Here is a 57,671-nt window from a genome sequence, read left to right as displayed (position 1 = left end):
AGTGATAGGGCAAAATAATGAGCAGGATTGGCTTTTAAATAAAGCGGTATCCTCTAAGTTACCTAATGAAATTATTCATGGTTATTTAAGTATAGATGTTGTGGGCTTGAAGCTAGCTGATATTATCAAAAGTTATACTAAGGTTTTTGTTTCAGACAAGGCTTTGAAGTTACTTGATGATAATGATTTATCACTTTTGAGTCAGTGTAATGTTGAGATGGTGATTATTCCTCGAAAATATGAAATATCTGTGTGGGGAGCTACTCTAGTACCTCTTGGTGATAGTCTTGCAATGAGTATCAAGAACTTTGGTCTATCTTATGAGGCTAAAGTTATAAAAAGAATTTTTGATATTATATTTAGCTCGATTGCTATAGTGTTAATGGCTCCAATAATGTTTATAACAGCTTTGGCAATCTATATCGAAGATAAAATCTCTCCTTTTTTTATCCAAGAAAGAGTTACTAGAAATGGTAAAAAGTTTAAATTGATAAAATTTCGTAGTATGAAACTAGATGCAGAGTCCCAAACCGGAGCTATATGGGCAAGTAATAGTGATGATAGAATTACAAAGATTGGAAGAATAATTCGTCCTATATGGTTAGATGAATTACCACAGTTTTTTTAATGTATTAAAAGGTGATATGTCAATAGTAGGGCCAAGACCTGAAAGACAAGAGTTAATCGATGAGTTTGCAAAAGAGACTCCGGAGTTCTTATATAGAACCAAAGTTAAAGCTGGGATTACAGGATATGCTCAAGTTTTGAAAAGCTATGCAACTTTGCCGGAAAATAAGCTTAAGCTCGATCTTGTATATATTAGAAGATGGAGTTTTGTTTTTGATTTACTTATTATTATCGAGACAGTTAGAGTTACTTTTATGAAGATTTTTAGTATATTTTTATCAAAAAAAGAGGTTATAGATAGTAAGGTATTAAATCAAATAGATACAAATTATATAGAGTACAAATATGAATAAAAAAATATTAGTAACAGGTGGTATAGGCTACATAGGTAGTCACACAGTTGTTGAGCTTCTTGATAGAGGATATCAAGTCGTTGTGGTTGACAATCTTTCAAATAGCAAACTATCTGTAGTTGATAGAGTTAAGACAATCACAGGTAAAGATTTTGATTTTTATGAGATAGATCTTTTAGACAAAGATAAGTTAGAGAAAATCTTTCAAGAGCATAATATAGATGCGGTGATTCACTTTGCTGGTTTTAAAGCTGTTGGCGAGAGTGTGCAGAAGCCTTTGGCTTATTATCATAATAATCTATTAAGTACACTAAATTTACTTGAGTTAATGCAAGAGTACCAAGTTTATGATTTTGTATTTAGTTCATCAGCGACTGTATATGGTATGTCTAATATACCACCATTTGCAGAGGATCTACCTCTTAGTACAACTAACCCTTATGGTGCGACTAAGCTAATAATAGAAGGTATTCTAGTAGATCTACAAAAAGCTGATAATAACTTTAATATCACATGTCTTAGATATTTCAATCCAGTAGGAGCTCATAGCAGTGGGATGATTGGCGAAGATCCTCAAGGTATTCCAAATAACCTAATGCCTTTTGTTGATCAAGTTGGGTCAGGTAAATTGCCTAAACTTAGTATTTTTGGTGGTGATTATGATACTCAAGATGGCACCTGTATTAGAGACTATATCCATGTTGTTGATTTGGCGATAGGGCATATATTAGCACTTGAGCATATCTCAAAGGTTAAACCAGCTTGGCGGGCATATAATCTAGGCTCAGGTAATGGTTGCAGTGCACTAGAGATTGTCATAGCTTATGAGAAAGCTTTAGGCAAAAACATTCCATATCAAATAGTGGTTAGAAGAGCTGGAGATATTGCTGAGATGTATGCAAATGCTACAAAGGCAAAACAAGAGCTAGGTTTTGAAACAAAAAAAACTATAGATGATATATGTGTTGATATTGTTAGATGGCGGAATTACGCCAAAGAGAATGATATTTAGAAATGAGGATTTTGCATGTATTTAAATTATTTTATCCAGATACTTATGGTGGTATAGAGAAGTTTATACATGAGCTATCAGTCGCTATGGCTAAAAAGTATGATTTAGATATACATATTCTAGCTATGGGTAAAGAGAATCGAACTATACACAAAGATTTTTATACTTTGCATTTTGCTAAAACAAATTTGAATATAGCTTCAACAACTTTTTCACTATCGGCAATTAAGAAATTCAAAGAGTTAGCTAAACAAGTTGATATTATCCACTATCACTTTCCATATCCATATGCCGACTTGTTGCAGACTATTTGTAGAGCAAATAAGCCATATATAGTCACGTACCACTCAGATATTATCAAGCAAAAAAGGTTGATGATGTTATACAAGCCTTTAATGAGAAAGTTTCTTAATGGTGCAAAATATATTTTACCAACATCACCAAACTATCTTGAGACTAGTGAGATTCTTAGAGAAATAAAAGTACCTAAAAAAGTTATTCCAATGAGTCTGAATAAGTCAGATTATAATATTGATGAAGAAAATTATTCACATTGGAAAAATAATATAGGTTTTGAAAAATTCTTCATCTATATTGGAGGTCTAAGGTATTACAAGGGTTTGGATGTCTTGATTGATGCTATGCAAGGACAAGATTATCCACTTGTTATAGTTGGTGATGGCGATCAAAGAGATCTGCTGGAGCAAAAAGTTAAGCAAAATAAGCTACAAAATGTAAAATTTGTCGGCGCATTAGATGATAAAGATAAGCTATCATTACTAAAGCTAAGTTATGCTCTGGTATTACCATCAAATATAAGGACAGAAGCTTTTGGATTAGTCTTACTAGAGGCAAGCATGTTTGCTAAACCAATGATAACTTGCGAGATTGGTACAGGCACAACCTTTGTAAATATTAATAAACAAACAGGATTAGTAGCTAAGTCAGATGATACTCAAGATTTAGCTAAAAAGCTCAATCAACTTTGGCAAGATGAACAAACAGCTAAAGACTACGGAGCTAGTGCTAAAGCTAGATTTGATGATATCTTTAGTCTAGAAGAAATGGTTGAGTGTTATAAATCAGTTTATGATGAAGTGATAGATAGTGGTGTTAAATGAAGCAGTTTTTTAGATATTTTTTTGGTATTTTAGATACTACTCAGAAAAAAAGATTTCTTATTTACCTTATTCTTTTATTTCTAGGTTCTACATCTTCAATGCTAGGTGTTGGAGCAGTTATTCCTTTTGTGAGCGTGTTAGTTAATCCAAATCAGTTTGATAATATACATTTTCTGAGTGGTTTTAGCCATTTTCAAATAATACTTATAAGCATAGCTTTATTGATCTTAGCTTTTTGGATAAAGAATATAATTGGTATTCTACTATTTTGGTTTCAAACCAAATTTTTAAACTCTATAGTTCTTAGTATTCAAAAGAGATTATTTAAACTTTATATTTCTATGGATTATGAATCTCATTTAACTAGAAGTACACCAACACTTATACGTAATATAAACGCGGAAACTAATCAATTATCTGGAGGAATAATTAATCCTCTAGGAATATTAGCTACTGATTTATTTTCATGTGTATTTATAGTTGCTTTATTGTTATATATAAACTTTTTATTTAGTTTTTTTACTTTGCTTATTTTGGGAGTTTCATTATTTATCTTTATGTTGAAAATAAAAGGAATTTTAACTAAATATGGTAAACAAAGAGCAGAAGCATGGAAGAGATGACTCAAACAACTATGAATGGTTTATCAGGGATAAAGGAGATAAAACTCTATAACAAAGAAAAAGTATTCACGAATGAGTTTAGTGAAAAAGCAACTATGTTGAATAAGTCATTACAATTCAATCAAATATTTCAAATCATACCAAGATTTTTTATAGAAGCAATAGCTATTACATTTGTTTTGATTACTTTGTTAGTCCTAATAGCCTTTGGTGAGTCGACAAATTCAATTTTTATATTATTATCTGTATTTGGTGTTGCTGCGACACAGCTGCTACCAGCACTTAATAGGATTATGCAAGCGGTTACAAGTATCAAGTATTCTGTTCCAGCTTTAAAAGTAATATATGAAGAGTTAGAAAAATATCAAAACTATACAAATAGCATAGAAGATAGTTTTGCTTCAGGTATGAAGTTTGAAAAGAATATCCATCTAGAAAATATTAGCTATAGTTATCCTGATAGTACACAAGCATTAAAAAATATTTCTTTAACAATAGAAAAAGGTAAAAAAACTGCTTTTGTAGGGCCTTCAGGCTCTGGTAAAAGCACCTTGGTTGATTTGTTAATGGGTTTCTATACAGCGCAAAGTAGTAGTATTTATATAGATGATAAGCAAATTAATAGTACTAAGTTAATACAAAGACTATTTGCACATATTCCGCAACAAATTATACTCTATGATACATCTATCAAAGAGAATATTGCTTTTGGTGAACCAAAGGCAAGTATAGATGAAACTAAAGTTTGGGAATGTCTAAAAGTGGCACAACTTGATGACTTCGTTAGTAATTTGAATAAAGGCTTAGATACTTTTGTCGGAGAGAATGGTATTAGGCTATCAGGTGGTCAACGTCAAATGCTTGGTATAGCTAGAGCATTGTATCAAAATCCACAAATATTAGTGATGGATGAAGTAACATCAGCTCTTGATAATGACACCGAAAAAGAAGTAACAAATGTGATAAAAAAGTTAAAAGATATAACTATAATAACCATAGCTCATAGGCTTAGTACTATTGAGGGGTATGATGTCGTTTATAATTTAATAAATGGTAGTTTAGAAAAAGTGTAGAGCGTTATAATGTTTGATAATAAAGTGGTTTTAATGACAGGTGGTACAGGTAGTTTTGGTAAAAGTACACAGAGATATTATTATCTGAATATAAGCCTAAAAAAATAATCATCTTTAGTAGAGATGAACTAAAGCAGTTTGAGATGTCTCAAGAATTTAATGATCCTTGTATGCGATATTTTATTGGAGACGTTAGGGATGGTGAAAGATTAAAAGAAGCTATGCATGGCGTTGATTATGTTATTCATGCCGCAGCCCAGAAGCAGGTTCCAGCAGCTGAGTATAATCCAATGGAGTGTATCAAGACTAACGTACATGGCGCAGAGAATGTCATAAAGGCAGCATTATCAAATAATGTCGAAAAAGTCATAGCATTATCTACTGACAAAGCAGCTAATCCAATTAATTTATATGGTGCTACAAAGCTAGCATCTGATAAATTGTTTGTTGCTGCAAATAATATGGTTGGAACAAGAAAGACAAGATTTGCTATTGTTCGCTATGGTAATGTGCTTGGTAGTAGAGGTTCGGTTATACCTTTTTTTCAGAAGTTGATAGATGACGGAGCTACAGAGCTACCTATTATACATGAGAAAATGACTCGTTTTTTAATTACATTAGAAGAGGGAGTTAGATTTGTACTCAAAAATTTTGAAAGAATGCAGGGCGGAGAGATTTTTGTACCTAAGATTCCGTCTATGTATATGACAGAGCTAGCAAAAGCAATGGCTCCAGATTTACCTCATAAAATTGTTGGTATAAGACCTGGAGAAAAGCTTCATGAGATCATGTGTCCTTCTGATGACTCTCATTTAACATTGGAATTTGATGATCATTATGTGCTTTGTCCTACTATTCAATTTGCTCATAAGGCTGACTTTACGAAGAATAAGTTAGGAGAAGTTGGTAGTCCTGTAGAGCTCGGCTTTGAGTATAATTCTGGAAATAATACTGAGTGGTTAACACATGAGTCATTTTTGGAAATGATGGCGAGGATGTAATTATGGATTTTATTCCTTATGGAAGACAAAATATATCTGCAGATGATATTGAGGCTGTAATAGATACTCTAAAGTCGGATTTTTTAACGCAGGGGCGGGTAGTTGTTAATTTTGAAAAGTCTGTCGCAAGGTATTGTGGAGCTGAGCATGCTTTCGCTGTGGCAAATGCAACATGTGCTTTACACTTGGCATATTTGGCATTAGGGGTTGGTAAGGGAGATATTGTTTGGACATCGCCTAATACATTTTTAGCTACTGCTAATGCTGCTATCATGTGTGGAGCAGATGTTGATTTTGTCGATATTTGTCCTAGAACTTATAATATGTCTGTTGAATGTTTAGAACATAAGTTAATTGAGGCAAAAAAGATTGGTAAATTACCAAAAATAGTGGCTCCAGTACATTTTGCAGGACAATCATGTGATATGCAACAGATACACTTGTTGTCAAAGGAATATGATTTTTCGATAGTTGAAGATGCAGCTCATGCTATTGGTGGTAGATACCTTGATAAGCCAATAGGATCTTGTCAATATTCTGATATTGTAATCTTTAGCTTTCATCCTGTTAAGATCGTGGCTACTGCAGAAGGTGGTATGCTGATGACAAATTCTAGTGAGCTTGCAGCAAAGATAGGTTTATTGAGAACTCATGGGTTGACTAGAGATGAGTCTCTAATGACAAAAGAGTCAGAGGGTCCTTGGTATTATGAGATGATAGATTTAGTCTACAACTATCGTATTACAGATATGCAGTGCGCACTTGGTCTATCACAAATGTCTAGGCTTGATGAGTTTGTAGCAAAGAGGCATGCTGTATTAACGAAGTATGAGAAGCGATTGTCTAATTGTTCAGAAGTTGTTTTGCCACATCAGTTTGACAAAAGCTATTCAGGATTGCATCTATATCCGGTAGTTGTTCCAGCTAACAAGAGAAGAGTGATGTTTGAATATCTTCGTAATAATGATATAGGAGTCAATGTTCATTATATACCTGTATATATGCAGCCTTACTACCAAAAGATGGGATTCAAGAAAGGATACTGTCCTAATGCAGAAGCATATTATAATGGGGCAATAAGTTTGCCTATGTATCCAGATTTGACAGGTGAGCAGATAAAGTATATTTGTGAACGAATAAAAAAGTCTCTTAATAAAGTAAATAAGGACAGTTTATGAAAAAATTTAAAACTGAACAAGAAGCTTTTTGGCCAGATCCAAAATGGGCTGTAGAATACATAAAGCGTAACAACCAAGATGTAATTAAGGATAACATAAAGGTTTTTTCCGATATTCTTTCATCAATGACCAATGTTTCTAGTGTCATTGAGTTTGGCTCAAACATAGGACTAAATCTTCATGCAATAAATAGTTTATCACAAAATATGGATATTTCCGCTATTGAAATTAGCCAAGATGCAGTGAATGAACTGAATAAATTAGAATTTGTAAAAACCGTATATCATGAGTCTTTCTTAGATATTCAAATAGACAGGCAAAGAGACTTATCTTTAATAAAAGGGGTCTTGATACATATTAATCCAGAGTTTTTAGAATTAATTTATGAAAAATTATATAAATTTTCTTCTAAATATATAGTTATAGCAGAATATTATAATCCAACTCCTGTAACGATTCCATACAGAGGAAATAATGAGCGACTTTTCAAAAGAGACTTCGCTGGAGAGATGCTGATAAATATCCTGATTTGGAATTAGTGGATTATAAGTTTCACTACCATAGAGATAATAACTTTCCACAAGATGATATAACATGGTTTCTTCTTAGAAAAAAATGAATAGATACTCTAATGTCGTAATAATACCAGCTAGGGGTGGAAGTAAGAGAATTCCTAAGAAAAATATTAAAGATTTCCATGGTAAACCGATTATTTCCTACTCTATCGAAGCTGCTATAAAATCAAATTTGTTTGATAGGGTAATTGTATCTACAGATGATGATGAGATTGCAATTGTTGCGAAGCAGTATGGAGCAGATGTTCCGTTTGTAAGACCAGTTGAGTTAAGTAATGATTTAGCTGATACTCAGTCAGTAATTGATCATGCTATAAGGTTTTTAGTATCTAATGATGAAAGATATGATTATGTATGTACTATATATGCTACAGCTCCATTCCTACAAGAGAAATACTTGGTAGATGCTTACGAAAAGCTATCTACAAGTGATGCCATTAATGCATTTTCTTGCACTAGTATGCCATTTCCTATTCAGAGGATATTTAAAATCACAGATGAAAATAGATGCAAAATGTTTTGGCCTGAAAACTTTTCAAAAAGAAGTCAAGACTTAGAAGAAGCATTCCAAGATGCTGGACAATTTTATTGGCAAAAATTGACATTAAATAAAGAACAACAAAATTATGATGTTCTATTTGGCAAAACAAGTATACCTATAGTTCTACCAAGATATTTAGTTCAAGATATTGACACATTAGAAGATTGGAAAAGAGCAGAGTTGATGTATGGAGCTTTAAAAAGTTCAGGAGAAATCTAATGAAAGCTATAATTAGAGCTGATTCTTCATCAAGTATTGGCACTGGTCATATCATGAGAGATCTTGTATTAGCAACTCAGTTTGATGATGTAACTTTTGTAACAAGAGACTTACCTGGTAATATTAGCTTCAAGATTATAGAATCTGGTTATAGTGTTGAGATTATTAGAGATAACAGCTTACTTGAGTTTATCAAAGTAGTTGAAAAACTGAACCCTAATATAGTGATTCTAGATAGCTATAACTTAGATTATGATTTTGAAAGAGCTTTTAAAGAAAAATACTCCTATATCGAACTTATGGTTTTAGATGATACTTATGAGAGGCATTATTGTGATATTCTTTTAAATCATAATATTAGTGCTGATGAAAATAAATATAAATGTCTAGTTCCTGAATATTGTGAAATGAGATGTGGCTCTAAGTATACTTTACTGAGACAAGAATTTTATGATTATAAAAATAAGTCTAAACCTAAAAATATAATACCTAAAGTCTTTGTCGCTATGGGTGGAGCTGATCATAGCAATAAGAATATAGAAATATTGAGAGCCATTAGTGAAGTTGGCGGCATAGAAGTAAACTTAGTGACAACAATAGCAAATAAGAATTTAGAACAGTTGGTAGATTACTGTAAAGATAAAAATTGGGTTAACCTGCATATTAATTCTACTAAAATGGCAAGATTAATGCATGAGAGTGATTTTGCTATTGTAACGCCTAGTGTCACAGTTAATGAAGTATGTTTTTTGAACCTTCCTCTAATAGCTATTAAGACAGCTGAAAATCATCAAGATATATTTGAATACTTGTCAATCAATAGCCATTATGTATTAAATAAATATGATAGTAATTCTTTAAAGAGATATATTAAAGTGCATAAAGAAAATGTTGTAGTAGGTTGTGAACTATATGATTTTGTAGATATATCTCGACAAGAAAGCTTAAAAATTTTATCGTGGCGTAATCATCAGTTGGTACGTAGTAATATGTATAATACAGATATAATATCTGATGATGATCATTTAAGTTTTGTAAAAAGTCTGAGTGGGCATCAAGAAAAAAAATACTTTATAGTTAAAAAGAATAGTGAAGATATTGGAGCAAATGCTATCAAACTACAAACATATAGTGCAGATACTCTAACTTTGAATTCTGAAAGAGAAGATTTTATAATTAAAGGCGGAACTTTATGGGATTCTCAAAAGCTATATGACTTATATAAAGAAGCATATTTGCCATGGGAATGGCATGAGGAGTTATTTAGATATGCTAGAGAAATTGGTATAGATATTTTTTCATCGCCATTTGATAAGTCAGCTGTTGATTTTCTTGAACAATTTAACCCTAGTGCGTATAAGATAGCATCTTTTGAAATAACAGATTATGGACTTATTAGATATGTTGTCTCAAAAGGTAAACCAATAATTATATCAACAGGAATTGCAACTATTGATGAGATACAAGATGCTGTAAATATCTGTAGAGAAGCAGGTAATAACGATATAGTATTGCTTAAGTGTACTAGCTCGTATCCGGCGCCGCTAGAGGATGCTAATCTAGCGACGATACCAAACTTAGCTAATACATTTGGAGTTGTTGCAGGATTTTCTGATCATACTTTGGGTATCACAGCACCAGTCGTAGCTACTACTTTAGGAGCTAGAGTAATTGAGAAACATTTTATATTAGATAAGTCCATAGGTGGTCCGGATGCTGATTTTTCTCTAGATAAGGATGAGTTTGCAAATATGATATCTGAAGTAAGAAATGCTGAAAAATTATATGGTAAAGTAGACTATACACTTACAGAAAAGAAAAAGAAAAGTAGGCAGTTTGCTCGTAGTTTGTATGTAGCAAAAGATATCAAAAAAGGTGAAATATTTACGGAGGAGAATATTCGTAGTGTAAGACCTGGATATGGTATGCATCCTAAATATTTGAATGATATCTTAGGTGAAACTGCAGAGAAGGATTATGCGTTTGGGGATAGGTTTTTGAATATGTTGGCTAGCGATATATAATGAAATACAACTTACAAAAAGAATTATTTAGTAAAATATTAAAAAATATTCCTGAATATGCGCCAATGGAACTCATATCTGAGATTGATTATTATGGATTTTCAAAATATTTGGCTGATAGGCTAGGTATAAAAAAACTTATAGTAGAGGAATCAATTGGAAGCATGGATGGATTTTTGCTTCACCTAAGTATATAGAGTAATTTGTTATTGATAAATATGCTAGAGTTAATTTTGTTGCTAATATGCAACAGCAAAACTTTTTGGATAGCGAAGGAGTTAAATCTATAGTAGTAGGATTACCTTTTGCTTATGTTAATCAGTATGATATAAAAACTAATAAAATTAAAAGAATACCGAGAAGCTTGTTAATAATGCCTCCTCATTCTTTACCATATACAAATCATTCGTTTGATGAAAAAAGATACATTGATGATATTCTCAAAATTAAAGATAAATTTGATATTGTTGTTGCGTGCGTGCATAGATCTTGTTTTGATAAAGGATTGTGGGTTAAAATTTTTGAGAAATATAATATTCCAATCATAATAGGAGCAGATGTAACAGATAAAAGTGGACTTCTTCGGATGAGTCGGATTTTTAGGTCTTTGAATATGTAACATCAAATACTATAGGATCACATATTTTATATGCGTCATATGCTGGTTGTAAGGTATCAATTTATGGGCAGTATATGGAATATTCTAAAAATGACTATATTGAAGATCCTTTTTATAAAAAATTTCCTGATTTACTAACTTATAATTTACAGTTTTCTAGTTTTAATTCAATAAGACAAAAATACGCTTTTCTTTTTAAGCTTCCATATCTTGCAGAAACTAATATATATTGGGCGCAAAATGAAATTGGGCAAGACTGTATGAGAAACATAAATGAAATAGCAAATATTTTGGGTTGGACAGGGTATATAAAATATATTAATCTGCTCAGACATGGTTCTAGAAGTTATCTTGAGAAAAATAAATATTTATATATGATAATTAAAAAAATAAAGTTATTTTTTTGTTTTAACAAATGAAATTGTCATATTGATGATTCAAGAGATAAGAATGCTTAAAAAGATATTGAAGATAAAAAGAATGCTAAAATCTTTTCAAAACTATGAAGAAAGATTTAATAAAATTGATTTGGCTTTGGGGCGAATTGAGTCTAGACAATGTAGAACTCTTAATTCAAAAGATATTGGAGATAATGAATTTAAAGTATTTTCTCAGTGGGGAGAAGATGGAGTAATTCGATTTTTAATTGATAATATTGATATTAAAGAAAAAACATTTATTGAGTTTGGTGTTAAAAATTATACAGAATCAAATACAAGATTCCTATTACAAAATAATAATTGGAGAGGTTTGGTTATAGATGGGTCAGAAGAAAATATTTCTAACATAAAAAATGATTCTATTTACTGGAAGCATAATATTAAGGCAGAATGTACATTTATTACAAAAGATAATATAAATCAATTAATAACAAAAAATGGAATTCATGGAGAAATAGGAATTTTATCAGTTGATATTGATGGTAATGATTATTGGATTTGGGAAGCGATAGATTGTATTTCACCTGGTATTGTAATTTGTGAATATAATAGTCATTTTGGTGATACCTATAAAGTAAGTGTTCCTTATGATGCTAAATTTGTAAGAAATACTAAGCATTATTCAAATATATATTATGGAGCTTCAATATCAGCCCTTGATTTTTTAGCAAAGAAGAAAGGATACAGTCTTATAGGCTCTAATTTAGCTGGGAATAATGTTTTTTTTGTTAGAGATGATCTTGTGTCAAAATTTAATGTTTTAACTCCTGAAGAGGCATATAAGCAATTTCAGTTTAGAGAAGCAAAAGATGATGGTGGAAAATTAACTTTTAGTAGTATTGAAGAGAATTTAAAAATAATTTCTAGTCTAGATATAGTGGATGTTGAAACTGGTAAATTTTCGAAAATTAAAGATCTATTATGAAAAAAATATTAATAACCGGAGCTAAAGGATTTTTAGGTTCAAATATTTCAAAATTTTTTAAAGAACGTGGATATCAGACTTATGAGATAGGAGATGGTAGTTTATCTATAAAAGAATCACAAAGTATAGGTTTAGATTATTGGCAAAGTGGAAATATTTCAATAAAAGCTATACTAGAGTTTAAGCAGATATTTGATATTATTATTCATTGTGGAGGGAGTGGTTCTGTTGGTTTTTCAATAGAGAATCCTTATCAGGATTTTAAAAAAACAGTAGATGGAACTTTAGAGGTTTTGGAGTATATGAGAGTTTATAATCCTAAAGCTCAACTTATATATCCATCAAGTCCAGCAGTACAAGGAGAGCATACAAATACACCAATTAAAGAAGATTATGTAGGGAAGCCAGCATCTCCTTATGGATATCATAAAAAAATAGTAGAAGACTTATGTCAGAGTTATTCAGAAAAATATAGTTTAAAGATTTCTGTAGTACGTCTTTTTTCAGTTTATGGTAATGGGCTCAAAAAACAACTTTTATGGGATGCATATAATAAAATAAGATATTCTAGTAAAGAAGTGGAGTTTTGGGGAACTGGTGAAGAAACAAGAGATTTTATTCATATAGAAGATGTTTTGATTATTTTTTTAAAACTTTTAAATATCAGTGAGCAGTTTATTATACTTAATGGTGGAACAGGTTTAAAGTATACTGTTAGACAGGTGGTTGAGATTGTTAAAAATCTAGTAAATCCTAAAATAAGTATTGAGTTTAATAGGAAAGTAAATATAGGTAATCCTATATATTATTGTGCTGATATAACTAAGCTTAAAGAAATATGTAGCAGTCCAAGTATTAAGTTTGAGTATGATATAGTGGGCTATATAGACTGGGTAAAAAAAATAAATGATTAGAGTAGGATTTGTGATTGATTTTCCTAATGAATGGATAGGGGGATTGAATTATTTTAAGAACTTATTATATGCGATAAATAAGTATCAAAAGAGAAATATCGAAGTATATGTTTTTCTTTCTAAAAACTTTGATGACCATGAGAAACGAATTTTTCAGTAATATGCTACTGTAATAGAGGATACGATTTTTAACAGAAGAAGCTTTAGATGGTATGTTAATAAAATCTTTAATAAGTTTTTTAAATCAAACTACTATCTCGAGCAATTATTTAAAAAATATGATATGGATATTCTTTCTCATTCCCAATTAGTTAATTTTAAGTCTATTAAAACTATTAATTGGATACCTGATTTTCAACATATCCATCTAGAAAACATGTTTTCTAGTGATGAAATTAATTCCAGGAATAAAAATTTTAGAAATCTAATAGAAAATAGTGAGAAAATTGTTCTAAGTAGTTATGATGCGTTTTATGATTATAAAAAATTCGCTTCAGATAATATAAAAAAGGCGGAAGTTTTGCAATTTGTTTCTCAGCCTAAAGCTACATATTTTAATATGGATGAAGAGGATTTTAGACTGATTGAAAGAAAATATAATATAGATAGACCTTATTTTTATTTGCCTAATCAATTATGGAAACATAAAAATCATTTATTAGTGTTTGAAGCTATAAAACTGTTAATTAAAGATGGCTTTAACATATTGATAATTTGTAGTGGTAGTTTAGAAGATTATAGAGATAAAAATTACTATCATGAAATAAAAAAATATATTACAAAGAATGATCTTGGAAATTATATAAAATTACTAGATTTGATAGATTATAAAGATGTTTTCTTACTAATGAAATTTTCAATAGCAGTTATTAACCCTTCTTTATTTGAGGGGCGGAGCTCAACTGTAGAGGAATGTAAAAGTATAGGTAAAAATATGATCTTGTCCGATATTAGTGTTCACAAAGAACAGTATCCGGAAGCAACATTCTTTGATTGTCATAGCGCTATCGAACTTAAATAGGTTTTAGCTAACTATGATTGTGAAATTGAAATAAAATTTAATCAAAATATCTTAGATGAAAGGACCAAGAAATTTGCCAAGACATATTATGAAATTATACGGAAGATAATATAGTTAGTATTTTTTGAATTTTCTAAAATAAATTAAGAGAGATAAGTTTAAATAATGTGTTTAAATTTGAGAAACATAAAATTCACAGTAATAACGGTCTGCTATAATTCAGAAAAAACTATACAAAGAACTCTACAAAGTATTAAAGATCAAACTTATAAAAATATTGAGTATATTATTATTGATGGTAGTTCAACAGATAAGACTTTAGAGATTATTTCAAATTATAAAGATATAATCGATGTATTAATCTCGGAACCTGATAATGGTATCTACGATGCTATGAATAAAGGTATAAGACTAGCAACGGGTAATTATATAGGCTTTATAAATTCAGATGATTATTATGCTGATAATATTTTTGAAGAGTATAACAAAGCTTTGATCAAAAAAAGCTATGACTTTATTTATAGTGATAGTGTCTTTTTAAATTATAAGCAAAGTTGTATATCAAAAGGTATAGATTTCGGTACGAAAAAGTTTTTCAAACATTTGAATAATTATCAACCTTTCTGTCATCAGACTCTTTATATTAAAAGAGATGTATATAATTATCTTGGATTTTTTGATGATGATTTTAGAATAGCTGCTGATTATGATTTTTTTCTAAGACTTGTTAATTCACATAAAAATTATAAGGGCTATTATCTTAATATTCTTGGTTGCTATTTTTCAATTATTGATGGTGCAAGTTCAAATTTTATTAAAGCAAGGCTAGAAGATAAAATGTAGAACAAATAATGGTTATTCTATGATAAATTCTCTGTATATTTTCTTAAAGCTGTGTTTCTTTTATTATCTTCAAAAAATACCATTTATGAAGAAAGTTAAACATTTGATAAAGAGACAAGAGATGGTTAAATATCAGAATAAGGATAATTAATGTGATTGTTGGTATAGATGTGTACTCTTTATTAAAAACAAATATGGCAGGTGTTAGTAGATATACTTTAGAGATGATTAAGGCTTTATCTAAAAATACTAATGTTTCTATAATTCTTTTTTCACCACAAAAATTACAAAACGATATAAAGAGTCAATTAGATAGTAATATTAAGATAGTTGAATTTAATTTATCAAATAAGGTGCAGCATATTTTCTGGTATCTTTTTTTACATAAGATTATTTCAAAATACAATTTAGATTATTTTTGAGGACCTTCTCATAAACTTCCTAAAAAACAAAAGGATATAAAGTATATAGTTACTATTCATGATTTAGTTTACAAAGTTTATCCAAAGACTTTAATGAGGAAAACAAGGCTTTTAGATACTTTTAGAGTACCTCATTCCATTAAAAAGGCAGATATTATTTTGACTGTGTCAGATTCAACAAAAAATGATATTATAAAATACTTTGGGGATAATAACAAAGTTCATAGAGTATACTTAGGTAATAGTTTTACTAATGTGAAAACAAGAGAGAGTAATATAGGGCAAAAATATATTCTTTTTGTAGGAACTATTGAACCAAGAAAAAATATTGAAAACTTAGTAAGAGCTTATTCAAAACTGCCACAAGATATTAAAAATAAATATAAATTGCTTATAGTTGGAGCAAAGGGCTGGGGCAAAGTTGATTTAGATAGTTTATTAGATTCTTTAAACTTAAATGCTAATATTAAAGTTTATAATTATATAACTAATGAAGAGCTAGCAAGTCTCTATAAAACTGCTAGTTTATTTGTTTATCCTTCATTGTATGAAGGTTTTGGTTTACCGATTCTAGAAGCTATTAGCTATGGAGTTCCTGTTATATGTTCAAAAACATCATCTATATCGGAAGTGCTAGGTGATGCTGGTATTCTTATAGATTCTCAAGATTATTATAGTGTTGCAGAGGAAATCCAAAAAGTTTTAGATAACGATGATTTACAAAGTCAAATGTCTATGATGTCATTAATGAGATCTAAATATTTCTCTTGGGATGAAGCAGCAGCTGAGATGTATGATATATTAGTTTCTGAGATGTTATAATGTCTGCAACTTTAGTCTAAATTATTAATTAATAATGAAAACCTATATATTTGACTTAGATAACACACTGTATCCATATAATAATGGCTTATTTGATACTCAAATGGCGAGAATGAGTGATTATATCAAACTAAAACTAAATATCTCAGATACCGACAAAGCTAATATAATTCGTGATGAACTATATTATGAGTTTGGATCTACTATGCTTGGTATGATGCGTTATCACAATATTGAGCCAAAAGAGTTCCTTGATTATATTGATAATATTGAGATTAGTCATTTCAAGCCAAATGAGAAACTAAATAAATGTATTAATGATTTGAGAAAAAATAATCGTACTTATATTTTTACTAATGCTCCTAATTTTCATACTTATAGAGTTTTAAAACAGTTAGGTTTAGATGATAGTTTTGATGGTATCTTAACTATAGAGGATACCGGCTTAGTTTCCAAGCCAAAGACTAAATATTTTGAGATAGGACGAGAGAAGCTTGATATTGATTTTACCAATGCAATTTTCTTTGAAGATTCATCACACAATTTAGTACCTGCCAAGCATTTAGGGATGCAAACAGTATTAGTCCATGCAGATGATCATAAGTCAGAGGCTAATTTTTATGATAATCAAGAAATAGATTATTATGTTGCCGATGTTGAGTCATTTTTTGAGGGCAAATACTTAGCTAGGAGATAACAGTAAATAATACCGTCATCCTGAATTTGATTCAGGATCTCCTAGATAGGGCGTATGTTTAGAGATTCGTTCATACGAGAGAATTACAAAAATGTATAGTCATATCCGCGCAGGTTGGTATCTTTAGGCTGGTGGTTATGATTTATGAGATTCCCATTTTCATGGGAATGACGTAGTGAAAAGGAAGGAGGCGAAGAATAGCTTCAAAATTAAGTTACCAAGGTGTAACTGTAATTTTTTTATCCAACCCACAATTCATTTTTGACTTTATTCTTTCAAGACTTTCAGATGTTTGTAGACCAGATTTTGCATCAGAGTGCTGTATCACATGGCTAGAATTAATTAGAGCATACTTAATAGCTTCTTCTATAGGTTTACCTTTGTAAATATTTGCACAGAATGTTGAGCTAAATGAGTCGCCTGCACCAAGAGTGTTGACAACATTATTAATTCTCAAAGACTCACTATGATATATTTTATCTTTAGAGGCAGCATATACACCATTAGCGCCATCTGTCACTACAATTATTCTTACACCCAAATCTAAACAGATTCTAAAGAAATCTTTCAATCTAAAAGTAGCGTTTAAGAAATCACTTTTTCCTTCAACAAGAGGAGTTTCAAATATGTCTTTAGATTCTACAATATCTTTATCATTGGAAGATAATAGCGATAACATTAGCTTTTGAGCTTCTTGAAAATTTAATACGAGAATATCTATGCCAAACATTGAATCTTTGATAAAACTTTCTCCAACACTAAGTTGGCTAGAGCCTGGATTGATAGCTACTTTTGTATTATGGTCAGCGGCTAATTTAACTATTTCAGGTAATCTAGCAGCAGAAGATTTGCTCAGAGATGTGATATAAATAAAGTCACTATCTATAATTGCTTTAGAAGGCAAATCATTTTGTAGGATATCTTTGTTTGCGCCCCTGTATGCAAAAATTGTTCTATCCCCACTTAGTGTTGGTACTACGTAAGATGTTGCTGTGCCATACTTATCAGAGTAGCGAATATTAGAGATGTCAATCCCAAGTTCTTTAAGCTCATTGCTTATCTGTTCACCAGCTATATCTTTACCAATTTTGCCAAAGAAACTAACGTTAATATCCTGTTTTTTGAAAGAAACAGCAGCATTAGTTGCACCACCACCTGAAAAAGATTTTTGTTCAGTTACTTCAATTTTTGCGCCTTCTTCAAGTAGCATAAAAGATTGAGTAGTATCTTTCTTTTGCATATTCATAGTGAACATTTCTTCATATTCTATGATAGTGTCAAGAGTCGCCCCTCCAATTGTAAGTGCTTTGATATTTTTCATCTTAAGATAGTTAATTTAAGTAATAATATTTATTGCATAGCATATCATCAATGACTATAAGGGTAAATAGTATTAACTGCATATCAATTTATATGCTAAAAATAAACCTTTTTTATAGAAATATGTCCAATTAATTAGTATTATTTTAACAAAATATTATTACTCACAATTTTTATATATTATAAAGGAGATTTCCAAGATGCCGTCAAAGCCAGTGAAAAAAGATCACCGTGGATATATTATGCCAATCGGTGGTGGAGAAGATAAATTTGCAAGCCCTACGGTATTAGAAAAATTTGTTGGGCTTTCAGGTGGAAGTGAAGCAAAAATAGCTGTTATCCCTACAGCATCGAAGTTACCAGATACAGGAGATATCTATGTTGATATTTTCTCTAAAATGGGAGTCAAAGATGTCTATAATCTAAAGATAGAAACTCGCTTAGATGCGACTACTAATAAAGATTATCAGGATCTACTTGCACAAAGTACGGGTATTTTTATGACAGGAGGTAATCAGCTTCTACTTTCTACTACTCTTGGTGGCACTCTGATAGCGCAACTTATTCGTAGATTGAATGCAAAAGGTGTTAATGTTGCAGGTACATCAGCAGGAGCTGCTTTTATCTCTGGCTTTATGATTGCAGGTGGCCAAGCAGGCCTTATGCCAAGATGTAATATGGTAAACCTTGCTCCTGGGCTGGGTTTAACTAACAAATTACTAGTAGATCAGCATTTCTCTCAAAGAGATAGACTTGGTAGACTTTTAGCAGCGTTATCATACAACCCTTATATGGTTGGTGTTGGTATTGATGAGGATACATCAGCATTACTAAATTCTGAGAATGTGATAGAGGTTGTTGGCTCAGGTATGGTAACTATTATAGACTTCTCTCATCTTAAGCATTCATCATTACATAATGCTCGTAATAATGCTCCAATCAGTTTAGTTGATATTCGTATGCATATGCTTTTAGAAGGTCAGAAATTTGATCTTAATACTTGTCTAGTAGAGTTCTAATATTTTTCTTTATTTTAATCTGTTTGCATCCTAATTATTTAATTAACTTCAACTATATTTGTTGTATGAGATTTTGAGCATCTTAGATATAATCATATTTAGATACACAATATTAATTTGAAATTGGAGCTGTTATGCAAAAGATTATAATTCACTGTGGGTGTGGAGCTAGAGAGGATAAAAACACATCATTTGGCGATTATCATCAACATTTATTGCCAATTATACAAAAAGCCTATAATTACCTAAAAGATATAGATGATGCAAATGAGGCAGCAGTTTTTGCAGCAAAACTTCTTGAGGATGATGAGATATTTAATGCCGGTACAGGTTCAAGGGTACAGCAAGATGGACAAATTAGAATGTCGGCATCTATAATCGATAGCCAAAAACAAAAATTTGCAGGTGTGATAAATATTCAAAATATAAAAAACCCCATAGAAGTTGCAAATAAATTAATGCAACAACATCATAGTATTTTAGGTGGAGATCAAGCAACCACATTTGCCCATGATGTGATGGGGTTACCAACATATAATCCAATGACTGAAAAAAGATACCAAGAATACTTACAACTAAAAAAAGGCTATACAGGAACAATAGGAGTTGTTGCTCTTGACTCTAAGGGTAAGATCTGTGCAGTTACTTCAACTGGGGGGGCAGGCTTTGAATATCCTGGTAGAGTAGGCGATAGTCCAACTGTTGCGGGTAATTTTGCTAATGAATATATGGGTATATCATGTACGGGTATTGGCGAACATATCATCAACCAAGCAGTAGCGGCAAAAATAGCAACTAGAGTTAAAGATGGAATGTCATTATCACAAGCAGTAGATAAATCTATAGCAGAGAGTGATGTTTATGGTGATTATGTAGGTCTTATAGCTATTGATAAGCAGGGAAATATTTGTTCAGGATCTACTTCAGTAGCACAGACATTGTATGCTTATGCAGATGGTAAAAATATAAAAACATTTTATGAAGAAAAAATGTAATAAAATACATATAAAAGTGTTGACTTGAGCATATATGTGTATGTATAATGCATGTCATTGGCCTGATAGCTCAGTCGGTAGAGCAGAGGATTGAAAATCCTCGTGTCGGTGGTTCGATTCCGCCTCAGGCCACCATTAGTTTAAGATTGTCGGAGCATAGCGCAGTTTGGTAGCGCATCTGGTTTGGGACCAGAGGGTCGGGGGTTCAAATCCCTCTGCTCCGACCATTTTTTGATGCGTCTGTAGCTCATCTGGATAGAGCATCGGCCTTCTAAGCCGAGGGTAGCAGGTTCGAATCCTGCCAGACGTGCCATTACATTGTTAAAAATATAGCAATTTGTAATGGTGGTTGTAGCTCAGTTGGTAGAGCCCCGGATTGTGATTCCGGTTGTCGTGGGTTCAAGTCCCATCAATCACCCCAGAATATTGCGGACGTGGCGAAATTGGTAGACGCACTGGATTTAGGTTCCAGCGGGCAACCGTGGGAGTTCGAGTCTCCCCGTCCGCACCATAATTATTATTTTCCTATTATTGATCTGGTGTATATTTTTCAAAACCAATTTTGTGATTGAAATATCTCGTTTTTAAATATAAAGTATAATTCTTAATTCTATAAATTTTTTATAATAAATGAATCGTTTTTCAAAAAGGCACATTTTTTTTGCTTCAGCAAGTACCATTGTTGAATGGTATGATTTTATGCTTTTCGCATATCTAACACCTGTTATTGCTAGCGTGTTTTTTCCAGATTTTAGTAAATATACTGCTATATTAATGACTTTTGGGGTTTTTGCCGCAGGATTTTTTATGGGGCCAATTGGCAGTGTTATTATGGGTAGTTTTGGTGATCGGTTTGGTCGTAAGAAAGCACTGATAATCTCCGTAGTCATGATGATATTGCCAATGTTTGTAATTGTTACTCTCCCAACATATCAGACTATTGGAATGTTAGCTCCTGCTATACTAGTTTTGATGAGATTACTTCAAGGATTCTCTATCGGAGGATCATATGGTGGTGTTATGGTCTTTATGATCGAGTCTACAAAACCTGATCGTCGAGGGTTTATTGCAAGTTTTGCTACTATGTCTTCTGGTACAGGTGTTTTTTTGGCATCATTGGTTGCGATGATTTTATTTGGTGTTTTTAGTCAAGAAATTCTTGATTTATGGGGGTGGAGAATTGGCTACGTAATTGGTCTGATTCTTGCTTTACTTGCTTTAGTGATGAGATTGCTAATACCTGAGAGTTATTCTTTTGAGGAGTTAGAAGCTCAGGGAGATGTTTCAGCAAAGCCAGTAAGAGAAATGTTTAGTATACAAAAAACCCCTTTGTTTTTTGCGATTGCTTTATCGGCATATGCAAATATTATGTATTACTTGGTACTCTCATATCTGAGTAGCTACTTTATTGAGCTTAATTATTCAGAGTTTTTTTCTTTAGCAATAGTGACTATATTTAGTCTGATTTTTTCTTTTTCTGCACCTTTGTGGGGATATTTAAGTGATTGTCTTGGTAGAAAACCATTAATAAAGTTCTCTATTATTATTTATCTGATTTTTTCATATCCTAGTTTTATGATTATGGGAATGGGCATTGCGTCACTTGTTCTCTCAATGATTGTTCTAAGCGTACCTTTGATGACAATATGGGGTGCATATGGGGCAGCAGCTCCTGAACTCTTTAATACAAAATACCGCTATAGTGGAAATGGTCTGAGTTATAATATTGGTAATTCTTTTTTTGGCGGGACTATACCATTCGTAGCTACATTACTAGTTGTATCTACAGGCAGTTTACTGGTGCCCGCATGGCTCCTTATCATAGCTTCTATAATCATGGCACCTATATTATATTTTATGCCAGAGACAAGGTATATAGATGTCTAAATAAAATTAAGTTTAATATTGTTACTGCATATATTTAATAATATGGATGTTATAATTATTAGTGATTTTTGTTACGCATGAGGTGGCTGTTTTGGATTTTTGGTTAATCATAATAGTATTTGTAATTTTATGTTTGTATCTTATAGTAGAAAATATTGTACATAACGTTAGTATCAAGAGTATTCCTATTAGGATTCATGTAAACGGTACTAGAGGTAAATCAAGTGTTGCAAGATTGATTGCTGCTGGAGTTAGGGCTGGAGGTTATAGGACTGTAGCAAAAACTACTGGTACATTGCCTAGATATATTAATGTAGATGGAACAGAAACACCTGTTTTTAGAATTGGTTTTAGCAATATTGCTGAGCAAGTCAAAATAATGTTTAAAGCAAGACGTGCGAAAGCGGATGCTATAATAATTGAATGCATGGCTCTTCAACCGTTACTTCAATCGTTATGTGAATTGAAATTAATTAAAGCAACTCATGGTGTTTTGACAAATGCTCGCCCAGATCATCTAGATGTGATGGGACCGACAGAGCGAGATGTTGCTAAGGCATTAGCTGGCACAGTTCCTGTGAAATCTAAGTATTTCACAGCAGAAAATGTACATATTGATTTTTTTGAGTACGCTTGTAAGGATAGAACAACAGAGCTTTTTGTGGCTACAGCAGCAGATGCTGAGTTGGTTTCTGATGATGAAATTAATAAATTTGTATATTCTGAATTTAAGATAAATGTTGCCTTAGCTCTAAAAGTAACTGATGATTTAGGGATCCCTAGGGAAGTCGCTCTTAAAGGCATGTGGGAGACGACTCCAGATCCTGGTGCAATGACTGAGTATAACTTTGACATTAATAGTTCAGAGATGAATTTTGCTAATGCTTTTGCTGCTAATGATCCTGTATCAACGAAAATGCTATGGGATAAGCTATACAGCAAATATCAGTATTGTGATAAAAAAGTATTAGTTGTTAATTGTAGAGACGATAGAGAAGATAGATCTAAGCAGATTGCTGAAGCGATACTAAACTGGGAGAAGCCTGATTTGGTAACTCTTATTGGTACAGGTACAGATGTGTTTGTGTCTTTTTATAAAAAATATTCTAAATCTTTGGGTATTAAGCCAGCTCAAGTCACAGTGTGTGAAGATATGCAGCCGTTAGAGATTCTAGAAAAAATTAATGTAACTCAACCCGCTGATACATATATGCTGGTAGGTGTTGGTAATATTAAAGATATTGGTATGAGCTTAGTTGACTATTGTGATCAGAGTCACAAACAAAAACATGGTTTATAGTTTTTAAATAAATAGGAGAAAGTATGGATCCATTAACGCTCTCGATAGGTATTGGTCTTATTGTTGGTTTAGTTTTTGTATCACTGTTAGGATTATCTACTGGTGGTATGGTTGTACCTGGTTATTTTGCACTAGAAATGGGTGCTCCTGATAGAATTCTAGTAACTATTATTATTTCGATCATAATATTTGGCATAGTTAGGTTTATGTCAAAATTTATGATTATCTATGGTAGAAGAAGGATAGCTATAACAGTTCTTTTATCATTTATACTAGGTACAGTTTGTAATATGTTGTTTTCACAATACTTAACTACGAGCTTTTACTCTAACCAGATTCAGGTCATTGGATATATTATTCCAGGACTTATAACTTTATCAATAGATAGACAAGGTCTTATAGAAACAATAGGATCTTTATTAATCGCCTCTATTATTATACGTTTGTTACTAATAGTTTTGATTGGACCTCAAATAGTAGGAATATAATATGAAAACGATGTATTGGCACCGTAAATTTTTATCTAGATATATCATATTGTTTTTAAGTGCTTTTATGATTATATCTTTGTACATAGTCGAGAAAAATCTGGTTGTTGAAACTAAAGGTTATACACAAAAGTTACAAGCAGCAGAGTTGACAGAAGAAGCATTTGACTTAACACAACGATATTTTATGTCAAAAGGTTATTTATGTAAGTCAATGGGTGATGTATCTTGTACTGGATTGATAGGTTTGTCGATGACGGAGATAACTACAGATTCTGGTGACCTATATGCAAAAAGATCCTCAGTAAATCCAAATATGGCAGCTATTTTTGTGCAATGGTTAAGTCAGCTTAATCTAAAAGAGGGGGATACTGTTGCTGTACAAGAGACGGGATCTTACCCAGCATTAGATATAGCAATGCTATCAGCTATCAAAACACTGAAGCTCAAACCTTTGATTATATTTTCAGCAGGAGCATCACAATTTGGTGCAAATAGACCAGGATTTACATGGCCTGATATATATAAAAATTTGGTTGAAAAAGGAATATTTGATTTTGATGTTTTAGGAATTACTCTAGGTGGATCTCATGATAATGGTTATGGGATGACTCCAGGAGCTATACTTAAATTAAACGATGCAATTAAAAGAAATAACTTCAAAGTAATCAATATTCCATATAAAGACTCTACAAATACATCTGTTGTAAAACGTTTAGAGATGTACAAAGAATCTGCTGGTGATGATAGTATAAAAGCCTATATAAATGTCGGTGGTAATATGGCTTCGATAGGTTTGAAGCAACCAAAAGTTAAAGTTGAAGAAGCTGATAAAAAGTCAAAAGTTGATAAAAAAGCAACTAATTTAGCTTCTAATGATCAAGTTCTGAAAATACATAGTTTTCCTACAGGTGTTACTGCTAAACTTCCTCCAGAATATAGTAGTGTGAATTCTGTTGCGGTTAACTTTTTGAAAGAAGGTATTCCAGTGGTAAATGTAAGAGATATAAACTCTAGCATTATTAAGACATATGGTATGGCTTATAATCCTACAACAGTTGTACCACCTGGACAGGGCGTGGTTTTCTCTCAGAAGAAGTATAATACAGCTTTAGCAGCTGCATTACTTATTATAGATATTGCGCTAATAGTATTTATGGCGTTTATTTCAAGAAAATATCTAATTTCTTTCAAATCAAAGTAGTTATAAATTGCTTTGGTCTTTAATTCAATTTATTATTTAATTAAATATTAGTAAAAAATATTAATTAAATATGTTTTGTTTTTATAGTTTAAATCAATTGATTTCTAAGTACTTACCTGCAGAGGAAAGACTTAAGATAGCTCAAGTATTTATATTTGGTGCGGATGCTCATGAAACTCAGGTTAGAAGCTCTGGTGAGCCATACTTTACACACCCTGTAGCTGTAGCTTGTATATTGGCAGAACTTCATATGGATGTTGATACCATTATAGCCGCTTTATTGCACGACGTAGTTGAAGATACTGATCATACAGCAGAAGATATTGCGACTCTCTTTGGTGATAAGGTGGCAGAACTAGTTGAAGGTGTAACTAAGCTTACACAGATTAGACACAAAAATAAGATAGAACAGCAAGCAGAAAACTTCCGAAAAATGCTACTTTCTGTGACTAAAGATGTACGAGTGATTTTCATTAAGCTAGCCGATAGATTGCATAATATGCAAACCTTAGCTCCTCTAAAACCAGAGAAAAAACGTAGGATATCTAAAGAAACTTTAGATGTCTTTGCTCCATTAGCTCATAGACTAGGTATTAATACTCTTAAGGAGCAATTAGAGACTCTTGCATTTGAAGGAATGAATCCATATCGATATCATATTTTGGAAGAAAAAGTTAAGAAAGTAGAGAAAAATAAAGAAAAAGTATTTCAGCAGGTTAAAGATGCCTTGGCTGATAAGCTAAGTGGTATCGTTATAGATGATGGTATTAAATCACGTAAGAAAACTTTATATAGTATTTATAATAAAATGCGTAAAAAGGGAATATCATTTGATGATATAATGGATATGTATGCTTATAAAGTTATTGTTCCAAATCGTATTGATTGTTATGTTGCTCTTGGTAAAGTTCATGAGTTGTATAAGCCTATTCCTCAAAGGTTCAAAGACTATATAGCAACACCAAAAGCTAATGGTTATCGCTCTATCCATACGGTTGTTTTAGGTCCATATAATATTCCTTTAGAAATACAGATAAAAACCGATCATATGGATTGCCAAGCAGAATATGGTATTGCAGCTCATTGGAGTTATAAAATAGGTGAAAAAACTGATAAAGCATTGCAAAGATGGCTTAAAAAAATATCAGATATAAACGTATATACTGCTAGTTCAGTAGAGTTTTGGGAAAATGTTAAATCAGATATATTTAGTAATGATGTATTTGTATTTACTCCGCAGGGAGATATCGTTGATTTACCAATTAATTCAACATGTATAGATTTTGCCTATTTTATACATACTGATATTGGTAATAAGTGTATATCCGCTAAAGTTAATAGAAAGCCAGTGCCACTTAATTACCGTCTAAAACAAGGTGATAATGTTGAGATTGTTACCTCTGTAGTTGCAGATCCTAATCCAGCTTGGTTAGAATTCGCTGAGACTAGTAGGGCAAAATCCGCTATCAAAGATTTCTTGAAGCAACAATATAGAAATATTGACTATATTAGAGGTAAAGATATTGTAGAGGGAGAGCTCAGACTGCTTGGTGTGGATTTAAAAGAAGTTCCGAATGAGATTATTGATGGAGCTTTATTTAACTATGAAGGTATAGATACTATAAATCGTTTCTATTTGGATACTGGGCTTGGTTTAATTGATCCTAACAACTTCATTGATTTTATTGTTAAGCATTTTAATGATATGCGTAGTGCCTATAAGAAATCAGCAATGGCTAAAATACAAATTCGTTATGGAGATGATTCACGTATAGCAGACTGTTGCTTGCCATTACCGAATGATGAAATAGTTGGCATCGTTAATGAGGAAGGGAATGTTGAGGTTCATAGAAAAAGTTGTAATGAGCTATACTCTAAAATTAAAGATGGCAAAATTAAACAGATCTATGCTGATTGGTTTACAAATGCTGATGATGATCCTAGTTTTAGAGCTAGATTGTCTATTATGCTCAAAAACATTCCAGGTGCAATTGCTAAAATAACAGCTACCTTCGCAAGAGAAGGAGTTAATATCAGAAGTTTTGATATGATGTTTGTAGACAATAAACATGCAAAACTTGCCTGTGTAGTAGTAGTTAGAAATAGAAGAGAGCTATACTTATTAATTCGCTTAGTCAGAAAAATAGATGTTTGTGTTGATATCGAAAGAATATTAAATAAATTATTTGATATTAGTTCTAGCATTAAAAGCGTGAATTAACGTTTGTTGGTCTAAATATTCTAATTCACCACCAAAAGGAACTCCAAAACCAATTCTAGAGATTTCTATATCCTTACCAATCATTTGAGAAATAAAGTGAGCAGTTGTTTCTCCTTCTACAGTAGGGCTTATAGCTAATATAATTTCACTTATTTCTCTATTTATAATTATTTGTTCTAAAATATCGAGCTTTAGTTCATTTGGTCCTATACCATCAAGCGGAGATATTCTGCCATTTAGTACGAAGTATTTTCCTTTGAAAAAGCCTGCTTCTTCAATAGCTATTAAATCTATCATACTTTCAATTATGCATAATCTAGATTTATCTCTATTTTGGCTACTACAGATATTACAAATATCTTTTTCAGTGAGAGATTGGCAATATTTACATTTTTTAATATTTTCAGCTGCGTCTAACAGAGAGTTAGCAATTGTAATAGCAGTTTCTGGAGATTTATCAAGTAAATATAATGCAAGTCTTTGAGACGATTTTTTACCAATAGTTGGTAATTTACGCAAAGATTCTATTACAGCAGTAATTTTGGGAGAGAAAATTTGATTGTTCATTATTTAAAAGGAAAATTAAATCCATTAGGTAAGTCAATACCAGCTTCTTTCGCCATTTTATCAATATCCGCAGAGGATGAGCTATCTTCTACTTTTTTAACTGCACTATTTACAGCAGCAGCAATTAAATCTTCTAGCATTTCTTTATCTTCTGACATTAGAGAATCATCTATAGTAACTTTTTTGACATCATATTTGCCAGTCATTGTTACGCTGACAAGTCCAGCTCCAGACTCGCCTATTACTTCCATATTTTCACGCTCTTGTTGAGCTTTTTTCATTTGTTCTTGCATTTTTTGCGCTTGTTGCATTAGCTTTGACATATCAAAGTTCATTTCTAAATCCTTATTTTTTGTTCAAAATTTGTTCTACAGCCTTTAATATCTGTTCACTAGAGTCTTTTATCAATGTATTTTTTGCTTTTTGTGATATTTCTTTAAGTTTGTCTCTATCTTCATAAAGAGGTTTAATTATATCTATTAAATTCTCCAAAGTCATTTGATCTTGTCTAATACAAAATCCAGCATTATTTTTTACCATATTTTGTGCGTTAAAAAATTGATGATCATCTACAGCTGACGGTAATGGTATAAATATTGCAGGAACTCCAGCTATGGCTGATTCTGATACTGTTAGAGCTCCTGCTCTACAAATTAGTATGTCAGCCCATTCATAAGCGTCAGTCATATCAGTAATATACGCTGATATATCTTTGATATGAGTTGAGGGTACTTGATTATAATTATTTTTAGTTTCTTCAAAAGAAAGCTTGCCAGTTTGATGCCATATTTTTAGATTTATTCCTTGTTTATTAGCTTCGATAATAAGGCCAGGGATAATATTGTTTATACTTTTGGCTCCTTGGCTACCTCCTAAGACAAGAAGCTTTAGTTCACCTTTCTCAGTTATATTCTTTGTTTTATCATTAAGAGCTATAATATCCTTTCGAATAGGATTTCCTACAACTTGTGTTTTAGCTAATTGCTTAGTACAAAGTTTTTTTTGTATATTTTCCACATCAAATGCTAGGCATACTTTTGTAGCGAGTTTGGCTAATATTCTGTTTGTTAAACCTATTTTGGCATTTTGCTCATGGATTATTATAGGTATGTCCTTTTGTACAGCAGCAAGACATATAGGTCCAGATACATAACCGCCAAAACCTATGACTAAGTCAATTTTTAGTTTTTTGAGTATCTTACGCGCTTTTAGTGTACTTGATATAAGTGTAAATGGGAATGCTACTTTTCTTTTAAGTCCTTTGCCTCTAACACCAGAAGATTTAATATATTGCATATTAAAATATTCAGGTACAATGTTGGCTTCCATGTTATTAGGAGTACCAACCCACGTGACATTAGCATTATTCTCTCTTAGCATTTCAGCAACTGCAAGTGCAGGGTAGATATGTCCACCTGTACCACCAGCAGTAATAATTATATTTTTATCTTTTAAGTCCATAAATATCTACGTATTAACTTTTGATTTAACAAATTAATTTTAAAGGATTTTTATGTTATTATCATCTATTAGCTAAAAATAAACATGTTTTGTCGAAGAGGAATTATGGCAGAAATAAATCAAAACTACTTATATACAGATTCTAATTTATGGGTTGAAATTAAAGGTGATATAGCAAGAGTAGGTATAGATGATTATTCTCAGAACGAATTTGGAGAAATCGTTTATGTTGATTTACCTAAATTAGATCATGAATATGTTAAAGAAGATGAGATTTGTGTGATTGAATCTGTAAAAACAGCTTCTGATATTTACGCACCATTATCTGGAAAAATTGTAAGCATAAATAAAGAGCTAATAGACAATCCAAAACTGATCAATCAATCATGCTACATAAAAGGGTGGTTATTTGATATTGAAGTAAGCAGAAAAGAAGAAGTAAAAGAATTATTAACACCGGAAGATTATAGGAGCCATGTTGAATAAAAATTTTTTATTTGTATTTTTGTTTCTCTTTTCATTATCTAGTTATGCGAGGGATAAATACCTTAATTACTGTAAAATATACAATCCTAAAAAAGTATAGAGTATGAAACACATACTAAGATATCATTAGATTTTTGTCTTTATTATTTAGATATATGTAATAAAAAATACAATAATAAATGTGATGCAAAGATGGATGCTTATCAAGGACTATATAATACAAATAACGCATTAGAGACAATGCACGTAATATATCGTGATGATTTAGATAATTCAAATAACTAAATTTATCTTAAAAGAGTTATCGAGTATGTTGAAATAGATTTTTTGGGCTTAAATAGATAATACTTTGATTTTGGTCTAGTGAATTATAATAATTAGGCTAACATAATCAAGTTACCAAATTAGATTATAGTTACAAGAGATATATGATTCATCCAAAATATAGTTAGCTTAATTTAATAAATGTAGTCAGATAAATAAGAAATTATAAGAGAAAATTATTTTATTACACAATTTATACTGTTTAGGTCACCATTGACTAAATATGTAACACTTGTCTGGTTATTTGTAGGTAAAGGACATTTTACATACGTTGAACTATCATTTCCTTTGGCTGTAGTAGTCTTACTCCATGGTATGATAGTTATTTGATTGTTTGCTAGGTTAACATCACCTAAACTACTAGACCAAGCTCTTGCTGTTACAGTGTCATCTGAGTTGACTTGATAGAAAGGAGTATTGGCATTAATTGTTACACCTATATCTTTGTCAACAATTGGCGGATTATCTGGATCCTGCGTTGAGTTAGATACTTTAATATTTAGATCTTTCTGCCAAGCTTCTGCTCCAGTAATTTCACTAGAGATGATAAGTTTATAGTTTCCTGATTTGATATTCTCAGGCTGTAATGCCAAGTCATATGTATCCATAGGAGCTATTTCTATATCAGATTTTCTATAAACTTGATTACCATTTTCATCTTGTAGTACAACAGATACTTTGGCATTAGCTGAGCTATGAGACATTATTTTAGCATTAATATATAGCTTACCATTAGAATCGATAGAATACTCATTTTCAAAGTCGATTAGGTGTAGCTCGTTTTTAATATTTTGACTAGCTTGCTGATAGTAAAAACTAATTTGGCTATATGGTTTATCAGTAGTTTGATAAATATAAAGAGAGTTACCGTTTGGAACGACCTCATTATTATTATTTTTAACTCCTACAATTATTTGATTATCTAAATCAGAGGAGCTAAGAGTATTTATTTTATTAGTTAATTCAATGAATAAGTTGTTTGTACTTATTGCTTTTGGAACTGTTAGTAGAGGATATTCATACATGGTACCATCTTTGAATAATTATAACGTGATCTTATCACCTTCTTTGATATTCAACGGGTTTATAGTAAATTTAGTTGCTTCTACTGGAAATTTATCTGTAGGAGCAGTTTGCTGTTCTGCATCTTTAATATACTCCCAAGGTCCCCATTGCTCAGCTCCTGGTTGCTGACCTGGATTTACATACCATTTATTTTGATATATCTTATTTTCAAATACTACTTTGGTACCCGTAGTAGGATATGACTTAGTAGCATCGTATGCTGGTATGCTGGATCCCTCTGAGCCATTATTAGGATCAGTAATATCACCATTTGGTAGGATAATAGTACCAGGCAGGTTTATCATTTGTAAAATCTAAGTCTAATAGATTATAAAAGCTCATTCTAGTATAATCCACATCCCACTCAGCCATTATGATTTGATAACCTGATCTATTTGGTAATGTACATGTAAACGTTAAGCCATCTTGAGGTGGTTGATTGGGAGCTATCCATGTAGGTTGTGGATCATAACAGTTCAAAGGCTGTTCTTCAAAACTGTCACGAGTAAGTAATTTATCTAGGTTCCAGTTAGGTTTAGTTATATAAAACTTGAAATGTTTACTTTTATGATTAGCTGTGAATTGCTATTTGATCTTTAATGGCTGTCCTGGCTAGACAACAGTTTTTGCCCAACGACTTTGTTGCTGTTCATCTAATGTTTCAAAACCAGCAACATCAGCACTCCCTATATTATTATCTAAAGCACCTAAGTTAAATAGTTCATCCACTTGTTCTATTGATTGCGGTTCATATTGAGCTCTTGAGCCATAATCTTTATTTTTTCCCTCTTTACATAGTAAGGCACGAGAAGCAGGGCTTTCAACATATCCGTGTGAATATGCTTGGGTACTAGCTAATAAAATTAATCTAGTAGCTAAAGTGATTTTATTTAGTTTCATGATAAGACTCCTTATCTATATTTTTTAATAAAACAGATATTAAAATTAATACCTGCAATTACAATCTTATCAATTGTTTCTACAAAATCAAAATATAGTAAAATCATTAATTTTAGGTTACAAGAATTTAATAAATATAGCTGTTTTATGTATGGTTAATAATGATTGGGAGAAAAATATATCTTTGTTTTAATATTTTTTTAATGTTTTATGATTTCATAAACTATCTATTGACTTGTAATTAAATTTTATGCTCGATGATAATTATATTTTATTGGATATTTTATTTTAATAATATTTTTATATGAAATATCTTTATATTTTGAGATTAAATATTATAGTGCTTGAAATGATAAATAATTTACATAACATAGCCTATAACATATAATATACGCTGTATAAATTTCGATAACTTTATTAAATAAATAAGACTTAGTGTGTATGATAAATATTAAATTTCCAGGTGGATCTATACGAGAATTTGAAAGTGGTGTTAATTCTTTACAAATAGCAAAATCTATTTCACCAAGCTTAGCTAAGATAACAGTCGGTGCCTATATCGATAATCAGTTATTTGATGCAAAAGATGTTATAAATCATGATTGTGAGTTAAGACTTATAACTACAAAAGATACAGAAGGTCTAGAAATTTTAAGGCATTCATGTGCTCATCTTTTAGCTAATGCTGTTAAAGAGCTATATCCAAATACTGAAGTAACTATAGGACCTGTTATAGATAACGGATTCTACTATGATTTTTCATTTAAAGAGACTATAGGTGAAGCAGATTTAGCAAACATAGAAAAGAGAATGAAAGAAATTGCTAAAAAAGGGACTTCTATAAGTTACAGAGTTGTGTCTAAAGAAGATGCTATAGCGTTTTTTAAAGAACAAGGAGAAAATTATAAAGTTGATATAATTGATAGTATTCCAGCAGATCAACAAATTAAGATTTATACTCAAAGTGATTTTAGTGATCTATGTCGTGGTCCTCATGTACCAAGCACAGCAGCTATTAAAGCATTTAAGTTAACGAAGTTAGCCGGAGCGTACTGGAGAGGCGATTCTAACAATGAAATGCTCACAAGAATATATGGTACTTGTTGGGCTACTAAAGAAGATTTAGATCAATATCTGCATATGTTAGAAGAAGCAGAGAAACGTGATCATAGAAAAATTGGTAAAGCTTTAGATCTATTTCACTTCCAAGAAGACTCGCTAGGTATTGCATTCTGGCATAATAATGGCGTGAGAATTTGGCGTGAAGTAGAAGATTATATGAGAGCTTCTAACAAGAAATATGGTTGTGGTGAAATTCGTACTCCATTAATAGCAGATTTTAGCTTATGGGAAAAGTCAGGGCATGCTTCAAGGTATGCTGAGAATATGTTTGCGACAAAGTCTGAAAATAGAGATTTTGCAATTCGTCCAATGAATTGTCCAACTTGTGTACAAGTTTATAATACTAAATTACATAGTTATCGAGATCTACCGATTAGAATGGCAGAGTTTGGTATAGTGCATAGAAATGAACCTTCTGGTTCTTTACATGGTTTGATGAGAGTTAGAAGTTTTACACAAGATGATGGACATATATTTTGTGCTCCAGAACAGGTGGAAGAAGAAGTGATTCTAATGGTCAAACAATGTTTTGAAGTATACAAAGATTTTGGTTTTAATGATTTTACTGTCAAAATTGCACTTAGACCAGAGAATAGAATAGGGAGCGATGAAACTTGGGATAAGTCTGAGCAAATGCTTAAAAATGCTCTTGATGCTAACAAAGTTGCTTATGAGCTACTACCAGGTGAAGGAGCATTTTACGGACCTAAAATTGAGTTTCATCTAAAAGATGCTATAGGTAGAAGTTGGCAATGTGGCACTATACAGCTAGATTTTTCTATGCCTGATAGATTAGGAGCTACATATATTGATAGGAATGGTAACAAACAAGTTCCTGTAATGTTACACAGAGCTATTGTGGGATCACTAGAAAGATTTATTGGTATACTAATAGAGCATTATGCAGGAAATATGCCACTATGGTTAACTCCAGTGCAAGTTGCTGTAATGGGTATTAGTAATCATCAAGATGAGTACTGTCAAAAAGTCTTTGAAACCCTAGAAAAAAATGGTATTCGAGCAAAATTAGACTTGAGAAATGAGAAAATAGGGTTTAAAATACGTGAGCATACTCTTTTGCGCGAGCCTTACCTTGTTATACTTGGTAAAAGTGAGCAGGAGCAAGGGATTGTTACAATAAGAAAACATAATGGTGAAGATCTAGGACAGATGTCTATAGGTGATTTTTGTGCTTTCTTGAATGAACAAATTGAAGCTAAAAAATAATAATTTCTGTGGAGGAAAAAGTTATTAAAACAACGGATAAAAAAGCACCTATAAATGAGCAAATTAAAGCTAAAGAGGTGCGCCTAGTTGGTGTTGATGGTCAGCAAATAGGTGTTGTATCTATCAGCGAAGCTTTAGCATTGGCTGAAGAGGCTAATGTTGATTTGGTTGAAATGGTAGTAAATGCTAATCCGCCAGTTTGTCGTTTGATGGACTACGGTAAGTTCTTGTTTGAACAAGGCAAGAAAAAAGCACAAGCGAAAAAAAACCAAAAGCAGACACAGATCAAAGAGATTAAACTTAGACCTGTGACTGATGTAGGGGATTACCAGGTAAAACTACGCAACCTGATAAAATTCCTTGAAAAAGGCGATAAAGTAAAAGTCACATTAAAATTCAGAGGCAGAGAAATGTCACATAATGAGCTAGGCATGCAAATGCTTCAGCGTATGGCAACTGATGCGGCTGAGTACGGTGTGGTGGAACACCAACCTAAAATGGAAGGTCGTCAAATGATTATGGTTTTAGGACCAAAGAAAAAGTAGTAAATCAAAATAATAACAATTAATACAATGCGGAGTATTTAAAAATGCCTAAGTTAAAAACTAAGAGTGGTGCTGCTAAGCGCTTTAAAAAGACTGGTAAAGGTGGTTTCAAGCACCGTTGTGCAAATCGTGCTCATATCAATACTAAAATGACAACTAAGAGAAAGCGTCATTTAAGAGGTATGAATCAAGTAGCTAAAGTTGATACTGCTAGTTTAGTTCAACAAATGCCTTACGCATAAGTTTGTTTATCAATTTTTAAAGTGGAGACTAAATCATGTCAAGAGTAAAAAGAGGCGTAACAGCACGCGCACGTCATAAGAAGGTTTTAAAACAAGCTAAAGGTTATTATGGTGCTCGTTCAAGAGTATATAGAGTAGCTAAACAAGCTGTAATTAAAGCGGGTCAATATGCTTATAGAGACCGTAAAGTTAAGAAAAGAACATTCAGATCACTTTGGATTGTTCGTATCAATGCTGCTGCTAGACAACACGATATTAGCTATAGCAAATTAATCAACGGTTTAAATAAAGCGGGTGTTGAATTAGATAGAAAAGCATTAGCTGAGCTTGCTGTATATAACAAAGATGTATTTGCTGCAGTAGTTGAAAAAGCTAAAGCTGCTTTAGCTTAATTGAGTATTCTAATCAAATTTTTTCTTTATAAAATATTGTGAAATTTATAAATCCCTTACTTGTTAAAAGGCTTTTTTTACTCTTTTTTTTAAGTATAGGGATTTTTGTGTTTTTAATTTTTAACGGTTATAAATATTTAGATATAGATAAGATTAATTCAGCGTACTATGATGCTAGTTCTTATATAGATGGCCATATAGTACTTGCGTCTTTAAGTTATGCTTGTATATATATTTTAACAGTGTTCTTTTCTATTCCAATCAAACCATTTTTAAAAATACTTGCAGGACTTTTGTTTGGGTTAATATTGGGCTTTTTTATTTGTCTATTCTCAGCTACATTAGGAGCTATGTTGGCTTTTTTAATCATTAAATACAATTGGGGAGAAGTGCAGACAAACCCAAGATTTAAGATTGTTTCAAGATTTAAATTTTTGGTAGAAAATTATCCTGTGTCTATATTGTTGATTTCTAGAATTTTACCAATTCCTTTTTTTGTTCCAAATATTCTGGCAGGAATTTTAAAAGTTAAAAACAGTATCTTCTTTTTGACTACTTTGATTGGCATTATTCCCATAACATTTATATATGTATGGTTTGGAGTTCATTTTAAGAGTTCTCATCAGGGGCAAGCTAATTTATTTGATTACAAATTTATAATAGCCATTATAGTCTTGTTGATATTGGCATTATTCCCTTTTATATTTAAATTTATTTTAGAGCGAAAAAAAAGTACTTAGATTATTATTCATAAGTTTAAGCGTATTTGGTAAGTCCTTTTATTTTATAAACTTTAAGCTTGATATAACGAACTAATGATCGATCTTGTATGTGCAAGACTTCTTTAGCATTGCGCGGATGTACTTTTTCAATATCAATAATAGATTTATTAAGCATCAGTCCATGTGTGTGAGTTAATAGCTTATTTTTATTTGCAAAAGGGTTGTGATATAAAACAGATGAGAGTTCTTGATTAATTTTTTCTAATTTTTTGTCATAAGGATTGCTTACTACACCTATAATAGCAAAGTTTACATCTGTATCTTCATATTTTTTCTCATCATAATAATTTTGACTATTTGTAAAGATATCTTCACTATTTATAGGTGCTTTAGTTATAGCTTCTGCATTCACTTGTGAAAACTGAACACATCCTGCAACAGCAAAAGGAGATTTAAGTTGAGTATAAATTTGTTTATAGATATCTGCAAGAGTACTTTCTGTATCAAATGAGAAATATTTTGCTATATAGCTTACAGAGGTGTTTTTGGGAATGATGAATATTCTAGTCAGGCAAGGGAGTTAATCTGCAAACACCTTAATAAAGTATAATGTAGAGGTATATTTTGTTGCTGGAGGAACTCTTGCTAATCTGATATGTATTTCAAGTATTTTGAATCCATATGAGGCTGTAATTTCTGCTAGTAGTGGGCATATTGCTTTACGTGAGGCTGGTGCAATTGAGGCTACAGGACATAAGATTATTTCAGTTTTTTTCTGATAATGGAAAATTAATATCTAATGATATCAAAGAAGTTATTAAAAATAACTCTCATGCTCCTCATATGGCAAAACCTAAATTAGTATATATTTCTAACTCAACAGAATTAGGAACTATATACAAAAGAAGAATTACAGAAGCTATCAGAGGTTTGTAAACAAAATAATTTATTATTATTTATTGATGGTGCAAGATTGGGTGCGGCATTGACTGCTAAAGATAGTGATTTAAGTTTAGCTGATATTGCAGAGTTTTCAGATATATTTTGGATTGGTGGGACTAAAGCTGGAATTTTATTTGGAGAAGCAATAGTTATTCCAAATAAAAATCTAGCTGAAGAGTTTGGATTTAATATTAAGCAAAGAGGAGCGCTATTAGTAAAAGGTAGAGTGTTAGGACTTCAATTTAGGGAGTTATTTTCTAATAATCTTTTTTTTGATCTAGCAAGTCATGCAAATAATATGGCAGAGAAACTTTCTAAAGGAATAGTTAATGCTGGTTATATGCTCTTACAACCTGTAGAGAGCAATTAAATTTTTGCTACATTACCAAACACAATGATAAAAGTACTTCAGGAAAAATTTACTTTCTTTGTAATGAGTGAAATTGATAATAAAAACTCATTAGTAAGATTAGTTACTTCTTGAGCTACAGTTGAAGAAAAGGTGAATTAATTTATTGAAACTATAGTTAGTTAGCATATTTGAACATATATTATATTTAAAGAGGTATATGCATGGCAATACAACATATAATTGATGTAAAAACTAAAAATTTAGGTGTTTTGAAGTTAGAAGAGTCTTACCTACATCAAAGCAGAGAATGGTAGGTCCATGGATATTTTTTGATCATTTTGGACCGACTGAATTATTAAGTGGCGATGATGGCATAAATGTTAAACCTCATCCTCATATTAATTTAGCAACAGTTACTTATCTGTTTGAAGGAGAGATATTCCATCGAGATTCGTTAGGTAATGCTCAACCAATATTACCTGGAGAAATAAATATTATGGTAGCTGGTAAGGGTATAACGCATTCTGAACGTGAAAGAGAAGAATTAAAGTTAAAAACCCGAACTCTTCATGGGATTCAACTTTGGCATGCTTTACCTGAAGCATTTGAAGAAATTTCACCTGCTTTCTATAATTATCGTAATGATGAATTACCAAAATTTATCAATAATAGTAGTGTAAGCTTTAAGCTTTTAATTAGTGATGCTTATGGATATAGCTCTCCAGTTAAAACATATTGTCAAACTTTATATATTGAGGTTAATATTCCTAAAAATCTTTCCATTGATCTTCCTATAGAAGAAGAATTAGCAATTTATGTTATTAAGGGTAGGGTTGAATATAATAAGCAAATAATAAATAGTTATACTATGCTTATAATAGATAGTTTAAATCTTTATAAGTTAGATGCTTTATTAGATTCTCATATTGTTATAATTAGTGGAGATAAGCTTTCGCATAGATTTATAGAATGGAATTTTGTCTCAAGTAATAAAGATAGAATCAAAAAAGTAAAAGATGATTGGAAAAATAGCAGGTTTAAAAAAGTATATGGTGATGAGGAAGAGTTTATTCCACTACCATAATAAAAGAATTAAAAACTTTCAATACTACCATCTTTCTTAGCCATAATTACAGTGTCAGCAGGTTTAAGGGCAAAGATACCATTAGTTACAATACCTGTAATTTGATTTAGTTCAGTTTCAAGCTTTAGAGGGTTGTCTATTTTTAGATTATATACATCGAGAATTACGTTACCATTGTCAGTAATAGTTTGTTCTCTATATACAGGTTGACCACCTAGCTTAACTATCTCCCTAGCAACATAACTTCTAGCCATTGGGATAACTTCTACAGGAAGAATAAACTTTCCTAGAGTATTTACTTTTTTAGATTCATCAATAATGCAGATGAATTTTTTTGCTGCTGCAACACATATTTTCTCACGCGTAAGAGCAGCACCACCACCTTTAATTAGTTCTTTGTGGTTATTACACTCATCAGCACCATCAATATATAAATCAATCTCGCCAGCATAGTTAAGATCAACTACATCAAAACCTAATGCTTTAAGTTTTGATGTAGAATCTTCAGAACTTGATACAACTGATTTTATTTTATCTTTGTAATTTACAAGTTCTTCAATCAGAAAAGTTACAGTACTTCCTGTACCAACTCCTAAAACAATTTCTGATTTAATATGTTTTGCAGCTTCTATAGCTGCAGCTTTTTTTAACTCATTTTGATTATTTTTTTTATTAAAAAACATTTTAGAATTTTCTCTTGTTAAATATTTTACTAAAAACACTTCCTTTGACTATATATACAATAGTACATGCGATAGCTGCTATAAACTGCCATAGAATAGGCATTGGTAAAAATATATAGCCAATAGCTATAATGATGCATATAAATGGTATGAGAATTCTTAGTGTTATATTAAATATAGGTGATAATTTAGTATTTGTATTTTTGAGTATCTCGTAACTAAGTCTTTGTGCATCATAAATCCAGCCAGTGATAAATACATCAAATAGGAAAATGAAAATGATGATGATGTGGAGAGCAATCATGTTAGAAAAATCAATATAAGCAATACCTGACTCTATAAAAAATGTAGTTATAATAAAAGGAATTAATAGAATTAGTAGCTTAGTATATAGCTTAGTACCGATTTGGAAAATATACTTCAAGGATGTAACAAAAACAACAAGATTAAGAATAGTAAATATTACTTCAAGTAGTAGATAATACATAGGATAGTTTATTTTAACTATTGTGAAAATAGTCGTGATTTGTAAACCCTCTATAGGTTGAAGATAACTTCTATAGTCGCCTAATATAGCATATATGGTTATACATATCATAAATGAAAAGACTATATTGTAGAATATACTTTTAAAGGCACTGGTTTTTAACTTACCAAAATCATTGCCACCAATATTTATAATGTTTTTATAAAATGCTACGGAGATAAGGTTGCTTAGTATTGCATAAAGTAAAGCTAGTCCAAACATGGAGCGAAGCTGCTCAACTTTTTGATAATTTATATCAAAAAGAAAATCCTTTATTCCAATAATTCCTTGAGGTGTATATATTACAATTAACATTAGAATAGTTACTAAATATAGTGATATATGAGCTGTGGTTTTTAGCGTCTCATTCAGGTTTATCTTTTGCTTATCAGCAAGTATGAACATCAAAAAAATGGCAGCAAATACAGCGAGTAGAGATGTGTATATTGGAAAATTACTACTAAACTGAAGGCTCTGGTCACTTAATCTATCTATTGCGGGTATATTATCAAAAAAATCTAAAACATAAGTAGACATATTAAACATAACAAGAGCTACAAGAATAATCATTATACCGGTTAATAAGATACTGATAGGTCTAAATTTAGAGCTGCCAGTAATTTTATAAACTAATTTACTATGTAAATTTAAGTCAGGATAAGCTTTTTGAAAATATATTGCTATTAGGTTCATTGGGTAGCATAGTAGCACTAAAAATGCTATATAGGCATAAAAAAACTCTAATCCATTGTATTTAAAAACATTTGAAAAAAATCCAAAACTGAAACATATAGAGGCAGATACAAGTCCGGTAACTAGAGGTGTTGAAGTCTGTTTAATATTCATTAAATCTTCCTGTTTGATGCTAGTTGATAGCGCAGTAGTTACCGCGGAATGTTATGTTTATGATCAGCTTAGTATTTTTGTTATATGAAACCCAAGTCGTGCACATTAAAGCCCCAAATTGAACAAAATGAGGATTTCTGTTTGCCATTATTAAGCTATTCATTGGGCTTCCAGCATAAGCAGGAGTATTTGGATTAACCGCTTTGCGTACATATACATAAGTCTCGATATCAGGATCTGGTGAGACTTGAATTACATTGTTAGGCATGCCGAATTCTTGGGTATAGGAATAGATATTTTTACCAATCCATGCTTTTTGTTGATCTATATATTTTTGCTTTGTAGCACATGAAAGAAGTGCTGATGCTAATACTGTTAAAACTACTATCTTAAAAAAGTCTTTTATCATAATAAATACTTCCTATTTTATAAAACCAGTTTTTTTCATGTATATAGTCAATAATGACACAGCTGCAGGAGTAACTCCAGGAATTCGAGATGCTTCACCAAGAGTAGTAGGTCTTTGTTCTGTTAATTTTTGAAGCACTTCATTAGATAAACCCTTAACTTGTGAATAGTCGAAGTTTTCTGGTATCGCTTTTAATTCTAGTGTTGAAATTTTAGCTATATCTTTATTTTGACGCTCTATATAGCCAGAATATTTGGCAGATATTTCTATTTGTTCAATTATATCTTCATTCTCTAGCTTTAAGTTTATATCAGGAATTTGCTGTAATTTTTTATAGTCTAATTCAGGACGTTTTAACAAATCAAAAAGAGTGCTTTCTCGAGTCATTTTCTTATCTAAAAATTTTTCTAAATCACGAGCTTTTTGTGTTTGAGGACCTATCCAAGTATTTTTCATCATAGTTATATTTTCATCTATAGATGTTTTTTTATTGATAAAAAACTCTTGATCTTGCTTGTTTAGCAGCCCTAGTTCACATGCTTTATCCGATAGTCTTAGATCTGCATTATCTTCACGTAAAATTAGTCTATACTCGGCACGAGATGTAAACATACGATAAGGCTCTTTGGTACCTTTTGTTATCAAATCATCTATCAAAACACCCATGTAGCTATTTGAGCGCGTTGGATACCATGATTTATCACTATCTATACTAATTGCAGCATTAATTCCAGCTACTAAACCTTGGGCACCTGCCTCCTCGTAGCCTGTAGTACCATTGATTTGTCCTGCAAAAAATAAGTTTTTGATATGTTTAGTCTCAAGTGTAGGTTTGAGATCTCTAGGATCAAAGAAATCATATTCTATTGCATAACCAGGTCTCATAATAAAGGCATTTTCGAAGCCTTTAATTGAGCGTATATAGTCACATTGTACTTCAAATGGTAGGCTAGTTGATAAACCATTTGGATATAGTTCAATGCTATTTAACCCTTCAGGTTCGACAAAGATTTGATGTCTGTCTTTTTCTGCAAATCTGACCACTTTATCTTCAATAGATGGACAGTAACGAGGACCTATACCTTCTATTAGTCCACCATACATTGCCGATTTATCAAGATTATTTGTAATAATTTCATGAGTCTTTGAGTTGGTGTAGGTTATATAGCAAGGTATTTGTCTTAGATGCTCAATCTTTCCTTTTGAAAAAAATGAAAAATATGGTGTTGGAGTATCACCGTGTTGCACATCCATAACGCTAAAATTGACACTTCGGCAGTCTATACGTGGAGGGGTACCTGTTTTAAGTCTATCAACTCTAAACGGCAATGCTCTTAAGCGAGCAGCTAATGCATTTGATGGTTGATCTCCCGCACGACCTCCTTCCTTAGATACTTTGCCGATATGTATTTTACCTCCTAAGAATGTACCTACAGTGAGTACAACCTTTTTTGATTTGAAAGTGATGCCCATTTTAGTTATAAAGCCACATACTATATCATTCTCAACGACCAAATCGTCTACGGAGTCTTGGAAAATATCTAAATTCTCTTGATCATTTAGTAGAGAGTTAATAGCTTTTTTATATAGTACTCTATCTGCTTGAGCTCTTGTTGCTCTTACAGCCGGGCCTTTACGAGAATTTAAAATTCTAAATTGGATACCTGCCATATCAATAGCTTTTGCCATGATACCACCCATAGCATCAATCTCTTTAACAAGGTGGCCTTTGCCAATTCCACCAATAGCAGGGTTGCAAGACATTTGTCCAATTGTGTCAATATTGTGAGTAAGTAATAGGGTTTTTGCGCCTATACGTGCCGAAGCAGCCGCGGCTTCAACGCCCGCATGACCGCCACCAACAACAATAACATCATAAGTGTTGTTATAAATCATAAAGATATAAGTATGTATTTTATTTAAATGCTACTAAATTTTACTACATTTTAAAGCAAAAATAACTACTCTAATGATATTAATTAAGCAACTTTTACAATATAATTCCTACCATATTAAGTATCCTAAAAGTTGATTTATAAGTGCTTAGCATCAGTGAAATATATCATAAATATGTTGACCAAGATCCTATGAAAGTATTTCAAAATGGAGCTATCAAATCTGCAATTATACTTTTTTCATTTTTAGGTATTACAGCATTTTTTGATATCGATAAAAATCTTGTTATTATAATTATCTTGTTCATGGCTAATTTGGCTGGAAGTATTCTATTAGGAAGTATACAAGCCAAACGTTTAGCCTTTGTACTATATATGATTATAGCTATAGTCATCGTCAATATATCTCCATATGTCCATCCTCTTTTTGAAACTAACTTTATGCTAATAGTATTTGTCGCTTTTATAGCATTTTGGTTTAGAAGGTTTGGAGAAGCATTTGCTGTATTTCCCATGATGATTGTTGTTATAACTTGTATCTGTTTTGTGCGTTATCCGTTGGAAAAAGATAATCACTTACATTTTATTCTCACAGCGATTGTGATTGGTTTGATTGTTTATCTAGTGATTATCAGAAACTACAAGTTAATGAAAGCTGATGATGTTAGTAAAGTATTTAATGAGTTTTTGAAAAATTTTGTGCGTAACTATATTGATACATTTGAAAAGTCAAAATATAGAAGATTTACTCAATCAAATATCGTTGAAGTAAGTAATTTGAAATATCAAAATATAAATTCATTTAAAAATCATGGTTTGATGTTTTTACGTAAAAGTCATCAGGAACAGTGGCGCTATTTAAGTCATAATTTGATAGTTTTTAATCGTTTAACATCAAAGTTTCTATTAGTTTATAAAAAACTTACTGTTGATTATGTCCGCTTGGAATTTGAAGAAAATGAGTCAAAAAATCTATCACAAGATTTGGAGAAAATTTATAAAAATACAATGTTTTTGATGTTATATATACAAAAGTCTACTGAGATTTTTGAAAAAAAGTCAGAAGATATATCTCATCTTAAATATAAGTTTGAAATGAACTATATCCATAAATATCAAAATGATAAACAAAAAAGGAAGCTTTTGTTTAGTAGTTTATTATTTTTAGATGATATGCTGATCGGTTTAGAAAATATTAGAGAGGCATACTATGATCTTATTTAAAGATAGGTATATAGATAAACTCTCTGATACAACATTATTGGCTATAAGAGTTTTTGTGGCATCTATCGTGGGGTTAATAGTTTGTTATTTAATATTTAGTTTAAGTGGCGATGATGGCTTTATGGATAGAATATACTGGGTAGTTATCGCAGTAGTAAGTGTTGCTGCTAGTACGAGTACTAGTGTGGTTTATACTAGAGCTAAAGCGATTGTTATTTTCTCATTATTAGGTACTTCAATAGGATCTGTAATATTGTTACTAATCCAAAAAAATATACCACATAACTTTACATTGGTTGCTGGTTTATGCTGCTTTGCTTTAGCGTTGTATGTGTACACTATGTTTTTAAATTATGCGACTAGTGTTTTTTTTATACATGTTTATTTAGTAATGTATTTTGGATTATTTATTGGCTGGGATAAAGAATTATTCTTTGTTAGAGTAACTTGTGTAGCTATAGGGACGTTAAGTATAGTTCTGATAACATTCCTCACTAGAGGACGAAAAAATAAGGTACTTTTTAGTAGAGATATGTATAGAATTTATTCTGAACTTAAAGATCTTGTGAATAAAGTTGATCGTAGTGTTGAAAATAGAAAAATTATTTTTTTAATCGAAAAAAATATTAAACTTAATGAAATGCTAGTAAATGCTAAGTATGAGTTTTCTGATACGAAAAAATATTATGAATATAAGAAAATATTGATACTTATAGATGAGTTGCTCATTAACTTGAGAACGTATCGAACTCTATTTATGCAACAAAAAAAGCATGATGATAGTTTATATAAGGAATTTGTGCATTTTACTAAAGAGCAAATTCAAAGTAATTTTAAGAAAATAGCTATTAGATATGATAGATTATTAGCTCAAAAATAAGTTTAGTTTAGCTCACTTTTATTAGTGTATTCTTTATTGAAATTAATTTTGAGATAACTTATCAATGAGCTGATTCTTTTGAGTTGATATTTTACAGGTAGTGAAACAACAGAAAGTTTTGTTTCCTCTCTATATTCAGATAGTATTTCGACTAATTTACCATTTTTGATATCAGCATTTACATAGATATCAACTAACCTTGTGATTCCTAATCCTAAAAGAGTAGCTTGTTTCATAACTCTACCATTAGTTGCATGAAAACCATTATTATGAATATGTAGAGTATATTTATCATTTATAGATTTGAAATTCCATTGCTTAGTACTGCCGTAAATTAGAGGTATATCTTCAAGCTGTCTTGGATCAGATATTTTGGTATATTTCTCAATAAAATCTTTACTAGCTACATATTTAGTAAAAACTGTTCGAAGAGGAGATACTATTAAATTTGAGTCAGGCAGATTACCCATCCGGATAACCAAGTCGTAATCACTATCTATAAGGCTGATTCTGTCGCTAGAAAAATCTAAGTGGATACTAACTTTAGGATGTAGTTGCTGGAATTTCAAAACTAAAGGAGCAATAACATCTTCACCAATAATTCCTCCAACACAATTGATTTTTATATTACCACTTATTTCATTATGTTCTTGGCTAGTTAATAGTGTTGCTATATCAAGGTCTTGGAGAGCCTTCTTACATTTTTTATAATAATCCTGTCCTATTTCAGTAAGACGAATATGACTGGTGCTTCTATATAGTAGTTGAACTTTAGGATGGTTTTCTAAGTCCTTAATATTTTGGCTTAGGTTTGATTCGGCCATTCCTAATATATCTGCTGCCTTTGTGAAGCTTTGCTGTTCATCGACGTGAATGAAACAGTGAGTACCTCGCCAATGAATATTGTTCATTATTTAATAACAATGTTTTATGATTGTTGGTATTTATCAGTTTAATAAGTTTATATACAATTTACAATCATTAAAACGATGTGAAAATTAAAACAAAAATATAGGAGAAATAATATGACTAAATCATTAGTTGTAATCACAGGAGCAAGTTCTGGAATTGGTGCGGCAATTGCAAAAAGATTTTCTGAAGCAGGCCATTCGCTTTTACTAATAGGTAGAAGAATAGAAAAAATAGAGGAATTAAATTTATCTAACACAATGATTCGTAAGGTAGATGTGACAGATGCTCAAGCTCTAAAAAATGCTATAAAAGAAGCTGAAGCTGAATATGGTCCAGTTGAGTTGTTGGTTAATAATGCAGGTTTAATGTTGCTTGGTCAAATCGATACACAAGACCCTATTGAATGGCAAAAGATGTACGAAGTTAATGTATTGGCATTATTGAATGGTATTCAATCTGTATTAGGTGATATGAAAGCAAGAAAAAGTGGGACAATTATAAATATCAGCTCAATTGCTGGCAAGAAATCGTTCCCTAATCACGCTGCATATGTTGGTACAAAATTTGCAGTATCCTCAATGAGTGAAAATATACGTGAAGAAGTTGCTGATGATAATGTTAGAATAATGACAATTTGTCCAGGTGCTGTAGAAACTGAGCTTTTAAGTCATACAACGTCTGATCAGATTAAATCAGATTATGAAAGCTGGAAAGAGTCTATGGGTGGGGTTTTAGTAGCAGATGATATTGCTCGTACAGCTATATTTATGTTTAGCCAACCACAAAATATAAATATACGAGAAGTTGTAATTGCTGCAACTAGACAGCCCGCATAATGTTACTTTAGAAATATAAAAAATATTCTTTAGAGCTTCTATTAAGTTTTTAAACAAGTTTATTTGTAATATTCAAAATTATTAATCATTATAAAGGTATGTTAAAATTATAAGCTAATAATTTAATTAAATATGAGCTTATTTTTTGATGTTTCAAAATCAAAATTTTTTATTTTATGACTTAGAAACTACTGGTATTAACAATTCTTTTGACCAAGTATTACAATTTGCTGCGATTCGTACAGATTTTGACTTTAATGAAATTGGAAGGTTTAATTTTTTTGTGAAGCTAAATCCTGATACAACTCCATCTCCAATTGCAACGATAACACATCATATTTCTATTGCTCAAGCAAATACTGGTGTGTCAGAATATCAGGCAATTAGAAAAATTTATAAAATCATAAATACACCAGGGACTATTAGTATAGGTTATAATACTCTTGGTTTTGATGATGAGTTTTTGAGATTTGCTTTTTATAAAAATATGCTACCTCCATATAGTCATCAGTTTAAAAATGGTTGTTCAAGGGCTGATTTGTTTCCAATAGTTACTTGCTATTATTTATTTTGTAATGATGTTCTTAAGTGGCCTAAAGCTCTTGATGAAGAAGGACAGCAGAAAATATCTTTGAAGTTAGAAAATTTAAATACTGAAAATAATCTCTATAGTGGTGGTAGAGCTCATGATGCTATTACAGACGTGATTGTCACAGTAGAGTTAGCTAAAAAGTTAAGAATTGCTAATCCTAAAATATGGCAGTTTTTATTGGCAAAGTTTAATAAGCAAAATGATGAAAATACTCTAGCTCAACTAGATATCGGTGTAGAAGTTGGAGGTATTGGGTATAGGCAAGCAATTACTGTAAGTGGAGTTTTCGGTTTTAAAAATAATTTTATGTCAGCCATATTAGATATTGGTCAGCACAGACACTATAAAAATCAAGAGATATTTCTTCGCTTAGATAGTTATGATTTTAAAGATTTTATAGAAGAGTTTGGCAGTTTAGAAGCAGAACATTGGCAACTGACTGTAAATAAGAAATGGGGTGATATTCCGCTAATATTACCTGCTAAAACCCGTTTTGTGGGGAGTTTGCCTCAAGATAGACTAGATTTGATAAAGACGAACAAAGAATTTATAAGAAGCAATCCAGAAATATTTTCCAATTTTGTTGATTATGTACTGGAATATAAGTATCCAGAGATTGAAAGTGTTGATATAGATGCAGCGATTTATCAAAGTGACTTTATGAGTGCCGCTGATGAAAGGGGTTGTGATAAATTTCATACTTCACAAATTTATCAAAAAGCGCAAATGCTTAATCAATTACCAAAATCTTATTATGACAGAGCTGTTAGGATAATTGGTAGATTAGACTTTTCAAAACTACCTGATAAAGCCCAAATGGAGTTTCAAGATTATCTAAATAAGATTGTTAGCCTAGATAATGATGAGCTTTTGATTGATCATAAAGGTAGAACTCGCAAAACTTTGGAAGATATCTATCAAGAAATGCAAGATTTACGCATGAATCGTGATCTAACAGAAGAACAACAAGCTTTGCTATATGAGTTAGAGGAGTATTTATTTTAGATGAATAAATTCAACCTAGTAATAAAGTATGCTCCAGCTGGTGATCAGCCAAATGCAATTAAATCCTTAGTTGAAGGTATTAATAATGGCTTACAGCATCAGGTTTTGCTAGGAGTTACAGGCTCTGGTAAAACATATACTATGGCAAATGTGATTCAACAAACACAAAAATCATGTTTGATTGTTGCACATAACAAAACTTTGGCAGCTCAATTATATTCTGAGTTTAAGCAATATTTCCCAGATAATGCAGTTGAGTATTTTGTGTCATATTACGATTATTATCAGCCTGAGGCTTATGTTGCAGCTTCTGATACCTATATAGAAAAAGATTCATCTGTAAATGAGCATATTGAACAAATGCGTCTGTCAGCTACAAAAGCAATACTTGAACGTAATGATGTAATTATAGTCGCAACCGTATCGGCTATTTATGGTCTAGGCGATCCTGAGCAATATATGCAAATGCTTTTGCACCTAAAAGTAGGTGAAGAGCTAGGGCTAAAAAAAGCTCAAACTAAGTTAGTAGAGATGCAATATTCGCGTAATGATATGGATTTCAGTCGCGGAAGCTTTCGAGTAAGGGGAGAAGTATTAGATATATTCCCAGCAGACTCTGAGAAAGATGCTATTCGAGTAGAGTTTTTTGATGATGAGATTGAAGCGATAAGTGTGATCGATTCATTAACTTCCAAAAAAATTAAAACATTACACAGAGCAACAATATTCCCAAGTACGCATTATGTTGCATCAAAAGAGCGCAAAGATATAGTTATAGAAGAGATCAAAGCAGAACTTAAAGAAAGAGTTAAATATTTTGAGGAAGAGGGTAAATTACTTGAAGCTCAAAGAATAGAACAACGTACTAAGTATGATATTGAAATGATTCAAGAGCTTGGCTACTGTACAGGTATAGAAAATTATTCAAGATTATTATCAGGTAGAGCTCCTGGTGATCCACCACCAACATTGATTGACTACTTACCAGAAAATGCCTTAGTTATAGTTGATGAGTCGCATGTGACATTACCACAGTTTGGAGGAATGTATAAGGGGGATTTATCGCGTAAATCAAACCTTGTTAACTATGGTTTTAGGTTACCTTCTGCTTTAGATAATAGACCTTTGAAATTTAATGAGTTTGAGAGTTTGTTACCTCAGACAATATATGTATCTGCGACACCAGCTAATTATGAACTTGAAAAGTCTCAAAATACTGTAGAGCAAGTAATCAGACCAACTGGTTTATTAGATCCTGAAGTCTTTGTAAGACCTGTAGCTATACAAGTAGAAGATGCTTTATCAGAGATAAATAAAGCTATAGCCAAAGAAGAAAGAATTTTGATAACTACTTTAACCAAAAAAATGGCAGAGAATTTAACAGAGTATCTATCTGAGCATGGCGTTAATGTTAGATATTTACATTCTGATATCGATACTGTTGAGAGAGTCCAAATTATTCATAATTTGCGTCATGGTGTATTTGATGTGCTAGTGGGTATCAACCTTCTTAGAGAGGGGCTTGATATGCCAGAAGTCGGAGTTTTATTAATTTTTGATGCTGATAAGGAAGGGTTTTTGCGTTCTGAGAAATCTCTAATTCAAACTATCGGACGTGTGGCTAGAAACCAAAATGGTAGAGCTATTTTGTATGCGGATGTAGTTACAAAGTCTATGAAAAAAGCCATGGATGAAACTCTACGTCGTCGTCAACTTCAAGATGAATATAATAAGAAACACAATATTACGCCTAAAACAATCATCAAGAGTATAGATGATATGTTAGATAGTTCTCCAGAGATGCAAAAACGTGCATATAAAAATAATTCGCGCTTAAAGGTTGATGATGTAGATGTTTCGGCTATACTAAGTATGACTGAAGCTTCGAAGGTTATTAAAGCTCTAGAAAAACGAATGAGAGCTTATGCAAAAGAGCTTGAATTCGAGCAAGCAACAGCAATTAGAGACAAGATAACTGAAATAAAGCAGAAGTTTATTAATTTATAATTTTACGATTTTTAAACAAAGTATATTGGTATTATGGCTATTGAAAGTAAATTAAAAAAAGACAGGCTTTTTTTGCGCTTTACATGGGCTAGGTTAAGGAACTACCTAATTAGAGCAAAAAAGAGTCTATATGCATCTATTATTCTATGTGGTTTAATAGTTGGTGTTGATCTATATCTAGGAGATATTGAATTTGTTACTCAATCGTTAGAGATTGGATTTACACTAGCATTTATACTATTTGTATTCTTTTTTTTAATAACAAAAGATGATAATCCTGTAGATATAATTATTTCAGGTGCAGAAGGCGAAACTACTGTTTTAGATGAGCTAAAAAAATTAGATAATAATTTTGTATTATTTAATCGAGTAGTTTTACCAGATGAGAAATCTACAGTAGGTAATAGAGAAATTGATTTTATTGCAATATCTCGTAAAAGTATATATATAATCGAAGTTAAGAATAATCGTGGCTATATTGAAGTAGAAAATATGGCTGAACGTTGGAATGTCTCAAAAACTTCTCAAAATAATAAAGTCTATGCAAAAACAATAAAAAATCCAATTAGACAAACATTTGCACAGAAAAAAGTACTGCAAACATATCTTTATAAACAAAAAATATATATAAAAGGTATCCCAGTTGTAACGATAGTTATTTTTGCTAATGATGATGCACAGTTAAGTGAAAATTTCATCACAGATGATGCCAATCAAGCAGTTCTATCATTAGGAAATCTAATACCTTTTATTAAAGTAAAAGAAGAATATGTAGAAAAAATGCCTACGCGTTCACGTAGGAAGATAATTCGTAAAATAGAGAAAAAATAATGCTCAATAACAGACCTATAGGTGTTTTTGATTCAGGAATTGGTGGTTTAACTGTCGTCAAGAACTTGATGAATATATTACCAAATGAGGATATTATATATTTTGGTGATATTGCTAGAATACCTTATGGGACTAAATCACGAGCGACTATTCAAAAGTTTGCAGCCCAAACGGCTAAATTTCTAATCGATCAAGAAGTCAAAGCAATAATTATTGCTTGCAATACAATATCAGCTATCGCAAAAGATATCGTTCAAGAAATTGCAAAAATAGTACCTGTTATTGATGTGATAAGTGCTGGAGTTAGCTTAGTCGATAGTCTTAAAACAGTTGGTGTCATAGCAACACCAGCTACTATTAACAGTAATGCATATGCACTACAAATACACAAAAATAATCCTGATACAGAAGTTTATAGTAGTTCATGTGGTCTTTTTGTATCTATGATTGAAGAAGGATTTATAGAAGGAGAAGTTGTTGAGTTAGTAGCTAAACAATATCTTGAGTATTTTAATGATAAAAATGCCCAAGCTCTAATTTTAGGTTGCACACATTACCCTATTATCAAAGATAGTATCGTTAAAGTTATTAATGTAAAGCTTATAGATCCTTCATTACAAGCTAGTAAGATGCTAGAGCAATTACTAATTGAAAATAATCTTTTGAATAAAAATAATTCTAGTCCAGAGTATAAGTTTTATGTTACAGATATCCCTTTGAAGTTTCGATCTGTTGGAGAGATGTTTTTACAGACTCAGATGCAACATCTTGAAATAGTTAGTTTAGACAATTACTAAAAAGTCTATTATAAGGCTTAAATATTCTTCTAAATAAAGCTAAAAAAATGTATGATTTGCTAAATTGAATTTTAAAGTAAGTATTATAAATGTACGATAAAGATAGTAGAAATGTTATTTTATTAGCTGGAATTGGTGCAATTCTTGAGTTTTATGATTTTGTTCTATATATGATTTTTTCAAAAGAAATCTCAGCAACTTTTTTTGCTCAAATTACAAATCCTACTATCAAGGCATTTTTGACAGTATTAATATTCTCAATAGCATATCTTGTTAGACCGTTTGCAGGAACTATATTAGGGATTGTTGGTGATTTAATAGGTAGAAGACGTTTGCTGTTATTTACAATACTACTAATGGGAAGCTGTTCATTGTGTATGGGGTTGATGCCTGGATATGCGCAATGGGGACTATATGCGAGCTTTGTGTTTGTGTTATTACGTATTATGCAAGGTATTGCTTTGGGTGGAGAGTTGCCTGGGGCTTATGTTATTGTCTATGAATCAGTTAAGGGTAAAATCGGTTTTGCTACGGCTATATTATTCACATTTGTAACGGGTGGATTTTTATTTTCTGATTTTGTAGGTTTTGCTCTTGAGTACGTGTTTGGTGATTTTGCTTGGCGAGCTGGATTCATTATTGGTGGACTATTAGGCTTCGTTGGTTATTATGTGCGTCGCAATCTTCATGAAACTCCAGAGTTTGAAAGTATTGATAAACAAAAAAGACACTCTTTTGGTTCCTTAGTCTCTACTTATGGTCCAAACTTATTCGTTGGGATATGTATAGTTATTATAGTAGCCTTTGGTGGTGTAATGTTAACTCTTTATATACATAAATTTGTTGAAGATATTTTAACTGGATATAATTCTGGTCAGATTTCTTTGATTCTAACACCAAGTGTTTTAACACTTACTTGTTTTACTTTTATTTTTGGTTTTTTATCAGATAAAGTTGGTATTGCAAAAATGTTTATAGCAGGTGCTGGGCTTATTGTAGTTTGTGCATTACCTGTATTTTATTTGATGAGTTGTATAGGGAGTGTATCAGCAATTGTTTTTGCATCTATAGCTATTATGCTCTGTTATGCATTAGTTGCGGCCACTTTTATATTTTTGCTTTGTGATTTGTTTCCTACAGATGTTAGATTGTCAGGAGTAGGTCTTAGTTATAATCTTGCTTTTGCTATAGTTGGAGGAATCGCTCCTTTAGTAAGTACAACGATAATTACTATGACAGCATATAATTTTTTAGGTCCATCTATTGTTGGTATTGTTTGTGGTATGATTGGACTACTAGGTGTTTATGTCTATTCTAAAAGAGGTGGATATCATAAAAATAACAAAGACATGATAGTGAAACTATAACTGATTTTAGTGATGAAAGAAGATTTTAAAGTAGTATTAATTGCAGGCATAGGTGCAGTTTTAGAAGTTTATGACTTTTTATTATATGTGTTATTTTCGGTACAAATTATAAATACATTTTTTGTAGGAATTGATGATTCAGTAATTAAAAGTTTCATTGCTGTAGCTATATTTTCTTTAACATATATTGTTAGGCCTTTAGGAGCTATTACCTTAGGAATATTGGGGGATCGATATGGTAGGAAGAAAATATTTACATTTACAATAACTCTTATGGGAATATCCTCATTACTAATGGGAATTATGCCTTCTTATGCTACTTTTGGGGTGTTTGCAAGTATAGCTTTTGTGATATTTAGGGTATTGTAAGGGTTTGCTCTAAGTGGGGAATTACCAGCAGCATATGTAATAGTGTACTAGACTAGTTCAAAAAGCATAGGTTTTAAGCTGAGTATATTATTTGCATTTGTTTTATCAGGATTTTTATTTGCAACAACAGTATGTCTGATTCTTGAATATTTATTTGATGATTATGCTTGGCGGATTGGTTTTGTATTAGGTGGTTTTTTAGCAGTATTTGGCTACTATTCTAGACTAAAATTAACGGGAACGCCATTATTTAAAAAAATTGTGAGTAGAAATAAAAAAAGTGTTATTACCCTTTTCAAACAAAACTACATAAATATATTTATTGGTTTTTGTTTTGCGATGCTATTTACTCTTGGTGCAATAATTTTGCTTTAGTATTCTAATTTTTATATTGCAAAACTTCTAAATGCTAGCAATACGAGTTTGATAATGATTCCAGTGCAGATAATAGTTTTAATATCTGTAATAACATTCGGATATATGTCAGACAAAGTCGGACTTAGTAAAATGTATATTTTTGGTTGTTTTGTTTTATTGATAGCTATTCCTATAACATTCTACTTGATGTCAGATACTTATAGTGTTTTTATGGGAATGATTTTTTTAATTATTTGTTATTCAATAGGAGCATCCACAACATTATTTTTCTTGTGTGATATTTTTCCAACAGAGTTTAGGTTATCAGGAGTTGCTTTGAGTTATAGTTTAAATTCAGCTTTTGTAGGAGGTATTTGACCAATAATTAGTGCAACAGTTATCTCTAAAACTGAGGTTATTTGGCTAGGCCCTATTATTAGTTTGATTTGCTTAGTATTGGCATTATTTGCAATTTTCTTATATAGAAAACTAAGGTTAGGTTTTTATAAACAAAATATTACATAACTGAGATATTTGATTTTTGATATTAGTTGTCAAAAATTGATAAAAGAAATATTAGCTCGTTATGATAGTATAAATATCTAAAGATGACATATTTCAATAGTTTATTATGAAAAATATAATTTTTGCTTTTCTAAGTTTGTTTTTTTACAAAGCTCACAAGCATATATCGTGAAAATTGTTAAAGATAATTGTATTTCTCAACCTGGTTATATTACGACTATTCAAGAAAAAAATATACAAACTACTACTGTTAATAAAGATGGTACAAAATTATACTCAGTATTTAGACCTTATGGTGGTTATTGTCTTAATATTGCAATGTTATCATCTACAATAAATAAAGCAGATTCTTTCACTAGCTGCTTTGATAATCAATATACTGTAGGGAATAAAGTCAAAAAATAATTCTGACGGATAAGGGTAAAACTTTTTATGTTTTATCTAATAATAAAATTCTTGGATATAATATATCGGCAACTACTAATACTATTGAGTCGAAAATTTATATTCAGAGCTATCCTCAGAAAGTTATAGATGCAAAACTAGTGGATAACGATAAGTATCTATATCTTATAACAGCTAGCCATAAGAGTCAAAGTGGTAGGCTTTTTATCTACGAGATTAATCCTATAGGTACATTAAAGAAAATCTCAATAGTACCATTAAACTTTAAGCCTGAAATAGTTAAGTTTGATGATAATAATGTATATATTCAAAGTGATAAAAGTATATATCGTTATAGCTTCTTAACGGGTGATAAGCGTAACAAAGAAAAAGAGATAATAACAATATCTTCTGGGAAAATATTAGATTTTTCAATATTGAATGAAAGTAGTACTGAAAGTAAAGTTATACTAGCAATACAGGATAATATTACAAATAAAAATACTGAGCAGGGAACAGTAGAGGTATACAAAGTTTCTAATAGCTCTTCAAGATTGCTCTATCAAGAACAATATGATGATATGCCTAAAAAAGTAGCATCATTTAAAGAAAAAGGTAATGGTCATGGAAAGGTACTAGTAGCATTTAATTATAGATATATTGTAGCTTCTTTTACTAATACGTATTTTGAAGATGCAGATGAGTACAAAATAGACGGCAGTTTTTTGAGATTATTGCAGAACGAGAATCTTATTGAAGTAGTGTCTTCTGACTCTGTGTCAGTAATTGATATGAGGCAGAATAAGTTACTAAATGAGTTGTTTTTAAAGAATATTGATGAAAATGGCTCATTTATATCTAAATCTTTTATAGGATTTAGTACTAAAGATAACATCAATATTTCTCAAATATGAGTTAAAAATAATAAATGGAGTAATAATCATTTTTGATATAGCCAACCAATTTTGATATTTAGTAGAATTATTTAGGTTAGTCATTATGAAAAATATAATTTTTATATTTGTTGGATTATTCATTTTACAAAGTTCTCAAGCGTATTTTGTAAAAATTGCTAAAGATAGTCATATGTTGCAACCTGGATATATTACAACTATTTATGAGCCAAATATACAAGCAACAGCTATAAGCAAAGATGGAACTAAGCTTTTTTCAATATTCAGGCCAAGCGATAACTATTGTCTAAATGTTACAAAAATATCATATTCAATTAGTAATGCAGGATCATTTATTAGCTGTTTTGATAATCAATATACTGTAGGTAATAAAGTTAATAAAATAATTTTAGATAAAATTAGGAAAAACTTTTTATATATTATCAAATTATAATATTCTAGCCTACAACATTTCTCATATTACAAATAGTATTACTGGAAAAGTTTTTAGTAAGCATTTTACTCAAAAAATTGTTGATGCTAAATTAATAAATTGAGCAGCCATAATGATAGGGACATTAGCCTTTATGGGAGTACTAGCGTGTCCACCTTTACCGTGAAATATTATTTCGAATAAATCAACACCAGCCATAGCTACAGGAGTTGATATTTGCATACATTCCTCATTGATAATAGGATAAACATGAATTCCATATATTTCATTTACATTATCCAAAGCACTATCTTTAATCATTGCAGGAGCGCCACCTGGCAAGATTTCTTCAGAAGGTTGAAATATAAACTGAATGTTTACATTTAGCATAGTTTTATTTTTAACAAGCTGTTGAGCAGCTACTAAAACCATAACACAATGAGCATCATGGCCACACATATGTGCTTTGCCATCTATTTTTGACTTATATTGACAGGTATTTTGCTCATGAATTGGTAGAGCATCCATATCAGCTCGAAAAGCAATAGTTTTGTTTGCATTTGGAACAATTAAATCAGCAACTAATCCAGTTTTTCCAATTGATTTTTGAACCTTTAAACCTATTTTCTCTAGTTCTTTAGTTATATATTCGGCTGTATTATATACATCAAAACCAAGCTCTGGATGTTGATGTATATGTTGACGAATTCTTTGAAGTTCTTTAATGGCATTATTAGATATATTAATCATCTTGTGTTTTATCATATGTAGTTATAACTTAAATTAATACATAAACTTAAATATTTTTCATAGTCATGTATACTTGCAAATACTACTTAATAAAACTATGTAAATATTACAAGTTATAAATTTGCTAAAAAATATTTTGTATAAGCGTATTATTAATATTTCTTGGTATTAATGCTCAAGCGAGTTTTGTTCGTACGAGCAAAGATAATCATAAGGCACAACCTGGATATATAAG

The 57,671-nt window shown here is 31.2% G+C and carries 56 protein-coding genes, 5 tRNA genes and 6 pseudogenes (1 of these 67 running past the window's edge); 55 read left to right on the top strand and 12 right to left on the bottom strand.

From position 1 onward, the window contains the following. The 20 genes and pseudogenes from FNO12_RS06265 to FNO12_RS06175 form a co-directional block, all read left to right on the top strand. Window positions 1–980, top strand: a pseudogene (locus FNO12_RS06265) (sugar transferase); it begins 302 nt to the left of the window's first position. Then, window positions 973–1,992 (top strand): UDP-glucose 4-epimerase GalE, encoded by a 1,020-nt coding sequence (galE, locus tag FNO12_RS06260; RefSeq protein WP_014715512.1) that lies wholly within the window; start codon window positions 973–975, stop codon window positions 1,990–1,992. Before FNO12_RS06265 ends, galE begins: the two are co-directional and overlap by 8 nt. A 2-nt stretch (window positions 1,993–1,994) precedes the next feature. Then, the gene (locus tag FNO12_RS06255; RefSeq protein ID WP_014715513.1) at window positions 1,995–3,113 is read left to right on the top strand and encodes a glycosyltransferase family 4 protein; all 1,119 of its coding nucleotides are present in this window, start codon (window positions 1,995–1,997) and stop codon (window positions 3,111–3,113) included. Next, window positions 3,110–4,809, top strand: a pseudogene (locus FNO12_RS06250) (ABC transporter ATP-binding protein). Before FNO12_RS06255 ends, FNO12_RS06250 begins: the two are co-directional and overlap by 4 nt. Before the next feature lie 74 nt (window positions 4,810–4,883). Continuing rightward, a complete protein-coding gene (pseB, locus tag FNO12_RS06245; RefSeq protein ID WP_306807229.1) occupies window positions 4,884–5,810 on the top strand; it encodes a UDP-N-acetylglucosamine 4,6-dehydratase (inverting) in 927 nt (308 codons plus the stop codon). 2 nt (window positions 5,811–5,812) lie between these two features. Next, complete coding sequence (gene pseC / locus FNO12_RS06240; protein ID WP_014715515.1) at window positions 5,813–6,988, top strand: UDP-4-amino-4,6-dideoxy-N-acetyl-beta-L-altrosamine transaminase; 1,176 nt, start codon at window positions 5,813–5,815, stop codon at window positions 6,986–6,988. Continuing rightward, window positions 6,985–7,527 (top strand): pseudaminic acid biosynthesis-associated methylase, encoded by a 543-nt coding sequence (locus FNO12_RS06235; RefSeq protein ID WP_014715516.1) that lies wholly within the window; start codon window positions 6,985–6,987, stop codon window positions 7,525–7,527. Before pseC ends, FNO12_RS06235 begins: the two co-directional genes overlap by 4 nt. A 76-nt stretch (window positions 7,528–7,603) precedes the next feature. Then, on the top strand, window positions 7,604–8,323 hold the full coding sequence (pseF, locus tag FNO12_RS06230; protein ID WP_014715517.1) for a pseudaminic acid cytidylyltransferase: 720 nt from the start codon (window positions 7,604–7,606) through the stop codon (window positions 8,321–8,323). After that, the gene (pseI, locus tag FNO12_RS06225) at window positions 8,323–10,347 is read left to right on the top strand and encodes a pseudaminic acid synthase (RefSeq protein ID WP_014715518.1); all 2,025 of its coding nucleotides are present in this window, start codon (window positions 8,323–8,325) and stop codon (window positions 10,345–10,347) included. The genes pseF and pseI overlap by 1 nt, the downstream gene beginning before the upstream one ends. After that, window positions 10,347–10,544 carry a hypothetical protein gene (locus tag FNO12_RS06220; protein ID WP_030005676.1) on the top strand — a complete coding sequence of 66 codons (198 nt, stop codon included), beginning with the start codon at window positions 10,347–10,349 and terminating at the stop codon, window positions 10,542–10,544. The genes pseI and FNO12_RS06220 overlap by 1 nt, the downstream gene beginning before the upstream one ends. Before the next feature lie 47 nt (window positions 10,545–10,591). Next, the gene (locus FNO12_RS06215) at window positions 10,592–10,966 is read left to right on the top strand and encodes a hypothetical protein (protein WP_014715519.1); all 375 of its coding nucleotides are present in this window, start codon (window positions 10,592–10,594) and stop codon (window positions 10,964–10,966) included. Window positions 10,967–11,040: 74 nt separating this feature from the next. After that, window positions 11,041–11,385 carry a hypothetical protein gene (locus FNO12_RS06210; protein ID WP_014715520.1) on the top strand — a complete coding sequence of 115 codons (345 nt, stop codon included), beginning with the start codon at window positions 11,041–11,043 and terminating at the stop codon, window positions 11,383–11,385. Window positions 11,386–11,446: 61 nt separating this feature from the next. Continuing rightward, a complete protein-coding gene (locus FNO12_RS06205) occupies window positions 11,447–12,331 on the top strand; it encodes a hypothetical protein (protein ID WP_041257522.1) in 885 nt (294 codons plus the stop codon). After that, on the top strand, window positions 12,328–13,245 hold the full coding sequence (locus FNO12_RS06200) for an NAD-dependent epimerase/dehydratase family protein (protein WP_014715522.1): 918 nt from the start codon (window positions 12,328–12,330) through the stop codon (window positions 13,243–13,245). Before FNO12_RS06205 ends, FNO12_RS06200 begins: the two co-directional genes overlap by 4 nt. Then, entirely contained in the window at window positions 13,238–13,405 is a 168-nt protein-coding gene (locus tag FNO12_RS09560; RefSeq protein ID WP_030005675.1) for a hypothetical protein, read from the top strand. Before FNO12_RS06200 ends, FNO12_RS09560 begins: the two co-directional genes overlap by 8 nt. Window positions 13,406–13,528: 123 nt before the next feature. Continuing rightward, a complete protein-coding gene (locus tag FNO12_RS06195) occupies window positions 13,529–14,266 on the top strand; it encodes a glycosyltransferase (RefSeq protein ID WP_041257400.1) in 738 nt (245 codons plus the stop codon). A 165-nt stretch (window positions 14,267–14,431) separates the two neighbouring features. Next, window positions 14,432–15,109 carry a glycosyltransferase family 2 protein gene (locus FNO12_RS06190; protein ID WP_014715523.1) on the top strand — a complete coding sequence of 226 codons (678 nt, stop codon included), beginning with the start codon at window positions 14,432–14,434 and terminating at the stop codon, window positions 15,107–15,109. Window positions 15,110–15,261: 152 nt separating this feature from the next. Continuing rightward, window positions 15,262–15,531: a glycosyltransferase family protein gene (locus tag FNO12_RS06185; RefSeq protein ID WP_014715525.1), complete on the top strand. Its 270-nt coding sequence runs from the start codon at window positions 15,262–15,264 to the stop codon at window positions 15,529–15,531. Between the two features lie 36 nt (window positions 15,532–15,567). After that, on the top strand, window positions 15,568–16,353 hold the full coding sequence (locus FNO12_RS06180) for a glycosyltransferase family 4 protein (RefSeq protein WP_331243397.1): 786 nt from the start codon (window positions 15,568–15,570) through the stop codon (window positions 16,351–16,353). 34 nt (window positions 16,354–16,387) lie between these two features. Further along, complete coding sequence (locus tag FNO12_RS06175) at window positions 16,388–17,050, top strand: pyrimidine 5'-nucleotidase (RefSeq protein WP_048349214.1); 663 nt, start codon at window positions 16,388–16,390, stop codon at window positions 17,048–17,050. Window positions 17,051–17,264: 214 nt separating this feature from the next. Here the strand turns inward: FNO12_RS06175 and FNO12_RS06170 are convergent, their stop codons facing one another. After that, window positions 17,265–18,371, bottom strand: a complete 1,107-nt coding sequence (locus FNO12_RS06170) for a carbohydrate kinase family protein (protein ID WP_014715528.1) — start codon at window positions 18,369–18,371, stop codon at window positions 17,265–17,267. 199 nt (window positions 18,372–18,570) lie between these two features. Between FNO12_RS06170 and FNO12_RS06165 the strand changes: the two genes are divergently transcribed. The 12 genes from FNO12_RS06165 (at window position 18,571) to FNO12_RS06110 (ending at window position 27,484) form a co-directional block, all read left to right on the top strand. Continuing rightward, complete coding sequence (locus FNO12_RS06165; RefSeq protein WP_014715529.1) at window positions 18,571–19,389, top strand: cyanophycinase; 819 nt, start codon at window positions 18,571–18,573, stop codon at window positions 19,387–19,389. Between the two features lie 134 nt (window positions 19,390–19,523). After that, window positions 19,524–20,384, top strand: a complete 861-nt coding sequence (locus tag FNO12_RS06160; protein ID WP_014715530.1) for an isoaspartyl peptidase/L-asparaginase — start codon at window positions 19,524–19,526, stop codon at window positions 20,382–20,384. 59 nt (window positions 20,385–20,443) lie between these two features. Next, window positions 20,444–20,519, top strand: a tRNA-Phe gene (locus FNO12_RS06155). Between the two features lie 15 nt (window positions 20,520–20,534). Beyond that, window positions 20,535–20,611, top strand: a tRNA-Pro gene (locus FNO12_RS06150). A 9-nt stretch (window positions 20,612–20,620) separates the two neighbouring features. Then, window positions 20,621–20,697 (top strand) — tRNA-Arg (locus tag FNO12_RS06145). A gap of 32 nt (window positions 20,698–20,729) precedes the next feature. Further along, window positions 20,730–20,805 (top strand) — tRNA-His (locus tag FNO12_RS06140). A gap of 7 nt (window positions 20,806–20,812) precedes the next feature. Next, a tRNA-Leu gene (locus FNO12_RS06135) sits at window positions 20,813–20,895 on the top strand. A 119-nt stretch (window positions 20,896–21,014) separates the two neighbouring features. Beyond that, window positions 21,015–22,271, top strand: a complete 1,257-nt coding sequence (locus tag FNO12_RS06130) for an MFS transporter (protein WP_014715531.1) — start codon at window positions 21,015–21,017, stop codon at window positions 22,269–22,271. Window positions 22,272–22,353: 82 nt separating this feature from the next. Continuing rightward, window positions 22,354–23,571, top strand: a complete 1,218-nt coding sequence (gene pgsB, locus FNO12_RS06125; protein ID WP_094888848.1) for a poly-gamma-glutamate synthase PgsB — start codon at window positions 22,354–22,356, stop codon at window positions 23,569–23,571. Window positions 23,572–23,594: 23 nt separating this feature from the next. Beyond that, complete coding sequence (gene pgsC / locus FNO12_RS06120; RefSeq protein ID WP_014715533.1) at window positions 23,595–24,059, top strand: poly-gamma-glutamate biosynthesis protein PgsC; 465 nt, start codon at window positions 23,595–23,597, stop codon at window positions 24,057–24,059. A gap of 1 nt (window position 24,060) precedes the next feature. After that, on the top strand, window positions 24,061–25,263 hold the full coding sequence (gene pgsW / locus FNO12_RS06115) for a poly-gamma-glutamate system protein (RefSeq protein ID WP_014715534.1): 1,203 nt from the start codon (window positions 24,061–24,063) through the stop codon (window positions 25,261–25,263). Window positions 25,264–25,333: 70 nt separating this feature from the next. Continuing rightward, window positions 25,334–27,484 (top strand): RelA/SpoT family protein, encoded by a 2,151-nt coding sequence (locus tag FNO12_RS06110; RefSeq protein ID WP_014715535.1) that lies wholly within the window; start codon window positions 25,334–25,336, stop codon window positions 27,482–27,484. On the opposite strand, the gene recR is transcribed toward FNO12_RS06110, so the two are convergent. From recR to murG, 3 genes are read right to left on the bottom strand one after another with little or no spacing between them, the layout of a single operon-like run. Further along, entirely contained in the window at window positions 27,446–28,051 is a 606-nt protein-coding gene (gene recR / locus FNO12_RS06105) for a recombination mediator RecR (protein WP_014715536.1), read from the bottom strand. The genes FNO12_RS06110 and recR overlap by 39 nt on opposite strands. Then, complete coding sequence (locus tag FNO12_RS06100) at window positions 28,051–28,386, bottom strand: YbaB/EbfC family nucleoid-associated protein (RefSeq protein WP_014715537.1); 336 nt, start codon at window positions 28,384–28,386, stop codon at window positions 28,051–28,053. Before FNO12_RS06100 ends, recR begins: the two co-directional genes overlap by 1 nt. 10 nt (window positions 28,387–28,396) lie before the next feature. Beyond that, the gene (gene murG / locus FNO12_RS06095) at window positions 28,397–29,512 is read right to left on the bottom strand and encodes an undecaprenyldiphospho-muramoylpentapeptide beta-N-acetylglucosaminyltransferase (RefSeq protein ID WP_014715538.1); all 1,116 of its coding nucleotides are present in this window, start codon (window positions 29,510–29,512) and stop codon (window positions 28,397–28,399) included. Window positions 29,513–29,617: 105 nt separating this feature from the next. On the opposite strand from murG, the gene gcvH reads away from it, so the two are divergent. Further along, the gene (gene gcvH, locus FNO12_RS06090) at window positions 29,618–29,998 is read left to right on the top strand and encodes a glycine cleavage system protein GcvH (protein ID WP_014715539.1); all 381 of its coding nucleotides are present in this window, start codon (window positions 29,618–29,620) and stop codon (window positions 29,996–29,998) included. Further along, window positions 29,988–30,283, top strand: a pseudogene (locus tag FNO12_RS06085) (hypothetical protein). Before gcvH ends, FNO12_RS06085 begins: the two are co-directional and overlap by 11 nt. A gap of 215 nt (window positions 30,284–30,498) precedes the next feature. On the opposite strand, the pseudogene FNO12_RS11585 reads toward FNO12_RS06085, so the two are convergent. Further along, a pseudogene (locus FNO12_RS11585) lies at window positions 30,499–32,287 on the bottom strand (lytic polysaccharide monooxygenase). Window positions 32,288–32,728: 441 nt separating this feature from the next. On the opposite strand from FNO12_RS11585, the gene thrS reads away from it, so the two are divergent. From thrS to FNO12_RS06055, 5 genes are read left to right on the top strand one after another with little or no spacing between them, the layout of a single operon-like run. Beyond that, window positions 32,729–34,636, top strand: a complete 1,908-nt coding sequence (gene thrS, locus FNO12_RS06075) for a threonine--tRNA ligase (protein WP_014715540.1) — start codon at window positions 32,729–32,731, stop codon at window positions 34,634–34,636. 2 nt (window positions 34,637–34,638) lie between these two features. Then, window positions 34,639–35,181 (top strand): translation initiation factor IF-3, encoded by a 543-nt coding sequence (infC, locus tag FNO12_RS06070; protein ID WP_437438075.1) that lies wholly within the window; start codon window positions 34,639–34,641, stop codon window positions 35,179–35,181. Window positions 35,182–35,225: 44 nt separating this feature from the next. After that, a complete protein-coding gene (rpmI, locus tag FNO12_RS06065; protein WP_003034330.1) occupies window positions 35,226–35,423 on the top strand; it encodes a 50S ribosomal protein L35 in 198 nt (65 codons plus the stop codon). Window positions 35,424–35,458: 35 nt separating this feature from the next. Then, entirely contained in the window at window positions 35,459–35,815 is a 357-nt protein-coding gene (gene rplT, locus FNO12_RS06060) for a 50S ribosomal protein L20 (RefSeq protein ID WP_014715541.1), read from the top strand. 38 nt (window positions 35,816–35,853) lie between these two features. Then, the gene (locus tag FNO12_RS06055; protein ID WP_174805284.1) at window positions 35,854–36,555 is read left to right on the top strand and encodes a TVP38/TMEM64 family protein; all 702 of its coding nucleotides are present in this window, start codon (window positions 35,854–35,856) and stop codon (window positions 36,553–36,555) included. Between the two features lie 16 nt (window positions 36,556–36,571). Here the strand turns inward: FNO12_RS06055 and FNO12_RS06050 are convergent, their stop codons facing one another. Then, on the bottom strand, window positions 36,572–36,949 hold the full coding sequence (locus FNO12_RS06050) for a hypothetical protein (RefSeq protein ID WP_014715543.1): 378 nt from the start codon (window positions 36,947–36,949) through the stop codon (window positions 36,572–36,574). A gap of 326 nt (window positions 36,950–37,275) precedes the next feature. Here FNO12_RS06050 and FNO12_RS10890 point away from each other — a divergent pair, with 326 nt between their 5' ends. The 3 genes and pseudogenes from FNO12_RS10890 (at window position 37,276) to FNO12_RS06040 (ending at window position 38,915) form a co-directional block, all read left to right on the top strand. Beyond that, a complete protein-coding gene (locus tag FNO12_RS10890) occupies window positions 37,276–37,473 on the top strand; it encodes a hypothetical protein (RefSeq protein ID WP_030005671.1) in 198 nt (65 codons plus the stop codon). A 19-nt stretch (window positions 37,474–37,492) separates the two neighbouring features. Beyond that, window positions 37,493–37,849 (top strand): annotated as a pseudogene (locus FNO12_RS10885) (threonine aldolase); the annotation flags it as partial. Between the two features lie 289 nt (window positions 37,850–38,138). After that, the gene (locus tag FNO12_RS06040) at window positions 38,139–38,915 is read left to right on the top strand and encodes a pirin family protein (protein ID WP_014715544.1); all 777 of its coding nucleotides are present in this window, start codon (window positions 38,139–38,141) and stop codon (window positions 38,913–38,915) included. 8 nt (window positions 38,916–38,923) lie between these two features. Here FNO12_RS06040 and rpiA read toward each other — a convergent pair whose 3' ends face one another. From rpiA to mnmG, 4 genes are read right to left on the bottom strand one after another with little or no spacing between them, the layout of a single operon-like run. Continuing rightward, on the bottom strand, window positions 38,924–39,598 hold the full coding sequence (rpiA, locus tag FNO12_RS06035; RefSeq protein ID WP_014715545.1) for a ribose-5-phosphate isomerase RpiA: 675 nt from the start codon (window positions 39,596–39,598) through the stop codon (window positions 38,924–38,926). Window position 39,599: 1 nt separating this feature from the next. Next, window positions 39,600–40,970: a hypothetical protein gene (locus tag FNO12_RS06030; protein WP_014715546.1), complete on the bottom strand. Its 1,371-nt coding sequence runs from the start codon at window positions 40,968–40,970 to the stop codon at window positions 39,600–39,602. A gap of 19 nt (window positions 40,971–40,989) precedes the next feature. Then, on the bottom strand, window positions 40,990–41,379 hold the full coding sequence (locus FNO12_RS06025; RefSeq protein ID WP_014715547.1) for a hypothetical protein: 390 nt from the start codon (window positions 41,377–41,379) through the stop codon (window positions 40,990–40,992). A 12-nt stretch (window positions 41,380–41,391) separates the two neighbouring features. After that, complete coding sequence (gene mnmG / locus FNO12_RS06020; protein ID WP_014715548.1) at window positions 41,392–43,275, bottom strand: tRNA uridine-5-carboxymethylaminomethyl(34) synthesis enzyme MnmG; 1,884 nt, start codon at window positions 43,273–43,275, stop codon at window positions 41,392–41,394. Between the two features lie 143 nt (window positions 43,276–43,418). Here mnmG and FNO12_RS06015 point away from each other — a divergent pair, with 143 nt between their 5' ends. Together FNO12_RS06015 and FNO12_RS06010 are read left to right on the top strand one after the other, a co-directional pair. Continuing rightward, on the top strand, window positions 43,419–44,498 hold the full coding sequence (locus tag FNO12_RS06015; RefSeq protein WP_030005668.1) for a hypothetical protein: 1,080 nt from the start codon (window positions 43,419–43,421) through the stop codon (window positions 44,496–44,498). Then, window positions 44,485–45,378 (top strand): FUSC family protein, encoded by an 894-nt coding sequence (locus FNO12_RS06010; protein ID WP_014715550.1) that lies wholly within the window; start codon window positions 44,485–44,487, stop codon window positions 45,376–45,378. The genes FNO12_RS06015 and FNO12_RS06010 overlap by 14 nt, the downstream gene beginning before the upstream one ends. Before the next feature lie 2 nt (window positions 45,379–45,380). On the opposite strand, the gene FNO12_RS06005 is transcribed toward FNO12_RS06010, so the two are convergent. Continuing rightward, entirely contained in the window at window positions 45,381–46,289 is a 909-nt protein-coding gene (locus FNO12_RS06005; RefSeq protein ID WP_030005667.1) for a LysR family transcriptional regulator, read from the bottom strand. Window positions 46,290–46,403: 114 nt separating this feature from the next. Between FNO12_RS06005 and FNO12_RS06000 the strand changes: the two genes are divergently transcribed. The 11 genes from FNO12_RS06000 to FNO12_RS05960 all read left to right on the top strand — a co-directional run bounded on the left by FNO12_RS06000 (window position 46,404) and on the right by FNO12_RS05960 (window position 56,707). Next, window positions 46,404–47,126, top strand: a complete 723-nt coding sequence (locus FNO12_RS06000; protein WP_014715552.1) for an SDR family oxidoreductase — start codon at window positions 46,404–46,406, stop codon at window positions 47,124–47,126. A gap of 148 nt (window positions 47,127–47,274) precedes the next feature. Continuing rightward, window positions 47,275–48,723 (top strand): exodeoxyribonuclease I, encoded by a 1,449-nt coding sequence (locus FNO12_RS05995; protein WP_014715553.1) that lies wholly within the window; start codon window positions 47,275–47,277, stop codon window positions 48,721–48,723. Further along, the gene (gene uvrB, locus FNO12_RS05990) at window positions 48,724–50,730 is read left to right on the top strand and encodes an excinuclease ABC subunit UvrB (protein WP_014715554.1); all 2,007 of its coding nucleotides are present in this window, start codon (window positions 48,724–48,726) and stop codon (window positions 50,728–50,730) included. A 33-nt stretch (window positions 50,731–50,763) separates the two neighbouring features. Further along, entirely contained in the window at window positions 50,764–51,561 is a 798-nt protein-coding gene (locus FNO12_RS05985; protein WP_014715555.1) for a nuclease-related domain-containing protein, read from the top strand. Beyond that, complete coding sequence (gene murI, locus FNO12_RS05980; RefSeq protein ID WP_014715556.1) at window positions 51,561–52,358, top strand: glutamate racemase; 798 nt, start codon at window positions 51,561–51,563, stop codon at window positions 52,356–52,358. The genes FNO12_RS05985 and murI overlap by 1 nt, the downstream gene beginning before the upstream one ends. A gap of 89 nt (window positions 52,359–52,447) precedes the next feature. Beyond that, the gene (locus tag FNO12_RS05975; protein WP_014715557.1) at window positions 52,448–53,725 is read left to right on the top strand and encodes an MFS transporter; all 1,278 of its coding nucleotides are present in this window, start codon (window positions 52,448–52,450) and stop codon (window positions 53,723–53,725) included. A 12-nt stretch (window positions 53,726–53,737) separates the two neighbouring features. Further along, window positions 53,738–54,094 carry an MFS transporter gene (locus FNO12_RS10880; RefSeq protein ID WP_231138768.1) on the top strand — a complete coding sequence of 119 codons (357 nt, stop codon included), beginning with the start codon at window positions 53,738–53,740 and terminating at the stop codon, window positions 54,092–54,094. Between the two features lie 438 nt (window positions 54,095–54,532). Continuing rightward, the gene (locus FNO12_RS10875; RefSeq protein WP_234387217.1) at window positions 54,533–54,829 is read left to right on the top strand and encodes an MFS transporter; all 297 of its coding nucleotides are present in this window, start codon (window positions 54,533–54,535) and stop codon (window positions 54,827–54,829) included. A 315-nt stretch (window positions 54,830–55,144) separates the two neighbouring features. Further along, the gene (locus FNO12_RS10870; protein ID WP_231138766.1) at window positions 55,145–55,381 is read left to right on the top strand and encodes a hypothetical protein; all 237 of its coding nucleotides are present in this window, start codon (window positions 55,145–55,147) and stop codon (window positions 55,379–55,381) included. Window positions 55,382–55,521: 140 nt separating this feature from the next. Beyond that, window positions 55,522–56,274 (top strand): hypothetical protein, encoded by a 753-nt coding sequence (locus FNO12_RS10865; RefSeq protein WP_234385409.1) that lies wholly within the window; start codon window positions 55,522–55,524, stop codon window positions 56,272–56,274. 85 nt (window positions 56,275–56,359) lie between these two features. Beyond that, window positions 56,360–56,707 carry a hypothetical protein gene (locus FNO12_RS05960; protein ID WP_030005666.1) on the top strand — a complete coding sequence of 116 codons (348 nt, stop codon included), beginning with the start codon at window positions 56,360–56,362 and terminating at the stop codon, window positions 56,705–56,707. A gap of 75 nt (window positions 56,708–56,782) precedes the next feature. Here the strand turns inward: FNO12_RS05960 and FNO12_RS05955 are convergent. Continuing rightward, window positions 56,783–57,436, bottom strand: a pseudogene (locus FNO12_RS05955) (M20 metallopeptidase family protein); the annotation flags it as partial. Window positions 57,437–57,671 lie beyond the last annotated feature (235 nt).

The organism is Francisella orientalis FNO12 (assembly GCF_001042525.2).
GTDB lineage: Bacteria > Pseudomonadota > Gammaproteobacteria > Francisellales > Francisellaceae > Francisella > Francisella orientalis.
Note: the sequence above shows the minus strand (reverse complement) of the source record. Positions and strands in the feature narration are given on the sequence as shown.

Excerpts from the sequence above, each read along its gene's own strand:
- FNO12_RS06215 (WP_014715519.1), top strand. The coding sequence starts at position 10,592 with ATGCAACAGCAAAACTTTTTGGATAGCGAAGGAGTTAAATCTATAGTA.
- FNO12_RS06235 (WP_014715516.1), top strand. The coding sequence starts at position 6,985 with ATGAAAAAATTTAAAACTGAACAAGAAGCTTTTTGGCCAGATCCAAAA.
- FNO12_RS06100 (WP_014715537.1), bottom strand. The coding sequence starts at position 28,386 with ATGAACTTTGATATGTCAAAGCTAATGCAACAAGCGCAAAAAATGCAA.
- FNO12_RS06175 (WP_048349214.1), top strand. The coding sequence starts at position 16,388 with ATGAAAACCTATATATTTGACTTAGATAACACACTGTATCCATATAAT.
- rpmI (WP_003034330.1), top strand. The coding sequence starts at position 35,226 with ATGCCTAAGTTAAAAACTAAGAGTGGTGCTGCTAAGCGCTTTAAAAAG.
- FNO12_RS05985 (WP_014715555.1), top strand. The coding sequence starts at position 50,764 with ATGGCTATTGAAAGTAAATTAAAAAAAGACAGGCTTTTTTTGCGCTTT.
- FNO12_RS06170 (WP_014715528.1), bottom strand. The coding sequence starts at position 18,371 with ATGAAAAATATCAAAGCACTTACAATTGGAGGGGCGACTCTTGACACT.
- mnmG (WP_014715548.1), bottom strand. The coding sequence starts at position 43,275 with ATGATTTATAACAACACTTATGATGTTATTGTTGTTGGTGGCGGTCAT.
- FNO12_RS06160 (WP_014715530.1), top strand. The coding sequence starts at position 19,524 with ATGCAAAAGATTATAATTCACTGTGGGTGTGGAGCTAGAGAGGATAAA.
- FNO12_RS09560 (WP_030005675.1), top strand. The coding sequence starts at position 13,238 with ATGATTAGAGTAGGATTTGTGATTGATTTTCCTAATGAATGGATAGGG.
- FNO12_RS06200 (WP_014715522.1), top strand. The coding sequence starts at position 12,328 with ATGAAAAAAATATTAATAACCGGAGCTAAAGGATTTTTAGGTTCAAAT.
- FNO12_RS05975 (WP_014715557.1), top strand. The coding sequence starts at position 52,448 with ATGTACGATAAAGATAGTAGAAATGTTATTTTATTAGCTGGAATTGGT.
- uvrB (WP_014715554.1), top strand. The coding sequence starts at position 48,724 with ATGAATAAATTCAACCTAGTAATAAAGTATGCTCCAGCTGGTGATCAG.
- FNO12_RS06190 (WP_014715523.1), top strand. The coding sequence starts at position 14,432 with ATGTGTTTAAATTTGAGAAACATAAAATTCACAGTAATAACGGTCTGC.
- FNO12_RS06000 (WP_014715552.1), top strand. The coding sequence starts at position 46,404 with ATGACTAAATCATTAGTTGTAATCACAGGAGCAAGTTCTGGAATTGGT.
- FNO12_RS06040 (WP_014715544.1), top strand. The coding sequence starts at position 38,139 with ATGGTAGGTCCATGGATATTTTTTGATCATTTTGGACCGACTGAATTA.
- galE (WP_014715512.1), top strand. The coding sequence starts at position 973 with ATGAATAAAAAAATATTAGTAACAGGTGGTATAGGCTACATAGGTAGT.
- FNO12_RS06025 (WP_014715547.1), bottom strand. The coding sequence starts at position 41,379 with ATGATAAAAGACTTTTTTAAGATAGTAGTTTTAACAGTATTAGCATCA.
- FNO12_RS06005 (WP_030005667.1), bottom strand. The coding sequence starts at position 46,289 with ATGAACAATATTCATTGGCGAGGTACTCACTGTTTCATTCACGTCGAT.
- pseC (WP_014715515.1), top strand. The coding sequence starts at position 5,813 with ATGGATTTTATTCCTTATGGAAGACAAAATATATCTGCAGATGATATT.
- FNO12_RS06205 (WP_041257522.1), top strand. The coding sequence starts at position 11,447 with ATGCTAAAATCTTTTCAAAACTATGAAGAAAGATTTAATAAAATTGAT.
- pseI (WP_014715518.1), top strand. The coding sequence starts at position 8,323 with ATGAAAGCTATAATTAGAGCTGATTCTTCATCAAGTATTGGCACTGGT.
- FNO12_RS06195 (WP_041257400.1), top strand. The coding sequence starts at position 13,529 with ATGGATATTCTTTCTCATTCCCAATTAGTTAATTTTAAGTCTATTAAA.
- pseF (WP_014715517.1), top strand. The coding sequence starts at position 7,604 with ATGAATAGATACTCTAATGTCGTAATAATACCAGCTAGGGGTGGAAGT.
- murG (WP_014715538.1), bottom strand. The coding sequence starts at position 29,512 with ATGGACTTAAAAGATAAAAATATAATTATTACTGCTGGTGGTACAGGT.
- FNO12_RS05995 (WP_014715553.1), top strand. The coding sequence starts at position 47,275 with ATGTTTCAAAATCAAAATTTTTTATTTTATGACTTAGAAACTACTGGT.
- pgsW (WP_014715534.1), top strand. The coding sequence starts at position 24,061 with ATGAAAACGATGTATTGGCACCGTAAATTTTTATCTAGATATATCATA.
- FNO12_RS06210 (WP_014715520.1), top strand. The coding sequence starts at position 11,041 with ATGGAATATTCTAAAAATGACTATATTGAAGATCCTTTTTATAAAAAA.
- pgsC (WP_014715533.1), top strand. The coding sequence starts at position 23,595 with ATGGATCCATTAACGCTCTCGATAGGTATTGGTCTTATTGTTGGTTTA.
- FNO12_RS06255 (WP_014715513.1), top strand. The coding sequence starts at position 1,995 with ATGAGGATTTTGCATGTATTTAAATTATTTTATCCAGATACTTATGGT.
- thrS (WP_014715540.1), top strand. The coding sequence starts at position 32,729 with ATGATAAATATTAAATTTCCAGGTGGATCTATACGAGAATTTGAAAGT.
- rpiA (WP_014715545.1), bottom strand. The coding sequence starts at position 39,598 with ATGTTTTTTAATAAAAAAAATAATCAAAATGAGTTAAAAAAAGCTGCA.
- FNO12_RS06165 (WP_014715529.1), top strand. The coding sequence starts at position 18,571 with ATGCCGTCAAAGCCAGTGAAAAAAGATCACCGTGGATATATTATGCCA.
- FNO12_RS06010 (WP_014715550.1), top strand. The coding sequence starts at position 44,485 with ATGATCTTATTTAAAGATAGGTATATAGATAAACTCTCTGATACAACA.
- FNO12_RS06030 (WP_014715546.1), bottom strand. The coding sequence starts at position 40,970 with ATGAATATTAAACAGACTTCAACACCTCTAGTTACCGGACTTGTATCT.
- FNO12_RS06130 (WP_014715531.1), top strand. The coding sequence starts at position 21,015 with ATGAATCGTTTTTCAAAAAGGCACATTTTTTTTGCTTCAGCAAGTACC.
- recR (WP_014715536.1), bottom strand. The coding sequence starts at position 28,051 with ATGAACAATCAAATTTTCTCTCCCAAAATTACTGCTGTAATAGAATCT.
- FNO12_RS05960 (WP_030005666.1), top strand. The coding sequence starts at position 56,360 with ATGAAAAATATAATTTTTATATTTGTTGGATTATTCATTTTACAAAGT.
- FNO12_RS06110 (WP_014715535.1), top strand. The coding sequence starts at position 25,334 with ATGTTTTGTTTTTATAGTTTAAATCAATTGATTTCTAAGTACTTACCT.
- rplT (WP_014715541.1), top strand. The coding sequence starts at position 35,459 with ATGTCAAGAGTAAAAAGAGGCGTAACAGCACGCGCACGTCATAAGAAG.
- murI (WP_014715556.1), top strand. The coding sequence starts at position 51,561 with ATGCTCAATAACAGACCTATAGGTGTTTTTGATTCAGGAATTGGTGGT.
- FNO12_RS06220 (WP_030005676.1), top strand. The coding sequence starts at position 10,347 with ATGAAATACAACTTACAAAAAGAATTATTTAGTAAAATATTAAAAAAT.
- gcvH (WP_014715539.1), top strand. The coding sequence starts at position 29,618 with ATGGCAGAAATAAATCAAAACTACTTATATACAGATTCTAATTTATGG.
- FNO12_RS10880 (WP_231138768.1), top strand. The coding sequence starts at position 53,738 with ATGAAAGAAGATTTTAAAGTAGTATTAATTGCAGGCATAGGTGCAGTT.